A 57,671-nucleotide genomic window follows, 5' to 3' on the forward strand; every position below is an offset into this window, starting at 1 on the left:
GCGTTGTCGTATCAACGTTTATAACGTTTTTGACAACTATTTAAATATATCATCATGAGAATCAATTGTCAACAACTTTTTTTAAATTGTTTTATTTGAAATCTCACTAACTGGCGAAAAACACCAGCTCATACATCTTAACATTAAGCATCAAAATCTGTCAACAACTTTTTTTGAGTTGAGATTTTTTTAAATCGCTCAACGCCTTGATGCACCCTTATCGAAGAGCACTTAAATATAGTATCAAGATTACTAAATCAGGTCAAGGCTTTTTTTAAAAAAAATAAAAAACGAGCTTATTCGCTCGTTTTTTTAGGTACTATCCGATTAATCCGGTTTGGTTTTATTACCGTTGCAAACATTCCCGCAAACATTCCAAAATAGTAAGTGAGCAAACGCCAAATTATCATGGCTAAAACCAGCTTGCTACTATTACCTACGAACTGGGCAAAGATAACACTAAAGCCATACTCCGCCCCTCCTGCGCCTCCAGGAATGGGGAATAGCGAAATCACCATGAAGATCAGTACATGCAAGCACGTCACCATAATTAGATGCACGTGAGTCTTTCCTAATGCTAATAGGATGAAATATGGAATTAGATAATAAAACAGTAGTTGCAAAAAGGTTAATAACGCTACCTTGGCTAATAACCGCCATTGCGACTTCATCCGTACGCTTTCTAAGTAGAAAGTGTCCACCTTTGCATCAATCGACGTCTTCCACCTTAAATAACGCTCCGGTTTAGTGAATCGTTTAATCGGAATAAAGATAAGGTCAAACATTTTCTTGGTAAAGTTATGCCAGTACATAATCATCAATAACCCGATAATTACTGCTAAGTGAATCAAAAAACCAAATAGCACAAACCAAGAAAGAAATTTAATCTTATCTTCCAAATACTGGAAGCCAATCAACAGACTAAAAATAAAGTTCAATACAACCATTGACTGAAAAACCACGAACTTCATTAATAGTACTGAACTAGCTCGGCCGCCTTCAATACCACTCTGCATTAAAGCCACTAACTGAGCTGGCTGTCCCCCGGAAGAAAAAGGAGTCAGTCCATTAAAGAGCTGCTCAATCAATGGAATTCGAATTGCATCTTTCCAAGACAGTCGATCGCCGTTACTTTCCACCAATACTTTAGTTGCAACGGCTTCGAAGCCTAGATACAAGATAATACATAATAGGGCCACTAAAAGCCAGCCCACGTTTAGATTCAAAATATCATGCGAGACTTGGTGCAAATTAACCCCACGCAACGAATAGCCAAAAATTACCAATCCGGCCAAAATCATCACGACAAGGACAATCTTGTTTTTCCTTGTAATAATGATTCCCCCCTATTTAAGCAAAGATGAATAATAATTTAGCCAAATCTCTGCTAAATGATCTTCTGAATATTCTGCCGAAGCTTGGTCTGCACGCTGCTGATAATCCCTCAGTTGTGCCGGATTTTTGACTAACGCACTCAATTTTTGATCCATTTCAGCGTAATTGTCCGCCGCAATGTAATAGCCCTTAATAATTGAATGATACAAGTCTAAATCACGTAACATCACCGGGGTTCCGCAACTGAAGGCCTCGAGAACCGACATCGGAAACAGTTCATTATAAGAAGGCAATAAAAATAAGTCCGCGGCATTATAGTATTCCACTAACTTATTCCGGTCCACAATTCCAGTAAATTTTAAGTTTGCTGGAGGATTATCAACCACCTTTTTTAAATCAGCATACCCATCCGTTAACCTACCAAACGAAAATCCGCCTGCCCAGATAAAATACATCTCTGGGTGTTGTTGAGCAAGCTTGATAAAATCCTTTACGCCTTTTCGTTCTTGCACCTGACCAATTCCTAAAATGGTAAACCGGTCTTGCACACCCAGTTGTTCCCTAACTTGGCGGCGTTGTTCGGCATCGTACTGGTAAAACTCGTCCTTCCGAACAAAATTAGGTATGTAAGTAATAATTTCCCGTTTAATTCCGTACTTAACTAATTGATCAATAAAAGTTGGGTTCACTACTACAATCTGATCCATTCGTTTATAGAACGCGATAATGTACTTATAGAATAACCAACGAAAGGGTTGTGGAATCTTAAGACTCCCCTCGATAGTTTCTGGGAGAAAATGAACGTACCCCACCTTTACGCCCCGCTTTTTAGTAAAAGTGGACACAAAAAATTGGGGATCAATTGTATGATAATGACTGATATCCGCTTGCGTATAACGATTAATTGATAAATCAATTTCTTTAGGAAAATGCGTCTTCAGCAAACGAATCAATTCTTCATACGCACTACCAACTCCTTGTCCCTTAACCTTACTGGCGGACGAAAACATGTTCACCTTAATTGGCATAACCTAACTAACCCCTAACGTTAAACAAAATTATTCCAGTTCAGACTCTTTCTTTGAGCCATGTTCCAAATCGGCATGAGCGCTGATTGCACTATTATAGTAATCTACAATCCGCTTTCCAAAATAATCCGCGGAAATTTCATAGAGCTTCTTTTCCCGAGGACGTGGATCATTAAATTCATCCGGATGTTCAATATACCGCTTAATTGCTTGCACGAGCTGCCCTTCGGTATCAAAAACCTTCCCTAACGAAGGATCATCTAGCAACTCGTCCGTATACGGCCCTGATTTGGCCACCACTTTTAAATGCGAAGCCATCGCTTCAATATACGTTAACCCCTGCGATTCCGAATCAGAAGCCGAAACAAATAGGTCGGCCGCTTGATAATAACGGTAAACTTGATCATTATTAATTTCGCCTGTAAATTTAACGTGCTTTTCCAAACCTAAATCATGAACCTGGTTTTCCAGGCTAGTCCGCGCAGGACCATCCCCCACTATCAACAACTGGGCATCCGGAACCTCTTTTAAGATTGCGGGGAAGCAATCAATCACTTCTTGGATATTCTTTTCGTACGCCAAGCGACTTAAGGATAGCAAAACTGGTGTCTTTGCATCATATCCTAATGCTTCACGGCATTGTTGGGGATTGCTATCTTTTTGGTACTGTTCCAAGTTAACCCCCGTTGGAATGATGCGCGTGGGAACTTGAATCCCGTAACGTTGAATTGTTCGCTGCACCCGTTCACTTGGAGCAACAATCCCGTCAATGTGATAACAAAACGCCCGCGTCATCTGCTTAACGTGGTACGGCTTGAGTAATTTCCCGTTGGCTACATAGTGTAAATAATCCTCATACATCGTGTGGTACGTATGGATTACCGGAATTTTTAAAGCTTTAGCAACAAACTTTCCCATCCAACCTAAGGAAAACTCCGTCTGGGTGTGGACAATATCAAGGTTAAGTTCCTTAGCAATCTGAGTAGCACGAATAAACCCACTGATTGCAATTCGACGGTCGGTAAATGATACAAACGGAATGCTAGTAAAACGAAATACGTTCCGTTCATAGACGTTTGTATCAACTTTCGGATCCGTCGTCGTGAAAATATAAACTTGATGCCCCTGTTTTTCTAACTGATCACGCAGCGTTTTAATTGACGTTGCTACCCCACTAACTTGTGGAAAATAGGTGTCAGTAAACAGTCCAATATTCACAGCGAATCTCCCTCTTTGTCCTAATTAAACTACTTTCTCTAATTATATTGGTTTAAAATGCGATATGCAAACAGCTGCCTCTACCTTATAAAAAACGTAAAACTAGTTGGTTGAATTGGGCAGGCTCTTCTGCCATCGGAATGTGGCCAACGTTTGACATTACCTCCACTTGAATACGGGAATTGAGCTGTTTAAGTGCATCCCCCATCTGGGGATTAAAAAACGGACTCTTTTCCCCTAAGATAAACAATACTGGTTTTGTGGCTGCTCGCAAAACCGGACGCCAATCCTTTCTCGCGTGTCCCTTCACTAAAGAACGGTTTTTAGGCTGTGAAAAAGGATATTTAGAATCAATGGCCTTAGAATTCTTGTAAACGTACCCCTCAATTCGACGGTAAGCTGGCCGTAAAATAGGCTCGCTCATCAGTTGTTCAAAGTTAGCTTCGTTTAAATTTTTAAAGCCGTAATGCCATTGATCATCGTTCATCATTCTAGGCGATTGATCAACGAAAATAGCCTTGCTAACAAAATCCCAGCCCCGAATCGATAAAATATTCCATAAAACAGCGGCCCCCATTGAATTGCCAATTCCAATCGGTTCTTTAATCTCTAACGCATCCACTAATTGAAGTACTTCGTCAGCCAAATCGCCAATCTTCAAATCATAGTCAACCCGGTCCGAACGACCATGGTTAAGGTAGTCCAACCGGATCACCCGGTAACCATGTTGTAAGAAGAAGTTAACTTGGCCTGACCAAATTTCCGTATTTCCGCCAAAACCCGTTAAAAACAGGATGGGGATCCCTTCTCCCTGGTCTTCGTAATAGATGGTTTCTCCAGTTTTTAGTATAAATTCCATACGTCGCTCCTTATATAAAACAAAAAGGAACCGCGACCCAATGGTCAACGGTTCCCAGTTAACTTATTCAGCTTACTTGTTATTAACAGTTTCTTCAACTAACTTAATTACATCTTTGTTAGTTTCCGCTTCTGTGATAGCCTTTTCAGCTAACTTCTTCATATCGTCCGTGCTTAGCTTCTTCATCAATGAGCGAGTCTTCAAAATTGAAGTAGCACTCATTGAGAATTCATCCAAACCAAGACCCATTAGAATTGGTACAGCGATTTGATCGCCAGCCATTTCACCACACATCCCGGTCCACTTGCCTTCCGCATGGGAAGCATCGATCGTTTGCTTAATCAAACGAAGCAGTGATGGGTTGTATGGTTGATAAAGATATGAAACCTTTTCGTTACCACGGTCTGCAGCAAATGAGTATTGAATCAAATCATTTGTACCGATACTGAAGAAATCAACATACTTAGCGAGCTTATCAGCGATCATTGCAGCTGCTGGGATTTCCATCATCATCCCGACTTGGATTTCACCAACCTTAGTACCTGCATCGATCATCTTTTGACGCTCGTCGTCGTAAATTGCCCGAGCCTTCTTGAATTCAGCTACCGTAGCAATCATTGGGAACATAATTGCTAGCTTACCGTATGCTGAAGCACGAAGAAGCGCCCGTAATTGGGTCCGGAACAAATCCGTGCGGTCTAAACTAATCCGGATTGCCCGGTAGCCTAAGAACGGATTCATTTCTTCAGGTAATGGTAAGTAAGGAAGGTCCTTATCTCCACCAATATCCATAGTCCGAACTACAACTTGCTTACCGTTCATTCCTTCAACAACTTTTTTGTAAGCTTCAAATTGTTGATCTTCAGAAGGTAATTCAGAAGCATTCATGTACAAGAATTCAGAACGGAATAAACCAACTGCTTCACCGCCGTTATCCAGAACACCTTGTAAGTCATCTGGAGTACCAATGTTAGCAGCTAAGTCAAAGTGTACACCGTCTTTAGAAACGGTCCGTTCATTCTTTAACTTTTCCCATTCAGCTTTTTGAGCTTTGAAATCTGCACTCTTTTGTTCATATTCTTTGATTTCATCATCAGAAGGATTGATTAGCGCATCCCCAGTTAAACCATCGACAATCATCATATCGCCTTGCTTAACGCTAGTAGTAGCCTTTTCAGAACCCACTACCGCAGGAATTTCCAAGGTCCGCGACATAATGGCTGAATGTGAAGTCCGTCCACCAATATCAGTGATAAAACCTTTAACGTAACGACGATCCAATTGGGCCGTGTCACTAGGTGTTAAATCATGAGCAACAATGATGACTTCGGAGTCGATCAAAGCTGGATTTGGCAATTCAACACCAAGTAAGTGACTCATCAACCGTTTAGTAACGTCACGAATATCTGCAGCCCGTTCTTGCATGTAAGCATTGTCGGTCATTGCTTCAAACATCGCGATGAAGTTGTCAGTCACTTCTTTTGTAGCTTCTTCAGCGTTGATGGTATCATTTTTGATCTTATCTTCAATGTTACCAATCAACTCTGGATCTGAAAGAATCGTTAGATGAGCTTCAAAAACTTCTGCTTCTTCAGCTCCAAGATTTTCAGCAGCTTTAGCTTTAATAAGGGTTAGTTCCTTTTTAGACTGTTCTAAAGCATCATGGAGACGATTAATTTCAGCATCGACATCCGTAATAGTCTTCTTTTCGAAAGAAAGATCGGGATCCACCATTAAGTAAGCTTTAGCGATGGCAATTCCATCACTAGCTGCTATACCCTTTAATGTCCCAGTCATTATTCGGAAAGTCCTTCTTTCTTCATTGTGTCTTCAAGTGCAGCGATTGCGTCAGCTTCGTCGTCACCGTCAGCAGAGATTGTAACGTCTGCGCCTTGGCCAACACCAAGTGACATTACACCCATGATTGACTTCAAGTTAACAGACTTGTCCTTGTATGTTAATTGAATGTCTGAGTTGAACTTGCTTGCTGCTTGTACCAACAATGTTGCTGGACGAGCATGAATACCTGTTTCTGCAATTACATGAAAGTCGCGTTTTTCCATAATATATTTCTCTCCTTAGTAACACTAAATTTTGCTATAAATGAAGTTGCTTGTCGCGTCATCCATTTACAAGCCTTTGACAAGATAATATCAATTTACGAGCCTTAAAGCAAGCCCTTACATAAAACAAAAATCAACTGCCTTATTGTTTTTTGTTATTCTCGTAACGGTAAGTAATTGTTCCGCCACGTTGGGCTTCACCGATTAACTGCTTGCGTTCCGGAAAATCCATAAAAACCGGTTGGAATTCTTGGAACTCTTCGGCTGTGATCGTTAGCTCATCGAGTACCCCATCTTTTAAATCATTTAAAAGCTTCAAATAATCACGCATTTTAACACCTCATTTAGCTTATTTATTCTATACCTTTATACTAATTTTTACAATACTGGCGCCTCCACAATACCTTTTTCCAATTTTGAATCAAACTCCTTGCACAATTTAAAAGAGCGTGTATAATTTAGTTATGGTCAATATTGGTCAAACATTTTTTGACGTAATGGCTGATTAGTTTCTTTCATAACTTCATTATAGAAGGGAGACAGCACATGCTTTGTCAAAATTGTCATAAGAACGAAGCAACCATTCATTTATATACTAACGTGAATGGTCGAAGGACAGAGGTTAACCTTTGTCAAAATTGCTATCAACTTTTGAAGAACCAACAACTTAATAACAATAATGGAAATGGAGGTGCGCGTATGGCACAAGATCCATTTGGATTTGGTAACTTAGACGACATTTTCCGTGCAATGCAAGGTGGCAACGTAAGTCGTCCGGAAGATATGTACGGACAACAAGTTCCCCCTACTCAAGTAGGCCGCGGCGGTGGAAATAACCCCAACGGCGGTAACGGAAGCCCTCTTCTAGGCCAATACGGTTTAAACTTAACAGATTTAGCAAAACAAGGAAAGATCGACCCCGTGATCGGTCGTGATAAAGAAATTGAACGCGTTATTGAAATTTTGAATCGACGGACCAAGAACAACCCGGTTTTAATCGGTGAAGCTGGAGTTGGTAAAACTGCGGTAGTTGAAGGTCTGGCACAACGGATTGTGGAAGGCTCAGTACCACAAAAATTATTGAATAAACAAATTATTCGTTTGGACGTCGTTTCATTAGTTCAAGGTACCGGAATTCGTGGTCAATTCGAACAACGGATGCAGGAATTAATGAAGGAAGTTCAAAATAATCCGGACTTAATCGTCTTCATTGACGAAATTCACGAAATTGTGGGTGCCGGAAATGCGGAAGGCGGCATGGACGCCGGAAACGTTTTAAAGCCTGCCCTTGCACGGGGTGACTTCCAACTAGTCGGGGCCACCACTTTGAAAGAGTTCCGGGACATTGAAAAGGATGCGGCGCTTGCTCGCCGGTTGCAACCCGTTCAAGTCGACGAACCTAGTGAAGAAGAAGCAATCAAGATTTTGAAAGGTATCCAAAAGAAGTACGAAGATTACCACCACGTTCACTACACTGACGACGCGATCGTGGCGGCGGTTAAGTTGTCCAAGCGGTATATTCAAGACCGGTACTTGCCAGATAAGGCAATCGACCTTCTTGATGAAGCCGGTTCAAAGAAGAACTTAACCATCAACGTAGCGGATCCGGAAACCATTCAAAAGAAGATTGACGAAGCCGAAGCTGAAAAGAAGAAGGCTCTGGAATCGGAAGACTACGAAAAAGCAGCCTACTACCGTGACCAAGTTTCTAAGTTAGAAAAGAACAAGGATGGCGCAACTAATAAGGAAGATGAACCAACCATTACCGCAGAGGATATGGAAAAGATCATCGAATCAAAGACGGACATTCCGGTCGGCGACTTGCAAAAACAAGAGCAAGAACAGTTGCAAAACCTTGCTAGCAACTTAAAAGCGCACGTTATTGGTCAAGACGAAGCGGTTGATAAGATTTCCCGGGCAATCCGGCGGAACCGGATCGGACTTAACGGAACTGGACGGCCAATTGGTTCGTTCCTCTTCGTTGGCCCTACCGGAGTTGGTAAGACTGAATTGGCTAAACAATTAGCTGATCAACTCTTTGGTTCCAAAGATGCCATGATTCGTTTTGACATGAGTGAATATATGGAGCCACATTCAATATCTAAATTGATCGGTTCGCCTCCAGGGTACGTGGGCTACGAAGAAGCTGGCCAATTAACCGAACAAGTTCGGCGGCATCCTTACAGCTTGATTTTGCTTGATGAAGTAGAAAAAGCTCATCCAGACGTGATGCACATGTTCTTACAAATTCTTGACGACGGTCGTTTGACTGATTCACAAGGTCGGACGGTCAGCTTCAAGGATACGATCATCATCATGACTTCTAATGCTGGATCAGGCGACGTTGAAGCCGACGTTGGTTTCGGTGCGGCAATGCAAGGTAAGACCCATTCCGTACTCGACAAACTTGGCAACTACTTCAAGCCTGAATTCCTTAACCGGTTTGACGACATCGTTGAATTCCACGCGTTGACTAAGGATAACCTAATGCAAATCGTGGACTTGATGATTGCCGACGTTAACAAGATGCTAGCAACCCAAGGCTTGCACGTGAACGTTACCAAACCAGTGGAAGAACGCCTTGTCGAACTTGGATACGATCCTAAGATGGGGGCTCGGCCATTGCGGCGGGTCATCCAAGAGCAAATTGAAGATCGGATCGCGGACTTCTACCTCGATCACCCAAGTGAAAAACAATTAATTGCTCGCATCAAGGACGACAAGATTGAAGTTGCCCCTGACGACAAAAAATAATTTCTGATTAGTTTCTTTTAAAAATGGGACCAGGATTTCATTGCTGAAATTCTGGCCCCTTTTTTTGTTCTGTTTGGTGGGCTTTTGAGTCGCTGCATAGCCGAAACGTGCTCTGAAACCTAGCTTTTTCCGGTTAACCAAATTAAGGCGCCGATTGCTTAAACCGCAATCAACGCCTTAACTTCGTTAATCCTCAAAAGCTGCCCAGGTTTCAGAGCACTCTTATAATATATCCCCATTAAAAATCGAATTCTTCACAATTACGTAGTCGACCTTTCTAATCGATTCCAAATCGCGTCCTCCCGCATATGAAACCGCCGACTGCAAATCTTCTTGCATTGCCTTCAACGTATCCGCTAAATGTCCGCGTTGATGAATCCAAATCTTCTTCCCTTCGACGTTTTTCGCCTCTCCCTTTTGGTATTGAGAAGCACTACCGAAGTATTCCTTATAGGTGACACCGTCTTCCACCTTGGTTTCCCCTGGTGATTCGATATGTCCTGCAAATAACGAACCAATCATCACCATGGTTGCCCCGAAGCGAATTGATTTTGCAATGTCCCCGTGGTTCCGGATTCCGCCATCGGCAATCAGTGGCTTACGAGCAACTTTTGCACACCAACGTAAAGCTGATAGTTGCCAGCCGCCGGTTCCAAAACCAGTCTTCAACTTAGTAATGCAGACCTTTCCTGGTCCAATTCCAATTTTAGTTGCGTCCGCGCCGGCACTTTCTAGTTCACGAACCCCTTCAGGAGTCCCGACGTTTCCAGCAATTACAAAACTTTCTGGTAATTTTTCTTTAATGTAATGAATCATGTCAATTACGGTTTGCGCATGCCCATGGGCCACGTCAATCGTAATGTAGTCAGGGACTAAATTCTTAGCAGCTAATTCGTCAATAAAGTCGTATTCGCCGTCTTTAACACCCACACTAATAGAAGAAATCAATCCTTTAGCCTTCATTTTTTTGACAAAAGCTAACCGAGTTTCTGGTTCAAAACGGTGCATGATGTAAAAATAGCCATCTGCCGCTAACTTTTCCGCAATTTCTTCGTTGATAATGGTCTGCATATTAGCCGGCACTACCGGTAGCTTAAACGTATGTTTTCCCAATTCAACTGTTGGATCACATTCACTACGGCTGCGAACAACACACTTAGCTGGAATTAGTTGAATGTCTTCATAATCAAATACTTTCATTCTGGTCCCCTCGAATTGATTAAATTAATGGCCAATCGCCACCAAGCAATAATATACACTAACTTTATCAACAAAACAAGTTAAAAAAGTTCGCTTTCTCACCTAATAAATCGTTAATATATTTCTTATCATCTAATGATAATGTCATTATGCGAATTATTCACCATTTCTCCCGCGATTCTAGTACAATTGATCCGCAAACAAAAAAAGCACCCAACTTTTAAATCGTTGGATGCTTCTTGAAAGGCATTTGGTTGGCACTTTCTTTCGAAATCCCTTTGTCCGCAACGCTTCAAGCCATATAACAATGTCCCCGGCGAGAATCGAACTCGCAACCTATCGCTTAGGAGGCGATTGCTCTATCCAGTTGAGCCACGGAGACCTAATAATTTAGTATTACATGAATTTTAAATTCTGTAAAGTTGTCCTGCCAGATTAGTAGCACCTCTCCTAAAAGGCATCTCTTCATTCCACCCCTAAACAACTAAAAAAACCGTCCCAGTAATTATTAGATTTTGTCTAACAAATATGGACGGTTCATAATTTCTGAAACCTTGTTCAGAATAATGCTCGAATTTGAAAATTTTTCAAGCCGGTGTAACCTAGTATTTCAAAAAATTATCTAGGAAGCTTTGCCTTTTCAATGTTTTTCTTATCCAAGTCTTCGTACTTAATCCCCGTTACACTTTCCATGCCTTCACGGGTAACGATTAATTGTTTACCAAATTTTCGGATTGTGCCTGTTGGGAAGCGTTCTGGATACTTGTTATAGATTGTTCGCACGTAATCCTTTTGCTTGCCCCACATTAGGCTTGCTTCACGACTTCCGATTAATTCATCTGTGTTAAGGTCAATTTTTAAATTTTTCGACATACTTATTCCTCTTTTCTCTACATTCAAACTCTCAGCGTGTCTTGTTATCTAAAGGGTAAATCTATTTATCCTTATATTAGCAAAAAAACTGTTATATGGCTTGTAATAGGCTCAAACTTAATCTTTCTTAAAATACTAGCTACTCCCCCCTATGTATCACAAGATAATAAACAAAAACGGGCATACTGTATTTTACCACAAAGAAAAAGATCAAGAACAATAAATGTAATAAAAAACCCCAAACCGGCTCTTCTTACCCGATTTGGAGTTCCTAGAGAAGGCTTAAGCTTTTTTAGTTGCTTCACTCATCCGTACTACAACCCGACCATGTAAATCGTGCAATTCCTCTGAACGTGAATTAGCAACGCTGGCTGGGTCAATTTCGATTAAAATTGAGTTTTCATAGACTTTTCCAACGGTTCCTGCAAAACCAGTTGGTAGAAGATCAGTTTTCTTCACCGTAACTTCGTCGCCTACATCAAATGGTTTCTTTTCGTCAACTTTTTCCTTATCCGCCATTGTTATCTCCTTTAATTCCCTGCATTAATGTTTTCACTCTCTACCTGACTATTACTTACGTTAGCAGCTCCATTAGCTGATAACGCCGCAGTCCCGGTTTCGGCGTGCTTCAAGCCGAGGCCTTTTCTTATGAAATCAGTCACCCGTTGTAGCTCGGTGTGGGAAACAATTTCCATCGATTGTCCATTGACCATTTGACCACTGCCTTGAGCATGGGTTTCTTCAATGTTCTTCGATGCGGCCCGGTAATTCTTTGCCAAGTCCACGAGGTTACCAAACGTAAAGTCGGTTTGGGTTTCGTTAGCAATTGAATCGATAAAGTCTTTATTAAGCAATGCTGAAACCGAACTGCTCTTGCCAAGGATAGCAGTTAACACTGCCCTTTGTCTAGTCTGACGCCCGTAATCGTTTTGCGGATCGTCATAACGCATCCGGGAGTAGGCCAGCGCCTTCTTCCCGTCCATGTGAGTCTTAACACCCTTTTTAAAGGTATAACCATCATACGTAAAGCTGAGCGTTGGAGTAATATCAACTCCACCTACTTCGTCAACGACCTTTTGCATGCCACCCATGTTAACTAAGACGTAGTAATCAATCGGAATGTTGAAAACCGATTGTACCGCGCGAATCGCAGTTCCTGCCTTACCAAATGCGTAAGCAGCGTTAATTTTAGACGGCGACTTTTCTTCGTACCCTGGAATGGTAACCCCTAAATCCCGCGGGATGCTAGTAATCGTCGTTTTATTTGTCTTTGGATTAATCGTAACCACCATCATACTATCGGTCCGTCCCTTATACGAACGACCGAGTGCTCCGGTATCCGTTCCCATTAATAGGATCGAAATTGGCTTTTTATTAGCAACTAAATCGGCGGTATTCCGTTGTTTTTTAATACCTGCACTACTGTAGGTACTATCAACCGCATTTTTGACATTCTGGTACTTGCGCACCCCATAGAATATTCCACCAAGCAAAATAACTGCTATAACAATTAAAATAGTATTGCGCACCGTGTGCGACGCTCTTCTACGTTCTCTACGCATAAAATTATACCCACCTTTCAACAGTGACTATATTACACTATTTCAGGCCCTTTTTAACTAAAAAATTAATAATTAAGCAAAACTAAATAATATTTAATTTGATTTCTTTGCGCGGGGCTTCCCCTTCCGTTTCAAATGCTTCTTCTTCCCTTTTTTCTTAGGCTTTGAGGAAGCAACGGGGCTCACCTTCGTTGCTGCTTTACGAGTTTTAACATCCCGTAAAGGAGCTTTTTGTGGCGCTTCTTCGGCAACTGGCGCAGACGTTTGTTTTTCGTCCGCCACTTGTTCGGCAACTTGCCGAGCTTTAGTAGCGGTCATTATCTGGCGGTTAGCAATTGCCAATTTTTCTGCCGGTTGGTCCAGCTCCCGCAAGATCTTCTTTAGGTTTCGGATGTCGTGGTCATCTCCCAGGCTAATCACAAAGCCCGCCTGGCCCATGCGTCCGGTCCGTCCAACCCGATGAGTGTAGGTAGTGGCGTCCCGCGGAATGTCGTAGTTAATTACGGCCGGGAGGTTTTCAATGTCCAATCCCCGAGCCGCAACGTCGGTAACCATTAATAAGGAAAGTTCCTTCTTCTTAAACCGGCGCATTGCTGCAGCCCGGTCAATTTGTACCTGGTGTCCCGCAATTTTGCCGACCTTAACGCCTTCGTGCTTCAAAAGGGCGGTAATTTTTTCCATCGTCGCTACGTGGTTAAAGAATACCAACCCTTGGAACTTCTTTACCCGACTTAATTGGCGTAAAATTTGTGGTTTGTTCTTCGGTGAAGCAGTTAGCCAACCGTGTTGCACCGCCCCCCGGGTCTGGTCTTCAGCCCGGACGTCAATTACTTGCGGCGTTACGCCAAACCAGGTTTGCAAATCATCTATTGCAAGGTCGTTAGTGGCTGAAAAGAAGCTCAATTGGACGTCACTCGGTAATTGGTCTTCAATCTGACGCACGTCTTCGAGGGCTTCCCCCGTCAAAATTTCGTCAGCTTCGTCAATTACTAAACTCTGAATTTCCTTCACCTTGAGGCGTCGCTCATTAATTAAGGTAAGTACTCGCCCAGGGGTTCCTACGATAATCTCGGGCTTCTTCTTTTTTAACCGTTCAATCTGACGTTGCACGTTCGCTCCGCCGGTGATTGAGGTAGTCTTCAAGTTAATTAAACTTGCCCATTCGCGAAAAACGTCCGTGGTTTGGATCGCCAACTCTTGGGAAGGCGCCAATACTAGCAATTGCGGACCGTTGCCTGGAATCACTTTTTCCAGTAATGGCAAAGCAAATGCTAAGGTTTTTCCGGAACCAGTTGGGGAAAGTCCTAAGACAGTTTCTCCCGCCCGGAGCGGTTCGGCAACCCGTTCTTGAATTAAGGTTGGTTGCTTAAAGCCCTTTTCTTGAAAATGTTGTTGAAATAAATCGTTCATGAAAGTTTAATCCTCTTCTTTTTCATTGGTAAAGTATATCTTACCATTTTGCCGGAGGTTATAGAGCAATTTATTGACGTTTCGACTCAAAGTTAGCCATTCTTGGTAATCCCTTTGATTCTGCGGATCATCCGGATCGTTAATTACCCGCGCAAAGTCAGTTGCTTCGGCAATCATTGGGTTTTCGTCTGGAGCGGTGCTAATCAATTCCTTGTCTCCGGACGCATTCAAATATTCAACCCGGTTTAATTCAGCCGCGTTGTCCATAATAATGGTATCTTTCAAACCATAAATTTCTGAACCAATTTCTGAATTGACGTTCTTTCCAATGTTTAGAACCACGTCATATTCTGGGTAACGTAAAATTGCGACGCCCTTACCATCGGCACCAGTGCGCAATTTTTGATTGAAGTAAGCCACTTCGTCTGGCATTCCAAACCAAACCATCGCGTCGTATGCAAGGTAAACTCCGAGGTCTTGCAGCGCGCCTCCGGCAAATTTCAACGAAAAGATGTTTGGTTCGTTGCCGGATAGATAACTATCAAACCGACTAGAATACTTCGCGTAAGTTAGCGTTGCGCCCTGGATTTCGTCCATTTCGGCAATCTTTTGGGTGATTGCTTTGAAATTAGGTTCGTGAATATGCCGAGCTGCTTCGAATAGTTTAGCTTGCGGGTGCGCCTTTAAAATTTTGTCTAATGCCATCCATTCGGTAGGATTGGCAACGATGGGCTTTTCCACTACCGCTACCTTATCGGCTTCCAAAACTTGTTTAGCTTGAGCGAAGTGCAAGCTGTTAGGTGAGGCAATGTAAACAGCATCAATTTCGTCATCGTTAACCATATCGGCAATTTGGTCGTAGAACTTAGTTGCCCCGTTCTTATCCCCAAACTCGTGTGCCTTTTCGAGAGTCCGCGAATAAACCGCTGTCAATTTCCATTCTTTGCTAGCATGGGCAGCATCCACATACTGCTGGGTAATCCAATTAGTTCCAATAATTCCAAATTTAATCATGCTGTTTTCCTCCTTTAAATTTCTAACTCTATTCTACCTTAATTAAGGTAAGTTATTCAGCGTAGAATTGCAAAAATGTTTTCTCGACTGGTAAATTCGCAAAGAATTTTTGGTTGCCGCAGATATTTAACCACGGAAAAATCACCACCCTTGATAAGCGCTTTCATTAATCGTTGCGGGGTGCAATATTACAAAACGATTTCGATTACTTCAATTTTTTAACAAGTGCTAAAAACTAAGCCGTTTTACTACTTCGCCTACCCAAATAATGTTATATTTAAGTGGACAATAAAGAGAAGGAGTATGGGCGTATGAACTGGCAAAAAACAGCACTTGGTGACCTTTTTTCATTAATTCGTTTCGATTCTAAAAAAACCGATAAAACTGAAGAAACCGTCAGTCCGTTTTTCTTTGCCGGGACCTGGTTATATCACGAGCCCAATACTAATCGAGAACACGAATTAAAAATTTTACCTAACTACGACGTTTACCTGGACGGAAAATTATTGAAAACGGTGGTCGAAGATTTGGATAGTTACCGAATCACCTTCATTGACCGTTTTGGCTACCACCTCGTGGTTAAGGCTAACGAATACCGCCCAATCAGCGTTTACGATGAAGCTAACAACGAAACTTACGCAATCGTTGATGCAGAAAAAGAGCCTGAAAATCGTCCCGAAAAAGAGGATTGATTTTCAGGCTCTTTTTCATTTACTGAAAGTTGCCCATCATCTAGTACTTCTGCCATTCCTGACGTCCGCCGTTAAAATATGAAACTGGCAATTCAATTTCCCGGCGGTCGGTCTTCAGCGTCCGCTGATTATCGTATTCCACAAATTCTACATGCCGGTCGGCCTTTTGAACTTTCTCGGCTTCCAACCAAAACTGGCTTTGTTTAACGTATTTTGGATACAGTCGTTGCCGAATTTCCGGAGTAGTCTTAATTACGACCGGTTGTCCATAATAATTAGCTAACCGCCGGACCAACTCGGCTAAGATGGGGCCCTGCTTCTTCCAATCCACCTTCTCCGCCGTATCTTCCCCGTAGTAGCTCACCCGGATTACCACCGGGAGCTGCCCGGTATTACTTTTCACTTTGCGACTAATATATTGAAGCTGCTTTACCGCACTTCTTTCAAAACTAAAGTTGTGCACCACCCCGACCTTAAGGTTAGTTGCACGTAACCGGTCGTAGTTCGTGTTAAACGAATCATCAAAGTACGTGGCGCCCGTCGTCGCATTTAAATAGACAAACTTTACTTTTTGCTTAGCCAAATCTTGAAAATTGACGATCCCATCTGCTTGATCAATCACGCATCCGCGGATTGAATATGGTGAAAGGGTCTGCTGTTCTTGCTGTTGGACGTGCCAAAAGATTCCCCAGCCTCCCGCAATTAGTAACGCCAACGCGATTACGATGGAAAGAATCAATCGGCGTTGACGTTTGATGGCTGCCTTAGCAAACCGGGGACGCTGAGCCGCGCGCAGATTTTGTTTCATCGTGCCGCCTCCTCATTGTTGAATATTGTACACTTATCCCCTATAATATTCGAATTATCATTAAAAATATTTTCAGAAAACACGAACGTTTCTGGCAACGTTCGTTCAGGGGGTTTTTATGAATAATTCAAAACCAAAGCAGCTGCAAAAAAACATCGGTTTATTTGCAGCTTTTTCAACCGTAATGGGCACGGTAATCGGCGCGGGCGTCTTCTTTAAAGTAGCCAGCGTCACCGCCAGTACCCAATCCGCGGGGCTGAGTTTACTAGCTTGGCTTGCGGGAGGAATCTTGACCATTTGTGGCGGGTTAACCAGTGCCGAACTTGCCGCAGCCATCCCGGTGACCGGAGGCGCGATTAAGTATCTTGAAGCCAGTTACGGCAAACTGACCGGCTTTTTAATGGGCTGGGCACAAACCTTGATTTATTTTCCGGCTAACATCGCCGCCCTTTCAATCATCTTTAGTACCCAATTAATCAATTTGCTGCACTTATCCAATGGGCTTTTGGTGCCCATCGCCATGCTTTGTGGCGCGTCGGTCACCGGAGTCAACCTGCTGGGCGCTAAGTACGGGGCGCGGTTACAATCGGTCGCCCTCATTGCTAAGTTAATCCCGCTGATCGTGATCGTAATTTGGGGACTGGGTTCCAGTAGTCCGGTACACCTCAGCCTGCTACCAGCAAACAGTCACTTTTCCCAAACCTTAACCGGATTTAGCGGCGGCTTGCTAGCTACCCTATTTGCTTACGATGGCTGGTTAGGAATCGGCGCAATTGCCGGCGAAATGAAAAATCCCAAACGTGACTTACCTTTAGCAATTGGCTTAGGGCTCACCGGAATTATGGTGGTCTACTTAGTGATTAATTTCATCTTCTTGCGGACCCTGCCAATCCACGAACTTGCTGGCAACCTTAACGCCGCCTCCGTGGCAGCCACCCACCTGCTAGGTAACTTGGGCGGTAAACTAGTTACCATTGGAATTTTGATTTCCGTATACGGCGCACTAAATGGATACACAATGACTGGAATTCGGGTGCCTTACGCAATGGCTTTAGAAAATTCGTTGCCATTCAGTCGGGCTTTAAAACGGCTTTCCCGCACCAGCGTGCCGTACGTAGCCGGATTACTACAATTAGTAATCGCCCTTTTGATGATTAGCGTCGGTTCCTTTGACTTATTAACCGACATGTTAATTTTCGTAATGTGGATTTTTAACGTTTTAATCTTTTACGCGGTGATTAAATTGCGCCGCACCCAACCTGAATTAGAAAGGCCATACCGGGTGCCGCTTTATCCGTTATTGCCAATTGTGGCGATCCTCGGCGGGACTTTCGTATTGGTCATGACCATCATCAACCAACCGGTTCTAGCAATTACCGGAATTATTATAACTTTGTTAGGAATCCCCGTATTTCTTGCGACCAATCGTGCTAATCGTTAAGATAAATGCATAACTAAATTAGGAGGCTAACTAATGTTTATTATTAAGTACATCCCCTTTCTTGGCCTCGCGTTAATCATTTTGATCGGCTGTTTGATTGCTTACGAGCGGCGCCCTTCGTTAGACCGGGCCGTAGTTTTCGGTAGTTTAGCCGTGTACCTAGTTTGCGTAGCGTGGCTCTTATTTACCCCGGGACAATACTTCTTTGACCCGTACGCTTATTACGCCCGCTACTTCTATTGGCACCACGCTAAAATAATCTACTACCCTTCGGCATTGCGCTCGATGGGTTCGTACATGAACATCGTAATGACGATTCCAGCCGGCGTTTATCTCGGAATTTTATTCCACCGGCATCTAAACTGGCTGACTGTCATTCTTTGCGCAGGCCTAGTCGGAATTTTCAACGAAGGCAACCAACTAATTTTGGACATAATCATTAACATCCAACGGACCGTGGACATTACCGACGTTCTCACTAACGCGGCCGGAGTGGTAATCGGCTACCTTGCCTTTTACTGCTTGGTTCGTCCGTGGTTGAAGAATACTAGCTTTGCTTAATTGCTCGATACCAAAAAGAGCGTGGAACAAAAGGTTGGTAGTTTGCAAGAATTAAAAAAACGAGCGTTATGCCTAAATTTGGCATAACGCTCGTTTTTTGATTAAGCGAAATAAAATGACTTTTGGCGCACGTTTCGACTTTATTAAAGTCAAAACGCCAAAATAATATTTAGTTTTTTCTCAGCTTCTTTTATTATGCCGTCGCCGACTTCGGCGCAATCTTCGCCCGGTTCAAGAGTACCGAACTCGTGACTACGGATAGTGAACTAAACGCCATTGCTAATCCTGCTAATTCAGGACTGAGAATAATTCCGGCGAGGTAGAAAACACCGGCCGCCACCGGAATGCCCAGAACGTTGTAAATGAACGCCCAAAAGAGGTTTAACTTAATTCGGTTAAAGGTCTTGCGGCTCAATTCCAATGCTTTTGCAACGTCGCGCAAATCGTTTTTCACTAGCACAATGCCACCGGATTCGATCGCAATGTCGGTTCCAGAACCCATTGCGATTCCTACGTCTGCGGTGCTCAATGCGGGAGCGTCATTGATACCATCCCCAACAAAGGCAACCTTACCGGCCTTTTGGAAATTCTTTACCCGTTCCGCCTTATCCCGCGGAAGGACTTCGGCAATTACCGTATCAATTCCGACCTGTCGCGCAATCGCCTTGGCGACCACGTGGTTATCCCCGGTTAGCATGACCGGTTGTAGCCCTTGGGTCTTTAATTCGGCAATGGCTGCCTTAGAGGTGGGCTTGGGTGCGTCTTGAATGGCAATTAAGCCGATTACCCGGTTATCTAGCGCCACCACGACCACCGTTTTCGCCGCTTTTTGTAAATCCATCATCGCATCTTGCCACTGCTCATCGATGGCAAGGTCGTCCAATAACTTTTCGTTCCCTACTAGGGCAGTTTTGCCGTTTAACTGCGCTTTTACCCCTTTACCTTCCACGGCCGTAAAGTTAGTAACCGTCGCTGGAGCGATGTCCGCTTTTTGCGCAGCCTTAGTGATTGCGGTTGCTAAGGGATGTTCGGAAGATTGTTCGAGACTAGCTGCCACCCGTAAAACCTGGTCACGGTCGCCAACCACGTCGGTTACTTCTGGAGTTCCGTTAGTAACCGTGCCGGTCTTATCAAAGATAATGGTTTTAACTTCGTTCACCTTTTCCAGAACTTCACCGTTTTTGATTAAAATTCCCATCTTAGCCCCCCGGCCAGTACCGACCATTAACGCCGTGGGAGTTGCCAAACCAAGGGCACATGGACACGCAATCACCACGACCGAAACCGCGAAGATCAACGCGTGTGCTAGCGTAGCCCCGAGGAAGACGTACCATACTAAGAAAGTCGCGATTGCTAAGATCAAGACCACCGGCACGAAAATATCGGAAACCCGGTCGGTCAAATTCTGGATTGGAGCATGGCTGTTTTGGGCCTTCTTCACCAATTCAACAATTTGCGCCAACATGGTGTCATTGCCAACTTTGCTAGCTTTAAAGACGAAGGTCCCGGTGTTATTAATTGTCGAACCAATCACGTGGTCACCAACCTTTTTAGTTACCGGCATGCTTTCCCCCGTCACCATTGATTCGTCAATCGTCGAGGAACCCGATTCGATCACTCCGTCAACGGCAATCTTTTCGCCCGGCCGTACCCGAATCTGGTCGCCCACGGCCACTTCGCTGAGCGGCACCTTGACGTACTTTCCGTCACGGAGTACTTCGGCTTCCTTAGCTTGCAAATTAACCAGCTTTTCGACCGCTTCCGAAGCATTGTTCCGCATTTTTTCTTCAAAAACCTGGCCCAATAAGACGAAGGTGGTGACGAATGCCGCACTTTCAAAGAAGACCGCTTGGCCGGTAATCATCGCGTAAATACTGTAGAAGTACGCCGTCGCGGTCCCAATTGCCACCAGCGTATCCATGTTGGAATGATGTTTTTTAAACGACGCCCACGCACTTTGCGCAAATGGGCGCGCGGACAACGCCATTACCACAGTAGTTAAGGCTAACATTGTCCAGTGGCCGCCGGGAAGCATGAACCCCCACGGTTTCAAGATCATTTCGACCAACATTGGTAACGAAAAAATTAACGAAATCCAAAAACGAGTTGTAATTTTCATTACTCAATCACCACTTTTCCGCTAAACATGTCCATGCCACAGCTAAACGGGAATTCTCCCGCGTGGTCCGTATTGATAGTGACCGACTTGGTTTCGTCAAGCGGTAACTGTTCTTCAAATCTTAGTTGCGAAGAATGCACCACGTCCAAACAGCCTTGGGGGCTGGTCCGCCGAAAGTTAATTTGTGCGGGAATCCCCTTTTGAAAATGCACTTCGGCCGGTTGATAACCACCGGCGACCGTAACGTTAACGACTTGCGTTTGCTCTTTCATTTAAATGACCTCCCTTAGCTATTTAACTTCGACTTTGCCATGGAACATATCCATTCCGCATGCCCACTGATATTCGCCAGCCTTGCTGGTATCGATTTTGATTGGCACGGTTTGGTTTTGTGGTAAGGCTTGGTTAATCCCAAAGTCCGCGAAAACCACCCGGTCCAAACAGCTTGACGGATCCTTCCGGGTAAAGTTTAAAACTGCCGGAACGCCCTTTTTCAAGACAATCTTTTCGGGAGAGTAGCCTCCGTTAACCTCCACGTCGACCGTCTGGGTATCGCCAGTAACTTCCGCCACTTCCGACTGGGCTTCGTGTTTACCGAAGAACCACCAAACGATAAAACCAATTAGCGTTAATCCTACTATTAAAACAATCAATCTCGTCATCATTAATCCCCCTCTTTCATGGTGCAAGTTTCGTCACAATCCGTTTCCGGAAGGCAATTGCATTCCACCTTTGCTGGCGCGGTGGAGGCTTTTTGTTGCAATAACTCCTGTAAATTGCTAATATCCTGCTTACTTAAGGTAGTCTGGGCAACTAAATTGGTGATTACCTGCCCCTTCTTCATGTTGCACATGTGAGCAAAGAGCTCGGTAGTCGTCGCCTCCATCGCCTGTTTTTCGGCAATGGTGGGATGGTAAATAAACTTCCGACCCAGCCGTTCGGTACGCAACGCGCCCTTGGCCACTAACCGGCGTAATAGCGTTTTGATGGTGGAAGCCGTCCACTTTTTTGATTGCTGCATCAAGTGGACAATTTCCGTGCTTTTTGCCTCACCGAGCGTCCAAACAATCCGCATAATTTCCCATTCGGCGCCGCTAAGTTCCGTTGCGGTATTTTCCATCGTGGCATTCCTCCCTTTTACGTTTACATTTGTAACCTTCATGATTAGTATAAAAGGCAGGTTTACATTTGTCAACGTAAAAGCTCCTTTCTTCTCATGACCCGCTATAGTATTCTATTAAAGGGGAAAATTTAACAACTGGAGGAGCTTTTATGCCAAAGTACCTAAAATGGGGATTAATCATCCTCTTTTTTCCAATTTCATTGAGTTATTATGCCTACCGGTGGAGTAAAGACCACCTTTGGGCAAAAAGTAATTATCCACGAGTCTTTTCGGGACTAACCGTCTGGGCAATTTGGCTGATGCTTTTAGTGATCGCCCAAAGTACATCCTTTGCCAATGCCGTATCATTACTAGGATTTGCTGGTTTGATTTCGTTTGTAATTGCCTTAATTATTGATTTATTTCATAAGAAATCAGCCCGGCCCGCAATTGTTCCCGTAATTTTGAGTGCCATCTTATTTGTGGGGGCAGTGCAGTTTACCCCGGACACGGAGTCTAGTTCATCCGCTGCTCAAGTAGAAAGCACCCACGTGGTCCACAAGGTGGCGCGCAGTGACCAAAAAGATTACCAAGCTGCTAAGGCAAAGCACGCCGCACTCGTTGCCCAACTAAAAAAGATTAAGCACGAGAACGCGACCTTAGCTAGCGAGAAAGCGGAGGCCACCACCGCCATCGCTACTTCCAAAGCCAAGCGCGAAGAAGCTTCCTCACGCTCGGCCGCGGCAAGTGAAGCAGCTGCCTCCCGCGCCGAAAGCGAAAGTAAGGCATTCGCGGCTTCATCTAAAAAGGCGGCCCAAGCACAACAAAAAGCGGCCGCAGCGCAAAGTCGGGCCGCTGCCCAACAAAGTCGCCAGGCCCGGCAACAATCCGCAGCACAAGCAAATGATGACGAAGGCGATACATACACCGGGACCGCTCAGGACATTATTGGTAACGTTAATTCCCATATTTATCACGTCCCTGGACAAGCCGGTTACCACATGAATTCAGCTAACGCGGTTCACTTCCATTCCGAAGCGGAAGCCCAAGCTGCAGGTTATCGAAAGGCGTTGAGATAATGAAATTAAAAGCAAAATCACTATTAGTAGTCGTGCCATTTTTGATGGGTAGCGTGGTTTACCACCCTACTCCAATGGTTCAAGCAAAGACCGTGGTGAAGTACACTCATCCGCACTGCAAAGCCACCCGTAAACTTCAGAAGGAAAACCGGGAGCTGAAGCAAAAGATTGCAAAAGCACAGGCTAAAAATGACCGGCTCACCAAACAACTAAACCACAAGAAGAAACAACTTCATCAATCGGCGGCTACCAAACAAACCGATACCGCTAACCTAGCCAAGCTAAATTATGCTGGGCAACAGGAAGTCGTCGTTAACCACAATCAGCCGAAGTTTTCCAAGGCTGATCTATCTATCGACAAAGGGGCTTGGCAACGTTACGGCAACCTTGATCACCTCAACCGAGCGACGGCTGCCAACGCCATGCTAAACCAATCCTTGATGCCGACCGCCAAACGCGAACCGCTAACCGTAAACCCCACCGGTTGGCACAATAAGCGGATTGCTTCGGGATGGTTATATAACCGCAGTCACTTGATTGGCTACCAATTAACCGGCCAAAACAATAACTTAAAAAACCTAATGACCGGAACCCGTTCATTGAATTCGCCAGAAATGCTCGCCCATGAAATGGACATCGCCTACTACTTAAAACAGGACCCTAAACACTACGTTCGTTACCGTGTCACCCCCATTTTCAACGGCAACGACCTGTTAGCCCGCGGCGTCCAAATGGAAGCCCAGTCCATCGGTGACAACGACATCCATTTCAACGTCTTCATCTTCAACGTCCAAGATGGCGTGAAGTTGAATTACGCGGACGGGACTAGTTCGGTGGAGAAATAAGAGAAGTTACATCTTCAATAACCATATGTATAAACACTTAAAGAATAGCGCATTCATGGAGGAATTTTTATGAAAAAAATACTTACTTTATTAACAGCTGTATTAACGGTTTCGTTACTACTAATTGCCTGTGGAAACAAACAGGATAAATACGCTGACCAAGCTTTTATGAACGACCTATCAAAGGGGCTTGAAGCTAGATGGTCATTATCTGATTCTGATCCGGATAATGAAAGCAAGGATTTCTATAAACAACTAGACAAAAAAGAACTAGATTCTATTTCTAGTTACAGTAATAAAAAATTTAAAAATGATAAACTACACGAACACGCTATTGCTTACATTAACGCATTAAAAAAGCAGAAAGCTACGCTAAAATATTATGGCTCCGATTCTTTTTATGATAAGTGGAATAAGGCTACCAGCAACCGAAACGCTGAATTACTTGCCATTAATAAAATTCAAAAAGTAAAAGTATCCGCTAAATACAAGGATTACCTTGAAGAATTAAAAGGCTCTGGAAAAGCCCAGGTAGAAAAAAATAACCAGAATAAAGAATTAAGTAACTTGATTAAAAGTATAAACTTCGAAGCACAACCAAAAGAATACCCAGAAGATACCTTTACTACCTATAAGGCAGTTGTAAAAAATACAACTGGAAAGACAATTAAAAATTTAGGGTTAATTGTAAAAATTATTGATAAGGATGACACTACCGCAGATACCCAATATGTAAATACAGAAAATTGGGAAAACGGTGATAAAGTAAAGCTTAGTTTTGATACAGATGCAGAAGTTAACCAAATTAAGGTAAGCAAAGATTATGTAGAATTTGGTAAATAATCTTCCAACCCTGGTGACCAGCAGCGGCTCAATTCTGCTGGTGGAAATAAAATATTAATTATAAAAAATAATTTTAATTCAACATTTTATTATAAAAGTGTGGATAAACAGCTTTAACTGTCTATCCACACTTTTTTACACAAAAAAACATACTATCAATTCTTAAAGTTTCAATCATGCCTTCCAAAACATAACCAAAAGTAAATGATAGTATGTCCCATAAAAATACTACACATGATAATTTCACTACATTTTGTTTATAACATCCCCTTAATCCTCCCCAAAAAGTCCTCGTAACTCGTGCTTCCAACCAATTCAGCAATATTCTTTTCTTCCGTCATCACGTCCGATAACCTGTCAAAAATGTTTCTAAACAACTTAGAATCTTCTTTTCGCACAGCTAAAGCGAATACTAGATAAACGCGACTTGTTCCCCAAGTTAGCCCGTTAGGATTGATATAAATGAACCCCTTGGTACTATGCGCTTTCATGGTTAACGAATGGGGAATTGCTATTTTACCAAACGCCGTGGACGACATTTGTTCCCTATCCAACAAATCTTTTTGGTAATCTTGGTCGGTTACCTTAGCTTGGTAAAAGGCATTGGCAATATGCTCAATAACGGCTTCCTTCGTTTTTAATTGTCGACTAATCGTGAAGAAACGTTGGTCGAAAAATGTTCCAATTTGGCTATCAAATGCCTTCCGCCGCTTTTCATTACCAATTTCATCAATCTTATTTTTCAACATGCGATTATCATTTTTCGTAAAGAATGGCGAGATTCGTACACTAGGTACTCTAGTCGAGATTCTATCTGTAAAGGCAATTAATAAATCAAGATCTTTTTCTACTGCAGAATCTGTGGTGACAACCTTTGTAATTACTAGTTCACTACCAAAATTCTTTTCAATTTGATCAACAATTGATAAAAATTTTCCCTGATAATCTGGAATTAAAATCGCTGTCCTTAGCCGTTCTTTATCTTCAATCTGTTTTGCAATGGCATTTCCAATATGCATAGCAATGTAGGCAATCTCGTTGTCAGGAACCGGCACTCCTACATAGTTTGCAATCTTATGAGATATTAGCACCGCACATTCGTAGACAGTAGGGCTTTGAGCCTTCATTTGATTAGCCATCGGATTTTGAATGCTTTTCCCGTCTCGCAACCGTTGAATTAACCGGCTAACGTGAATCGCAAATTGATTTATAAAATCAGGTCCCGTCAAATCAATTTTATAAATGCTCTTCACGTAAGCAAGAATGACGCGAATTAAGCGTAAAGAACTTTCTGAAATACTGTCTTTCATATCAATCGTCCATCGGGAAACCGAACCATCAATGACCAGCCCCAGACTTTCTAAGTCATCTTTAGAAAAACGAACGTTTGTCTGACTGTTTTCAACTTCCTTTAGTAAATCTTTGGCAAAGCGACTACTTTTCCAGTAAAAATCATCTAAATATGGTTGCGTTTGATATCCATCTCTAATCCGTTGGATGGCAATTACCACGTGTAAAACAATGTTATTCAAATCAAAAGTATTCAAATAAATATGATGATCCTTTGCGCATGCTTGCGTAATCGTGTACAGTCCATCTAAATCAATTGTAGGGAAGTTGCTTCGAATAATTGATTTACTAATAAAATTTCCGTCGCTTTCTTTATATAGCATGTCTGAAAGCATGTGTCGCTTATCTTCTTCGCTACCAGAGATAGAGAAATAATCCCCTCGCTGTTTCAAAGTTAAGTCAAAATTTTTCGCGTATTTTACGGCCGCTTTAAAATCAAGTTTTAAATTAGATTCACTAACAAAAATTTCTTCAGCTAGATCGTACACATTTACCGGCGCATCGTTGCTTAACAATCTATTGAGTACGTAAAAAATCCGTTCCCGCTTAGTAGTTGGGATTTTGGACCCTTTTAATTCCGGTTGTTTTTCTTTAATTTCTCTAGTGCCCTCATATTTATAGCCCAACTTTGAAGAAACCACTGGGTGATCTGCCGATAAATTTTTATAGTACTTTTTAACGCTTCTACCCGACACATCCAAAAAAATCGATAGTTCTTGAACACTATGCCACCCCGGTTTGGTCATGAGGTACCGGAGCATTTCCTCTTCTCTTTTTGTGGACATCATTATATCCCCTAATCATGAGCATTAACTATGTTTAATTTGAAAGTCTGCCAATCAAACGTGGCTTTCTACGCAAAATTTCGCGAAAAGCGTTTAAAATAGCCTAATCGCGAAATTATAATTTTTAACTAAAGTTCTTCGCCATTCGTAGCGATAACTTTCTTGTACCAAGTAAAACTATCTTTTTTGTACCGTGCGCCAGTTCCGTTCCCTTCATCATCTAAGTCTACGTAAATGAAGCCATAACGCTTAGACATTTGTTGAGAAGAACAAGAAACGATGTCAATAGGTCCCCATGCACAATACGCAATTACGTTAGCTCCGTCATGAATTGCACGACCAACTTGTTCAATATGTTGTCTTAAATAATCCACCCGGTAATCATCATGTACTTTTTTGTCTTCAGTTAACTCGTCATACATTCCAATTCCATTTTCCGCAATGATAATTGGCTTACCGTACCGATCCGCATACTGCGAAAGCGTGTTGTAAAATCCTTGAGGATCAATTGCCCAACCCCATGGGGAAGCCTTCAAATATGGATTAGGTGTAGTATCGTTAACTTCATACTTGTTCTTAGTGGAATCAACCATTTGAGAGTAATAGTATGAAATCCCTAAGAAATCCATTGGATTCTCTTTGATCAACTTCATTTCTGCATCAGTAATCGCCAACTTGATGTCGTGATCCGCAAAATAATTTTGGGCAAATTTAGGGTAAGCTCCCCTAAACTGCACATCGGTAAACATGTATTGCATTCGATTATGCTGTAATGCTAATACAACGTCATCCGGTTTCGCCGTCGCAGGAAAGACGGTACCGTCAGCAACCATGGTTCCAATATTTAAATTAGGATGATTAAGAGTTTTGGCATAGTTCTTAATCCAAGCCGCCGCCACCATCTGGTTATGGGTTGACTGGTATAACGCTTCTGCCAAATTATCATACTGGTCCGCTGCCACCCCCACGGATAACCATGGTTCGGTTTGTACCATATTAATTTGGTTAACTACAATCCAGTACTTAACCCGGTCGCCAAACCAATCTAGTAAAGTCTTTCCGAATTTCTCAAACATCGGAATCACATCTTTATTTGGCCAACCGCCATATTTAAAAGTAATGTTAAGCGGAGTTTCGTAATGGTTCATCGTGATGATTGGCTCAATATTTTTACTTAAAAGATAATCAATCATCTTTGAATAATGCTCTAATGCCGCAACGTTGGGTTCTTCGTCATCCCCGTTAGGAAAAATTCGTGACCAATCTAGGGAAGTTCGAAAGGTTTTAAAACCCATTTCACTCAGTAAATCAATATCACTCTCGTACGTATGGTAAAAATCGATACCGTAGCGCTTAGGATAATAGTGTTCCTGGTCGGTCACTCCTGCTTTGGCTTGTGCTAAAGTCATTCCTTGTACTTCTATTTTTTGGATTTCTTCATTAGAAAGTCCCTTTAAAAAGGGTTGGACATCTGAGGAGTTTAGTCCTTTACCATCATCACGATAAGCACCATCTGCTTGGCTAGCCGCTTGAGCTCCTCCCCACAAAAAATTCTTTGGAAAATACGAATACTGATTTTTCATAATAAAATTCCTTTCTTATCTTTTTCCTTCTTTGCGTTCAAATATGTCAATTAACTTCTTAGATAGATTGTATTCACTCATAATGGTCATTACCGTGTCTTGAGCATGGGTAAACAGCACTGAATACTCTACGGCATCGCCTTCCGCTTCTTTTTGTAGTTTCTTAGTTTGAATACGGTGAGCAGCTACCAATTTTTGATTGGCTTCTTCCATAAGTTCTTTAGCAGCGCTATAATCATTCTCTGCTACTTTATCAAGCGCTTTTGAAATAAAATCCCGCGCGTCTCCCGCATTAATAATAATTTCCATCGTTTCTTTTACAGATTCATTTGAACTTTCTTTATCAGCCATATTAATCAATTAACCTTTCTCAAATTATTAATTTTTAGTTTTCCTCTTTAATAAGATTACTGTCGTAAATTTTAAAGAATGGATAATAAATCAACCCTCCTACACAGAATAGAATTGCAAGAAGAATTAAAGCACTAACCGCTGGACTTACTATCCATGTAACAAATGGGAACGGGATATACCACATTTGCATCAATGAATGCGGTATCGGTGATAAACCAAATTTAAACCAAAATACAGTAATTAATGGCAATACAATCCCGTTAATCCATAACGGCAGCATCAAATATGGATTCCAAACAATTGTCCCAAAAACTAGTGGCTCATTAATATTAAATATTGAAGGAACAACACATGCTTTCCCTAAAGCCTTTAATCTCTTAGATTTACTCCAGAAGAGCATCATTAGCACTAACGGCATGGTGCAACCTACTCCACCAATCCAAGGGAAACTATAAATCAGCTCACTAGTAAAAATGTGCGTAATCGCTTGTCCGTGTGCAAATTGTTGTGCGTTATTAGCAATACCAGCAAACATGATTGGTTGATCAATCGCTGCTAAAACCCAACCAGAAATCCCCATTGAATAAATAAAACAGTCAAAAAATAGGAATAAAGTGAATCCCCACCAGGTATCTAATGAATTAGCTAACGGTGAAAATACTGCTACTACCAGCTGGTAAAGATCAAAGTGAACTAAATAAGTTAAAATCCATCCAGTTCCAACTACCAGGATGATAGGTAACATGGAATCAAACCAAGCAATCACAAAATCTGGCAATGCAGTATCTTCATTAAAAAAGCTAAATTTACCAAAGAACCCCATAATAATTGCAACAAAGCCGCCCACAACCAGAGCTACAAACATTCCCCCAGCTCCTAGTTCAGAGAATTGATATGAAATAATTGAACCTGTTTTATCCCAAGTTGGATTAGCAAACATCAGAAATAGCGCAACTGATGATAACCCAGCAATGATTTTTTGTTTATTTAATTTCTTTTGCTCCATCACGTTAAACGGGAAAAGAAAAGCAACAAAAATTGATGTAAGTCCAAAAGTAAAGTTACTAATCGGCGACAAATCTGGCCACCACTTAAAAAAATTAGCAGGAATATCAAGTAATGTAATTAGTGATCCAACAAAAATAAATGGTAAAACCTGTAGAATAGAATTCTTGATAGTCAATATCCATTGATTATTTGCAATTTTCTGTGCTCGTGGAGCAAAACCTTTATTTAAAGCATCCATGAACTTATTCATTGGAATGTCTCCTCTCCATTTAATTAAACTTCTGATTTGATATGCTCAACGGCCGCTGCCCCATCTAAAATCGAATAGTAATCTGGCTTCATCAAAATCGTAACGACCTTGTCAGGTACACTTTTTTGAAGTGCTTCGAATTCTGATTTCAAATGCGGCCCCACCATTAAAACATCAATATCATTGGCGTAGTCATTAAGTTCTGCTTCGCTACGGGCTTGAATTTTATAATCTAATCCTGCTTTTTTGGCAGCTTTCCGCATATTTGCCGCCATAAAGCCTGATGAAGCTCCCGATCCACAAACTAATAAGACGTTTAAACTCATAATAAATACCTCCATGAATGATTTCTTTTTACACTTTTAGAATAAAGCCCTTTCATTATTGTTTAAATTAAGCTTTTTCACCATGAGGGGAAGTTTTATGTCCGTTTAAATCATGGGATTTTCTTTTTAAAAAATTGCCAAATGTTCACGCACCTCTCTATCAAATTTTTCAAAACCAAATTTTAAATAAAAAGGGGCCTTAATCGTACCCATACTGTGGGGGGAAAACCTAAAATCTATTTTTATGAAAACAAAAAATCCAGATTCTCAGGCTTCGCCATCCTAAGTCATCTGGATTTTTGTTTGTCTACTTATTCTTTAACCTGTCCTACTTAAAATACTGCTGCGACGACGTTTGGTCATCACCTAAAACATTGTGGTGCAACATGTAAAATACCCCCGAAGACCAGGAGAAGTTTGACGAGTTCAAACCGTCTCCATTTAATGGATTATAGTTTTCACGAATTGGTCCGCTTCCCGTTAATCCTTCGGCGTGATCGAATAGCTTTTCGGTTTGTTTAAGTGCCTCAGTATTGTAGTTATAATTCTGTAATCCTTCGATACCAAACATCGCTTGATCCAGCCAAACTGGTCCTCTCCAATACTGGGTTGCCGTGAATTTTTTGTTATCCCGCGAAGTAGTTGGGAAAGGCATGTACGTGTTAAACATCTTTTTGTTCATTAGAACTTGTTTTACTTGATCAGCCTGAGCACTCGTTGCAACCCTTGCCCAAAGTGGAATCAACCCTTCCGGACCCTTCCCTCGATTTGAAAGCAACAGAGTAGATCCATCCTTGTTACTTTGTAAGTCGTAAAAGAACCCGGTTTTCTTATCAAACATTTTAGATTGAATCTTATTTTGTAATTGTGAGGCTTCAGCGGTATATTTTTCAGCATCGGCGGTATATCCTAGTTCGTTGGCAATTGCCGCTAAAAATCCCTTATCAGCGTACAAGTAAGAATTCAAGTCAACGGACTCTTGGTTAACTGAATATCCAACAACCTTACCCTTGCTGTCCTTATCTGGATAAACTTTAACACCTTTATCAGCCTTGCCCACTCCAGTAGCATCAAACCTTACCGCATTGTCCATTCCAGATTCCCAAGCGGAAGCAAGAATTACTTCTTCTTTATTAACAACTTTCTGATTGTGTTTGTTCTTCTTGTAATGCAATGGATCGACCGTTGCGCCATATTCAGCTAAACCGTCCTTATTATAATCCCTATTGGAGTACCACCAATCATGGTAGGCAACCAACTTAGGATACATTTCCTTCAAAAAAGCTTTATCCTGATTTGATTTATAAACCTGCCAAACTGCCCATGAAGCTAATGGTGGCTTAGAATTACGTTCATTCCAGTTGATTCCATCCCCACCGCGTTCCTTATTCTTGTTGTAGAAGATGGCATCGGGAATCATCCCGGCATCTTGCGGACGCACCTTATCTTTTTTAGTAATTTGGTAATCAAATAACGCCTTAATTGAACTTTCCGCTAACTCTGGGTCAAATTCTGCCACGGCAGCAGCATGTTTCCAGGAATCCCATGCCCATAAGCCTTCGAACCACTGGTCAGACATCGAAGGAACGATTCCATCATGCTTTAGTGCCCCAGCTGGACTTATCCAATTGGTTACTAAAGTTTCCATTCCTTTAACTGCCGCCCGATCATACTTGGCTTTGTTGGCAACTGCCTTCTTACTTTTATCATTCTCCGTTGTCCTAGTGATATAGTTATTCCAACGATTTTCATTTTGTTGGAAGAGAGTATCTACATTTGCAAAATCATCATTAGCCTTTGCTACTTCAGCATCCGCCTCTTTTTTTGTAAAGGTATAAGATTGGGTAGATTCTAAGGTTTGACTTTCGCCTGGTTTAACGGTAAGAGTTTTATTTAAACTACTCTTGTATTTGTCACCCTTGATACTAGTTTTAACTGGCGCGCTGTAAACCACGTTAAACTGATTACCAGCGGTGGTCATATAATAGTTATCGTTTCTAACCTTCGAAAATTTGACCTTTACCCCGTTAGTTCCTTTCGCTAACTGCTGTTTAAAATTAACCGCTTTCTTTTCCCGGGTCTTTAACTTATTGATAATGTCTCCCGTCCAGTACGCTTTTAAACTTAGATTAGTCTTGCCAGTATTTTGAATGTTTGTTCTAACCATTGCCGTGCGGCTATCAGTAAAGATTAGATCCAAAGTGACCGTCAAATTTTTAAACTTATAAACCTGGTTCAAACGACCTGGATAATAGTTAAAACTTCTCTTAGCGTTCGCGAAGTTAAATTCTTTATTCGTTTTTGCGTTGATAATATGTAACTTAGAAATTTGGTGCGATAAATTGACCGGATATTCTTCAGCAATGATCATGGGTCCCGGGAAACCACCGTATGTCGAGGTTACCCCTTCTTTTGGCAAATAATAAGCATGCCAAGCACCTTGATCTGAAAAAGATGAATACTTATTGGTAGATACTTTTTTATTCTTTGAATAGAAATTTGCAGTCGGATTGCCGCTTATATCTAAGACATTTTTGTAATCTTCTACCGTGTCAGCTTTAACCGAATATCTGTTTTCGCTTAGTAAAATTCCGACACTTAATCCACACACTACGCCTAAAAGGCATTTTTTTACGAGTCTAGCATTAATCATATGTTACCCCCATTAAAAGTTTCACGCTTTATGTAATCGCATACAATTGAGAATAATAAATTGGGCATCACCTCCTAAATAAGACCTCCCTTAAATAAGTGAAATTATGAAAGCTCCTCCAATACAGACCACTACCGTCCAAATTAGTAATGCCGACGTCTTCACCTTTTTACCAACAATCCAATATATCAAAAGAAAAATTAATAATGGAATTAACTTGGGCATGATCATATCTAAATAAGTGTTTAAAGGCTGCGCAAATTTTCCCGCCCCAATCTTTATTTTAGATACATCAAATACTATGTACTGGGAAATCATACCACCTATCGCGGTTAATCCCACGATGCTTGCCGCATAAGTAATTTTATCCATTAGCCCAGTTTTTTCAGCATTAGTAATGAAATAAGCACCATAGCGGTAGCCGTACTTCAGCCCGTAATATCGAATTATAAATCCAGGTACGTTATAAATTAATAAAAATAGTAATGGACCTAAAAGATTACCCTGTTGTGCAAAACCAATTGCAATACCGGTGGCGATAATCCGCAAAGTTCCCGCAATTAAGGAATCACCAATCCCAGCTAAGGGTCCCATCAAGGAAGTTTTTACTGCAGCTATAGAAGACTCATCAAACTCATCACTTTCCGCATTTCTTTCGTCCATTGCGGCATTAATTCCCATAAGGAGAGTAGAGATTTGCGGAGTAATTGCCATAAAATCCAAGCCACGTTTTAAAGCACTTTTAGCTTTTTTAGAATCGCCAGAATATATCTTTTTTACTGCTGGAAGCATTGCGTACGAATAGCCTAAATTCTGTTGTCGTTCATAATTCCATGAAGCATCTAATTGACAAGAACGCCAAAAGATTTTACGTAGTTCCTTGTTAGTTAATTTATGCTCAGAACTCATTAGCATCTTCCTCACTTTCTACTTCATGACTTCCGTTACTATTAGTGTTAACTAGTAAAATTATGGCAACCACACACCCAAAAGCCGTAACCCCTAAAATGCTAATTTTTAGGTATGCAGCTAATAAAAAGCCAAACAGCAGAAATACCGCGGTCTTTTTTGTCATTATCATTCTTACTAATAATGCGAACCCAATTGCTGGAATAATCCCCATTGCATAATTAAATCCATTATTTACAAAAGCAGGTATTCCATTCACAAATGTTTTAATTACGGCTGAACCTAAATAAAAACCTAGACCAGTTAGAAATGCTAAAATTCCTGCCTGGCTAAAAACAGCAATATAATGCATTAAACCAACTCCATAATAATTTTCATCAGTAGCATATTTATCCGCTTTTTCAGCTAATAAAGGAATTAATAGCATCATTAATAAATTCCAAACCATTTGCATTAACATGGAAATAGGTACTGCTAGCGCAACTGCCGTAGCCACACTTGAATGAGTGACAATCACATACGAAGTACCGATAACCGAACCGGAAACCATATCTGGTGGGTTACTAGCGCCAATTGCCATTGCTCCTAACCAAACTAATTCAAGAGCTGCTCCCACTTTAATTCCAGTAGTTAGATCACCTAAAACTAGTCCTACTAGTGGACCCATGATGATTGGACGTGAGATCATTATGCTGGCAAAAAAACTATTTAAATAGCCTAAAAAAGCAACTACAAAAATTAACATCGCTTGTACTAACATTCTTACTCTCCTATCAGTTTAAAAACATCCTGGACCTTATCGTTGGGAACCATCTGTACTTCAAATCTAGTGCCGACTTTTTCTGCAGCTCGTTTCATAATATTAATTTCTTGATTATTAACGAAAAACGCCTTAGCGACTTGTCGCTTCCCTTCACCATCCTTTGCTCCACCCAAATTAACTACTTTTATAGCTGTCACCTTTTCTGCTAGTTCACACGCATCTTTCACATTTTCTAACAGAATCAGTAAATTATATTTGTCCGTTATTCCGCTGTTGAGAGCTTCAATTGATTCATCTGAACCTTTTATTACCAGTTTTACATTATCAGGGCGAGCCATTCGTAAAGCAGCCGTCCGTAAGCTATCGTTAGCAACCTCATCATTAGCGATTAAAACGCAGTCCACTTTCAAATACTTTATCCATGCAAAAGCTACTTGACCATGCAACAATCGATGATCTACTCTCACTAATTTAATCATGCTGATACTCCTCTCTAATTTTATACACTTGTTTCAACACCTCTCGAACGTTATCCATAGAAACTTCGTTTTCCGCTTTATGGTCTTGTTTAAAGTAACTACCAATAATGGCTCCATCAGCGTATCTAAATTGATCACTCATATTTTGAGGTGTCATCCCTGCGCCCACAATTAATGGAAAATCGCCAATCCCTTCTCGAAAACGCTTAACTTTTTGAATAGGCGTTTCCTTGCCAGTAGCGTCACCAGTAACACAAATTGCATCACAGCGTTCTTTGGCAATTTGTAAATCTTCATATTCTGTATTATTTGATAAAACTGGCTGATATTTAAACCTTACTCCACCAAGGATGGCACCTTCATATTCCACACGTTTCTGCATTATAAAGGCTGCAATACTATCTTCATCACGTGGCATTACATGTCCTACCACTGAATCAAGTTGTACAAAATTAGCATGATATTCTTCAGCTAAACTAAATCCCATTTGGTCAACATTTAAGCAATTAACACCGTAAGGGACCGATATTTCTTGCTGGTTAACATAACTTAATGCCCTATCCATATCTTTATAAGTACCAAAATAGTCTTCAATAATCACACCGTCTATACCGTTATTAATAAATAGATCTAACTCCTTCTTAAAGCGCTCAAACACATCATTATGACTTTCTCCCTTCAAATGAAGCATCGCTATAATTGGCTTAGTATTTTTAAATAGCCCTAAAAAATCACGTTTCTTTAACATAAATTTAGTCTCCTTAAACTCCACCGGCTAGTTTTTAATATCTAGTATTTAAAGATAGTGCTATACTAATTCCAATAAACCAACGGGTGTACTAACTATTTTTTCACCAACTTGTATTATGTTGTATCATTGGTTAAAGAATATCATCAAAGCGCTTACAAGTAAATATTTTTTTCGAAGGAGTTTTATCTTTATCATGCGTAAATCATCTGACGTTATCTCACTACAAGAAAAGCTATATCAATTAATTTACCAACAAATTCATAGTGGTAAATTAAAACAAGGAGACAAACTACCTTCAGAAAATGAGTTTGCAAAAAAATATCAAGTTAGTAGAGTTACTGTTCGAAAAGCTTTACAAAAATTAGTAGATGAAAAACTCATCGTAAAAAAACACGGCTTAGGGGCTTTTGTAAGTCAACCCTCTCCTACTGAAAGTTTAGTTACTGGAGGAAGCTTTTCAGATAGTGTTAAACAAGTAGGTCGCCATCCTTCTACTAAGATAATTTCTTTTAAAGAGACTGTTTATGATTTTAACGACAACACCTTTTTAAATGGAGCGAATGTTTATCAAATTGATCGGCTCAGAATTGTCGACAATACACCTGTAATATATGAAATTGATTACTTTCCTACTGACTACACTTTTGTCAAAACTGGAGACTTCCTAAGCCATTCATTTTTCAAAGGAATTGAAAAGTACTTAAATCTTATACCAAATAACTTTGAAGAATATTTTCAAATCTTTTACGCAAACCAAGCAATGGCATCACACTTAGAAGTTCGTTCAGGCTCGCCAGTAATGGAAGTCACCCAAGTAGTAAATGATAAGAACGGCACGCCAATATACGTTAATAAACAGTACATTGATTCATCTAAGTATATATATGCTGTAAAACATTCAAAATAATAATTGAATCATGGATTAAATACTTTTTTAGGAGTAACAAAAAAGCCGTCAATCGGGGTGATTGACGACTTTTTCTTGTTAGATAAATATATTTCATAGATCACTAAACATGGTACCATTTATTTAATTCAATAACAAGAAGCATTAACTTTATTAATAACACTATCTATCCTTATAGCTATGCTTATTATTTATCAATTAAACTTAGTCAATTGCACTTATAAATTCTTTAATATATACCCACATCCTAATATGAATCACGGAAACAAACCAGGTAGCTTATATTCGATTGAATATAGACTACCTAATAAAAAATATTTAAGATAACTAACTTGTAACCCAAAAAATCCTACTTAAATTAATGGAGTAATCTCTCACAAAAGCACAATGTTGATTAGTTCCCACTCCTGTCCTATAAGAAATAGTTCTACATTATCTTAGACGTGTCGAATTGATTTCATAAAAGTATCAAAAATACTATTGTCGTATGGTTAATACTTATCGGTATTCATTCCCTTTATAAAATCTATTCTATTAATTTGATAAAGCAACTGCAAACTTAGTTTAAAGCATTAAATACCTAATGCAAATATTTGAGCCATTTCCACCCTCTACATTTCTCTAAATTCAAAATGATTTTAGTTATTATTACACAGAAAATTAATGTAATAACAAACTTAACTAATGACATTGCAAATGTACTTTTAGAAAGTCCTAAATATAATAGAACTAGTGCTGGTATTTTTGCAAATGATGCATGTAAACAGTAAGTTATCGTAGAAAAAGCTCTTAATGTTTTTGCATTTTTAACATCTATATTTACAACATGTAGCACCCATGCAAAAATAGCTAAGCAAGTTGGCATAAGCATAAAATAAAAATCATTTGTAAAACTAGAATGTAGAAAATTTATTAACCCCTGCTCAAAGTATAAGGCTAATAATGAAAATAGTAAAATATACTTTTGCTTGCCTTTACCAAACCAGAAGAAATCATCCTTCTCTGCAAACCGTTTTCCAGCCACAATCCAAAATAGACCTGCTGGAAAACTGTTATGCGGAGTCCAAAGTATAGGGAACAATCTTAACTTTTTCCATACTAAATTTTGTACAAGGCCTAGCTCTCCATAATTACTAATTAATACACAAAAGAAGAAGCATATAACACTACACCAAAAAATTGCTTTTTCCGAGAAAAAATGACTTGCATAAAAAACAATTGTTAAACCAATTACCAATGCAGAAATATACCAAGAAGCTATAAATGTTGATCCAAACACAAAGTTCCATAATATGGTTATCACTCCATACAGAACGCCATGTGAAAAATAGTTTCTTATATAGAAGGTGATGGGAGATAGCAGTATAAACCAACTTAAATACAACATTAAATTTCTATTCACTGTTTTATTTAAATACTTTTTTTGTTCTCCATATCTTCCAATTAACTTTATTTTTTTAAAAAATAAATAACTGCTTATTAAAAAGAAAATTGGAACTGCTATCCTTAATATAGGGAATATATATGTTCCTAGAATTCCCAATCTGTTTAAAGCTACTATATGTATAACCATTATCATGATTGCCATAGTAGCCTTCAACACATCAAATGCATCGTTCTGTTTAATTTTTTCCAAAATATCCCCTACTTCACTAAATATGCTATTTACATATTAGAAATAAATTCTTTAATAGACCTTAAGAATGGCGCTTTGAGCAAAAAGCACATGCACAGGTACACTATAATACCAACAATTACTTGAAAAGCCAAAGTGAACAATGTCATACGTTCTAAATTATTGACGTTTCTAACTACCACAAACATACATAATCCACTTAAAAAATATTTCCAAACACCATAAAATAATTTATTAATACTTAATTGTTTTCTAACAAAGAAAAGCTGCAATCCCGTAGAAGTTATTTCCGATGCAACTGTGGCTATTGTAGCTCCCATAACGCCGATACTATAAATAAGAGGAACGTTTAATACTAAGTTCACAAGAGCACTAATGCTAACAGCTATTGTATATTTGTTAGTTTGATTAGTCGGTATTAGGTATTGGTTCCCTAACATAACTCCCCAACCTATAAGAAAAATAACTGCAGATTCAACAATCATTAAGTTGCCAGTGATTGCAAACTCTCTTCCCATAAACCAAACAGCAAATTTTGGTGCTACTGCAGCTAAACCAAACATTAATGGTATAGACAAAAAATTAATAAAGTCTCCTGTTGTATACATATATTCTTTTAACTTTTTATAATCCTTACTGGCATATATGCTTGCCATTCTTGGAAGCATTACAGTACCAATCGACGTGACTATAGCAAGAACAATCTTTACGATACGATCTGAGTACTCAAAATACCCAGCACTACGTACTCCTGAAATACTACCCAGCATAGTCTTGTTTAACACAAGGTATATTTGTATTGCAACTTGAGGAATAAATAAAGAAATTGACGGACGAATATGTCTTAATAGTTTTAATCTATCAAATCGAGGCCTTCTTACATATCTCTTCAAATACCCCCATAAAGAAAGGTTCCCAAATAGAAGGGATAAGCTTAGAATCAATATATATATTCCTAAATCATTCTGGTTCTTTACCATTGTAAAAATACAAATCAAAGAAATAATTTTAATTATAAAATTACGGATTACTGTAATTTTAAAGTTTTCTAACCCCATGAAAAACCACGAAATATCTAGTGCAGCCGCAATTATTTGAAAAGACTGGGCAAAAAAGTATGTATGATACTCATGAACTATACTTAAATACACTAAAAATACTGCATAGGAAATGCCAATAGTGATAAAACGTAAAATGGATATCTCCCAAAAGTCTTGACTAACATCTTCGTTATTCCCACGACTATAAGCAATCTGACGATTACCATACGTGTTAATGCCAATAGTTCCAAATAAAATAAAATATTGGATTATAGAATTAGTATAGGCATTAATACCCACACCTTCACTACCAAGCACTCTAGAAATATATGGAGTAGTTACTAAGGGAACTAGTAAGATAAATACTTGGTAGGAAACATTAAAAAGAAAATTTTTAACTATTTTCATTTAGTAATTACCCTTCTCTAGAATCCTAACTAATTTAGTTAAACTCATGTTCAACAGTCTGTAAAGCAGCCATAATCGTTTGGTCCATGTTGTAATAACGGTATTGACCTAAACGACCGCCAAACAATACACTTGGCGCTTTTTCCTTGGCTAACTCAACATACTTGGTATAAAGCTCTTTGTTACGCTTATTGTTAATTGGATAATATGGTTCATCTCCACGCTTCCAAGTCTTTGGATATTCATGAGTAACCACTGTTTTACCCTTATTACCCTTACCAAATTCAAAATGTTTGTGTTCAATAACTCGAGTATATGGAGTTTCAGCATCAGTATAGTTAACCACCGCGTTACCTTGATAGTCATCAACATCCATTACTTCAGTTTCAAAACGTAAACTCCGATATTCTAGTTCGCCTAATTCGTAATCAAAGAATTGATCAATCATTCCAGTAAAAATAATTTTTGCCCCAGAATTTAAGTATTCTTCCTTGTGATCAAAGAAGTCTACACCAGTTTCTACCTCAATCAACTCATGATCCAACATTTTTTCGATAATTTGGGTATATCCGCCAATCGGAATCCCTTGGTATGGATCATTAAAGTAATTGTTGTCGTATGTAAACCGAACTGGTAAACGACGAATAATAAAGGAAGGTAAATCAGTTGCTGATTGTCCCCATTGTTTTTCGGTATAACCCTTAACTAACTTCTGATAAACATCAGGACCAACCAACGAAATCGCCTGTTCTTCTAAATTTTTAGGCTTACCATCAAGTTTGGCACTCTTCTTTTGTTCCTCAATCTTTGCCTTAGCTTCGTCAGGAGTGATAACTCCCCAAAGCTTGTTAAATGTATACATGTTGAACGGCATACTGTAGATTTCACCATTATAGTTAGCAATCACCGTATTAATGTAATTGTTAAAATCAGCAAATTGATTTACGTAATCCCAAATTTTCTTCATACTAGTATGGAAAATATGCGCACCATATTGATGAACTTGAATTCCTTCAACTTCTTTAGTGTAAATATTTCCCGCAACGTGATTACGCTTTTCGATCACTTTAACTTTATGTCCTCGTTTTGCCGCTTCATGGGCAAAGACTGAACCAAAGAGGCCGGAGCCTACTACTAAATATTCTTGTAAATATTCTTGCATTTTTCCACCACTATCTAAATCAAAGTATTTTTTTACCTGCAAATAACGTCATTTCAAAAACAATTTTAAAAGATGCATTCTCAAAAAAACAAGTTTTACTTTCTGTTTCAAAGAAAGCACTTTAAAATTTACCGTTTCTAATATCTTTTCTCTTATTAACTTTTCAATCCTAAGATTATTTAAATTTGAATTTACAACTAATTTATATAAATAAAATAAAGTATTTGCACAATATTTATCTATCATGAAATCAATTCCCACAATATCTAAATCTTTTCCATGCTTTTTTACTTGTTCTAATGACCATATACGATCCATAACCAGTTTTTTATTAACCGTGTTTACTGTAGAATTTCCTCTTTGAAAATAATTGTAAAGTGATTTACCTACATAAAATACATTTTGTACATAAGTAAAGTATTCTATAACAAAGTCAACATCTTCGTATATGTGATTTTCATCAAAAGTAATTTTATTATTAACACACAAACTTTTTTTGAAAAGCTTATTCCAAGTATATGAGCCTATGCTATCCCTTTTTTCTGTATCAAAATAAGCACTTAGCATATTACTCAGTTCAAATTGAAAACAGCCATTAATTACTTCTTCAGCTTCGACCCCATTCTCATTAATTTTTTTATAGCCAAATTCAATCAAATCATATTTATTCGATTCAATAACCTTACATAGTGATTTAAAATATAATTTATCAATAGAATCATCGCTGTCGACATATGTAAAATATTCACCTGTAGAGTAAGCTAATCCCTTATTTCTCGTAGCAGATATGCCACTATTTTCTTTGTTCGTTATTAATTTGATATTTTCGTATTTCTGTACATATTCTTGCACTACTACTCTAGAAGAATCTGTTGAACAGTCGTCTACTATAATAACTTCGAATTTGAAGTTATTAACTGCATCGGCGTAAATAATACTGTCAAGACAACGCCTTATAGTATCTTCAGAATTATACATAGTAATTATGATGCTTAAATTATACTTTGTTATGTTCTACACCCCCACAATCAATGAGCGATTCCATTCCATACAAACCTATACGGTAATACACTATAAGAATTTTGCACAAAAAGTAATTCATACATAAGCATACTTAGTATTATTACAATAGCCACATATATAAAAACTTTTAGTCTCTTGTCTTCATAAAAACTTATTATATTTGGTATTAGCGTTATATAAACTGGAATAAATAAATATAGCAATCTAGTTGGAGTTGGTAAAAAATTAATCATCGAAACAATTAAACAAGCCACGTAGTGTATATTTATTTCTACTTGGTTTTTATAAAATAAATCTTTTCCTAAAATAAAACGACTTATGCACAGAAAGACCATCACTAAAAAAACTATTGTTGGAAGTACACTACTATACAATCCGGCTACGTCAAATTTTCCTCCAAAATATTCTGAATATAATCCTAGTCTGCTCGAAATCACTATCAGTAGCTCTCTGATCTGGGACGCTAATCCTCTAACCACTACCATAATGACTAACATAACATAAGGATTTATTTCTATCCTATCAACAAAATAAAAAACAAGAAAAACTATTGCTGCTGTATGAAATAAAGACGCTACTATAATTGATATTAGGTAATACCAAAATCTTTTTTCTTTTATAAATTTGAGTGCCCATAAAGCAATCACTACACCAATTGCTTGTCTCATCCCACTAAGAGAAAAGTAGAAAAATCCTCCTGTCATAAAAATCAAAATACTTAGCCATTTATTCTTTGACTGATCTTTTATGTATAAAAACAAGAAAAATACAATCAAAAAGTTAGTTATAGCAAAAATTAATTGATACGTTGTGTAACCGCTCATCCAATAGCCAATTTTTATAACCCATCTATACAACGCTTCTACTTTAACAGGATTTCCAGATAAAACCATTGGAATCTGTAAATTACTATACGTTGTATAATCAACCCCAACATAATACCTTATAGCCCCTGGAACAAATATAATTAAAAAAGCACCGCAATATAAAAATTTTGAAATTGCGCTTTTTGAAAATTTCAAGGCAGGATTTCCTTCGAAGTTTAACGATTTCACGTAATCACTTAACATTGTTAGTAAGACAGATGCTAATGTCATATATACATATATCATAATTTATTTCCTTAATATTTATTAAAAATAAAACTATGTTTATCTAATAAAATAATCTTTCATTTTGATTCTGAGACTAAATTTCAAAGCTAGATTTTTGGGGGAATTTTTTAGCCAAACTCTCTCTGAGCACTTCCTTTCCCCTTTCTGCTATTTCATCATCAATATCGTTAATACATACCATCTTATGCTTCGATTGTTCAATGGATGACCTGAATTTCTTGTAATCACTTAGCTCAAAAAAACATCCAAAATCACTATTTCTTGGTATAAATTTTCCTGTACAATATTCGTAATAACGTATCAGCCAATGATTTATATCAGAGCTCTTTCTAAAATTGTTTTCATTGGTTTTTTGAACCTGCTTTGCCGCTTTTTCAACAACTTCCGTGTAAGTTTTTTTTAAATATGGAGTAGGCAAATGGCCATCATAGAAACCTACTAACTCATTAAACGGCAAAGTGGTTGCGGCAGATATCAATCGCCTTACGCCATATTTTAAAGAAAAATATTTTTTAAAATTCTTCTTTAAAATGTCTTTTTTCTTAAACCATTCATTTATCAATACCATATCATTAAGTACAATATGAGAAAATTCCGAGTCCGGTATCAAAGGTTGGAAGGTTCCCATGTCTACTGGTAGTCCATTTCTAAAAAAATCTTCTTCCGAGACAAAATCATTTAAAAAACAGTCATCATTAAATAAAACGAATTGATTGGATAACTCCTTTATATTTCCTATATTTAATTCAATAACATTAGAATTGAACGTTGGAAGAAACTTTTTATCAATATATTCTGAATGATTAATTAATTTTATTTTTTATTTTTGGTATTCAACCATTCTGGTACTTGATCATCAGTTATTAGAAAAATATTTCTAACCCAAGGGGCATATTTTTCTACGGATCTGAACCAATACTTGAAAGTTCCATAATCCTTATAACGTGTACTATTATTCATAGTGGACGTATTGCCTGGTTTATACTTTGTATATTTCGAACGCCATTTAGGATCGTCAAAATCAACCCATGTAACTACAAAGTCAATATCTGCCAATATGGTTACCTCCTAACCTTGCGTATTCTTTAATAAATTTAAGAGTCTTGTTGATACTTCCACATTAAACTTTCTTGCAAAAAAATAGTTATTTTTATCTATCAAATCAAAATCTGATTCTGTCAAATATCTTGGTGTAAAATTATGTTCTGCTTTCCAATAAAACTCAACAAACCTCAAATTTCCCATATTGGAGATAGTTTTCATAAACGTACTATTCGCAATTAATGTCTGTATAAAAGCTTCATCTGGACAATAAGTATTTCTAAACTGTTTAATAATCCAATTTTCGTGACCAATGATATAGCCAACTAATTCCTGATTAATACTAAACCACTGTGCTCCAGACTGTATTTTTATTTTTCTAGTACGATTAATTCCTACATATCTTTGTAAATAACAACTCGCAAAGTCAATATACTTAAAAATATTATGCTTTTGCCCAATGAACTTATCTTGCAAAAAATGAAACTGCTCATATCTTAACTTAAATCTGTCTTGATTTTGTTTTGGTATTCTTTGGCTAATTTCCAAAAAGTTAGTGTCCTTATTTTTTTCAAAAAAATCGTCAATCTGCTTATTTGTTTTCACTGGAAAATCTTCTCCAGAAAGCAAATGATAATGTCCAAATTTACCATACTCATAAGCTGCTTTTAATAGATTTAATTCTACTTGAACAATTGAAAAACCGCCCCAAGTTACATTAATTCTCGGTACAAAAACAACTTCAGATTTCTTTGCACTTTTTTTTAAAATATCTCCATTGAATGCTCCACTTTTCTTATCCACATGTAAAAAAAATGTATGATTTTTGCTATCTAAAGCATTAATTAGGTTATGAAGTTGGGGATTAATCTCCTTAGTCATTATTAAGAACGCTTGTCTCACTATGCACACTCTTTCCTTAGATACTAATTGCTAATAATTTATGTTGAAATTAAAAATGAGTAACTTTGTTTGAACCTCTCATGAACTTCCTCTTTAAAAAATAAAAGATTTTAGCCATGATTTTTCGATCACCGAGTTGAATCCAATTAACTTCAGTGTATTTAAAACCATTGGTTAAAATCCACACATCCATTAACCGTTCCGCCAAGTACCCAAACACTCTTGCTTCTTGTACAGAATATTCTGAAATATCAATTTGTTTTTCAACTTGCGTTAAAATATCAAACAACCACGATGCATATTCATCAAACAATTCTTTCTTCATTACAAACATATTAAACATATGTGCTGAAGTGCGTTTCATCATTTGGTCAAACGCATCTAAATATTCTGGATACTTGTCTACAATCACTTTTCTAGTAACATCGATTGGTTCCCGATGATGTGCATGAATGTAATGTGAGTAATTAGTTTCAATATAATATTTTCTCTTTTTTGGTAAGATAATAGGAGTCTTAGCTAATAACTCTTCAACTTCCCGTTTGTTAAGGATATTTTCTAAATCTCTTTTCCTTTTCTTACTTAGAAAACGACGATAGTGTACTAGTCCAACCGCATCGGCGTCTAAATTTTTCCACGCCCAGTAAATAGCTGTTAATTCATTATAATTAGGATTTTTCTCGGAAATGTTTTCTCCATCATCATCCCGTTGGTAACCAATCCCAGGTTTGTAATTTCTTTTAGCACCTACTAACACAGGTAGATATAGTTCCCGTTCTTTTGGCATTGGAAACTCTTTGTGAGCCGCCACCATAATCTTGACATCCATTAATTAATAGGCACCCTTTCCTTTAAAGATGTTAACTAAATTCATAAACATAATTTTAAAATCAAATCCCAAACTAGCATTGTCGATGTATTCCATTTCAATCTCTGCTCGTTCAGGGTATCCAATTTCGCTGCGTCCACTAGCTTGCCACAGGCCCATTGCGCCTGGCTTTACTGATAATAGCTTTTCTGCATCATATTCAACTAATTCAGCTTCAATTACCGGGCGTGGACCCACCAAACTCATGTCTCCCTTTAAAACATTAATGAATTGAGGAATTTCATCAATAGAAGTCTTCCGTAAAAAAGCTCCAATTTTGGTGATTCGGGGATCATCAGCTGGTTCTAGCTTGTAATTATTTGCAACGTATTTTTTATAAAGTTCTTTATCGGCGCGTAGCTTTTTATCTGCATCAACAACCATTGAACGAAATTTATACATTCCGAATTTTTCACCATGTAGACCCATCCGATACTGTTTATAAAAGAGTGGTCCACGATCACTTTTATCCGTTTGATTTAAAATGTAGACCACAACAAAAACTGGACTTAGCAGTATAAGAGCGAGTCCAGATAAAACAATATCGATTAGTCGTTTCGTAATCAGATAAGAATTATTAGTTTTTGTTTGGGACATTTTCTTCTCCTTAAAATAACCAGAATCTTTTTTTCTTTCTTTTTTTAACTTCCGATACGTGCAGGATATCGTCCGTAGCAATCGAGTCCCCATTTACGATTGCCTTTGCATTGTAGTTAAAACTTGTTGCCTTTCTTTCAGTAGTTTTCTTCGTTAACTTATTAAATGCGTCCCGCATTAAGAACCGGCGTCCCTTAAAATTATGGGCGTCGGACGCAAAGATAAAACCTAAGTTAGCGTCAATGAAGCGTTGCGTCAGCTCTTCGACGTGATTGCCAAACACGCCCAGGTAGCTGCTGCTGGTCAGTTGCGACAAGCAACCCATTTCGATAAAATCGTATAACCGATCCGGATTTTTTTGAAATCCGTGATTTCGTTCAGGATGGGCCAGCACCGGAGTGATGCCCCGGGCAATTAGCTCAAAGACCATGTCTTCTGCGTACTCTGGAATTCCGCTGTGCGGAAATTCAAGCAACAGATACTTACCCGCTTCATCCATAAATAAGATGTCGTCTTGGTCAATTGCGTCTAACAATTCACCAGTCAAATGCACTTCTTGGCCGGGAAAGACCGTCAAGGGAATTCCCGCTTTGTCTAATTCAGCTTGAAAAGCATTTGTTTTAGCAATAACGTCTTTTTTATGATTGGTGTACATTCCGTCCATGTGATGCGGCGTTAATAAAATGTGTGAAATTCCTTGCTTAACCGCTTCGCGCGCCATGTCGAGCGCCATCGGTAGGTCTTTCGCACCGTCGTCAACCCCTGGCAAAATGTGACAATGTAGATCAATTAAGCCCATGATTACTTATCATCCGTTCCATAATAACCACCATAGTAGCCACCGTAATAACCACCATAGTAACCCGTTGATTTTTCAGCAGATGCCCGGTTCAAAATGGCCCCCAAAATGTTTGCCTGAACCGTTTCGAGCATTTGTTTAGCGTGCCGAACGCCCGCTTTGTCCGCGATTCCTTGGGGCACTACTAAAACAGTCCCGTCCGCACGTGCAGCCAAAACTTGTGCGTCGGTAACCGTATTAACGGGCGGTGCATCGATAATAACTAAGTCAAACTTAGTAGTGAGCACCCCTAAAAGGTTAACCATCTTAGGTGAACCTAAAAGTTCAGATGGGTTAGGTGGAATTGGCCCACTAGGCATTACGGAAAGATTTTCTACTACCGTACTGTGAATTGCATCATCCAAACTACCCGTTCCAGCCAATAGGTTACTTAAACCGATCGCGTTGCTGGTCCGGAAAGTCCGGTGCACGGTTGGGCGGCGCATATCCGCGTCGACGATTAGAACACTTTTACCTTGGTCAGCCCAAGTTACCGCCACGTTGTTGCTGACGGTCGATTTCCCTTCAGATGGTGCTGAGGAGGTAAAGACGATCGATTTTAATTGCTTATCCACTGACGAGAATTGGATGTTCGTCCGCACCGTCCGGAATTGTTCAGCAATTGTGGAAGTAGGATCATTATAGGTAATCAATCCGACCCCGTTTTTTAGACTTTCATTATCTAACTTTGGTTTCTTCTTAAAAAACATGCTTATCACCTAGACCCTTCTGCGCATTCTAGTTTCGCCATCATCACGACGCTTATTTCCGCCAATCTTAGGCGCAATTTTCCGCCGAATTTCGTTCTCGTCAATTTCGCTAATAATTCCAAGCCCCTTCAAACCGAGTTCCTCAGTAAGGAATTCTTCTGAAGTAACCGTCCGGTCGCTAAATTCACGTAAGAACGCCAATCCAACTCCGAGCAAGAAACCAATTACGATTCCAGCTGCGATGTTAAGCTTCGTCCGTGGACTAACCGGATCATCGTCTGGAGCGGCTTTAGAAACAATCGAAACGTTGTTGATGCTCATGATCTTTACCACTTTACGCTTAAAGACCTTAGCAGTTTCGTTTGCCATCTTAGCTGCCGTATTCGGGTTAGTGCTTTTGGCATTAATCGAGAAAACTTGGGAGTTTTGTTGACTACTGATTGAAATGGAGCTTTTTAGGTTATCAACGCCGCTCTTGTAACCCGGAAGACCGGTTAATTTTTCGTCCGCTTCACGTAGAACCGTTGGGCTAGTAATAATATCTTTATATGTATTAATCATTTGCACGTCGGCTTGGGTTTGTTGTAATTGTGCGCCCGCCATGTCATCCGACAGCTTCCGATTAACCAAGATTTGAGTAGTTGCGCTGTACTTAGGCGTCATTACAAAGAACGTCATTAGCGCAGCCAATAAAGTAATAATAAACGTGCTAGCAAAAATTAATCCAATATGTTTTCGAAGTATGGCTAAGATTTGGCCAATACTAATCTGTTGTGTTTCTGCAGTTTCCATGAAATCCTCCGAAAGTTATCTTAAGTAGTCAAACATATTTGTTGAAATTGTTGCGAGATTATCTTCCCCATTAACGTAATTACTAAATAGGAAGGTTCCCGTTTGGTCCTTCAAGTTCCATTCCACGCGGTTACGTCCGCCCGCAATTGATTGAGCCAGGCTTAATGAATCGCCATCGACTGCAAAGCCCGCTGCGTGGCCGCCCTTAGCATTCTTGAAAACTTTGTCCAAGGTCGCAGGAGCAACGTAATCACTATTGAAGAGATAATTGAAGAGCTGCGCCATGTCGCTAGGCGAACTAACTAGCTGATCTTTACCAAGGCGGTTGATTGCTTTAGTGTCCAAGTCGTCTAACGAAACTTTCGTACCATTGAGCGAGTCGCTACTTTCGTAGTAGTCAACCGTCTTGTTCTTCAAACCAAACGTAGTTTGCTCAAGTTCGAGCTGATCCAGCAAGTCTTGAATGACCGACCGGTAACTTTGGCCGGTCGCCTTTTGAATAATTGCTGTTTGTAAAATAGTATTAACTCTTGAATCCGAATATGTACCTTCACTTGCTGAATCGTACGCAGCGTCCGCGTTGATCTTCTTAATCAAGTCCTTTGCCGCGCCGTTCGCCGAAAAGTCAGAAGCTGACAGCCCCGAAGTCTGATTCATGACTTCCTTAACGGTGATCAAGTCCGCACCGGCAACGTCCTTATCGTACTTCGACAGTTTGTCGTTTAACTTCACCTTGCCAGTGTCAATCAAGTGCATGATGACCGCGTTATTAACCACGTCTTGTATTTTCCCCATCACAAAACGACTATCTCGCGTCATCGTAATTTTATTTGCGTGGTTGCCGTAGCCACGCGAACTAACGAGAATTTTCTTACCTGTATTTAATGCTGCTGAACCATTATACTCGCCGTTGTTTAAAATCGAATCGAGGTTAGAGCTCTTCGATACTTTAAGCAAATCGGACGAAGATGATGTGGTACCTGAACTACTTGCGGAGTCGGATTTTGACCCCGTGTACTTTTCGATAAAGTGCGTAGCTAGAGAATCCTTATTGACTAAGGTCAACCCAAAGCCGGCGCCCGCGAAGACGACTAAAGACCCTACTGTAACCCCTAACCACGTTAGCGTTTTTTTCATACAGTATCTCTCCATTTTCAATAAGTCACAATTTAATCTATCATTTAACAGGGTAAGTTTCAACTTAATCGCACCCAGTCGGGTACAATGTCACTTAATTTACTTAGTTTTGTAACTCCGCTGTAATCTTTTGTAACAAAAATAAAGTGCGCATTTGCCGTCTTAACCTAGCTCACTTAGCACCTCACAACCTACTCCTTAAGCTAACTTAGACAACGATAGCCATTATACACAAAAAACGACTGGAAGAACATATCCAGTCGTTTATCGATTGCGCAAAAAACCTTTTAAATCAGGGGTTAAGTCTCTTAGAATTTTCTTGTGACCTACTCGTTTTCATCCGTTTGCTTCCCATAAATCGAGCGCAAGCCGTTCAAGTCTTCTTCACTTAAGCCTTGTTGTCCCCGGTCAATGGGATACATGATTGAGGTCAAGCTTTGGCTATGGTCTAACCCTAACGCATGTCCCAACTCGTGAAGCGCGACCGATTGAGAAATCGAGCGGTCGTAATAAGTGTTTAATTTTGCCGAGGCATGGTTAGCAATCCGGCTGACGACCCCCTGTTGTTCAATCACGTCGGGGCCGCCCACCCCTAGTTCAATAGTCCGGTCTTGGTTTTCTGGCATGGCCTTTTGGTAAACGCCTAGCGTCACGTGGTTAAGCCAATTATGCATCGGCCCGGGTTCCAGGTCTACGATTCCCGTTTGGTTATACTGCTTAATTGCTTGTTGAAAGACCTTCTGAACGTTTTCTGGTGTATTCGGCGCAAAACTGTAGTAATAGGTCTTCGACAAATTCTTCCCCTTCACCACCGACTCAACCGGGGTTGCTTTTCCACTCGTTTGATCCGCCTTAGTCGCTTTATTCTGGTTAAAGTTCCAGTTGGAATCAATCACCGAATCTAAGCTGGTCGCCACTTTATTAATTCCCGTACGGAAGGTTTGCTGAACGCCGGCGGGAATTGTTACCACGTCATTTTTAATCAACCACGCCGCAATCCCGAAAATCAAAAGCCATCCCCAAAATGTTCTAAAACGCAAAAAGCATCCTCCTAGCGCGATTAGTTTAAGTTAAATAACGCATCGCTTTCCAATCCGATTGAAGATTTTTACCTTCTTGTATTTTAAAACGATTTAGGTCCTAACTAACCAAAAATTGCCTCACCTTTATAAAAAACTAAGCTTCTTGGTAATTTTGCAATACTTTGAGGAACTGTTCGCCATACTTGGCTAATTTATTTTCCCCAATCCCCTTAACGTCTAACATTTCATCCAACGTTTCCGGAAGCACCGCGCACATGTCACGGAGGGTTTTATCAGAAAAGATTACAAATGGCGGAACGTGTTGTTCTTCGGCTAAATCACGTCGCAACTGACGCAACTCTTCAAACAAGGCGTCATTAGTTGGCAATGATTTTTCAGCTCTGATCGCCACTTTGCGGGTTACCCGCTGCTTACCACGCAAAATATCTAGTCCGGCCGCAGTATTTTTCAAGACGGGATATTGGCCGCCTTCCATCGCGATTATTCCCGAAGCAACTAGGTAATCGATTAACTCGGTAACCTGCTTTTTAGTCTTTTGCTTCATTAGACCGTACGTCGATAACTTTTCAAAATGAAACTGCTTGACGCGCTGGTTTTGCGAACCGGTCAATACGAGCGCCACCATTTCTTTCCCAAACCGCTCGCCCATCCGGTGCATGCACGACAAAACTTGTTGGGTTTCAACGGTGATGTCTTGCGCTTCACGAGTGTCTAAACAGTTCCCGCAGTATCCACAGTCCAGACCATCTTCATGGAAGTAATTTAAAATGTAGCGTTGCAAACACATCTGGGTGTTGCCGTACTGACTCATTGCCTGGAGCTTCTGGTATTCGACTTCCTTACTTTCCTCGTCCCGTTCTGAACTTTCAATGTAATAATGTTGAATTTGCACGTCTCGCAACTTATATAGCAGGATTGCTTCACTAGGCAGCCCGTCCCGACCGGCGCGTCCCGCTTCTTGGTAGTACGCTTCAATGCTGCCAGGAATCTGATCATGGATAACAAAACGAACGTTACTCTTGTCAATTCCCATTCCAAACGCGTTGGTGGCAATCATCACCGGCACCCGGTCGAAAAGGAAGTCCTCTTGGTTCTGGCGCCGTTCCACCTTACTAAGTTGTCCGTGATACATCGTCACGTTGAACTTTTTCTTAGTTAAAATTCGATGAAGGCGCTCCACTTCCTTAACCGTGCTGGCGTAGATGATTCCGGACTGGTCCTGGTTTAACTTGAGGTAGTCCATTAAGAAGCGGTCGCTATCCTGGTTCTTAACCACTTTAAACGCCAAGTTTTCGCGCGCAAAGCCAGTTTGAACCTGTTCGGTAATTCCTAAACGTTCCTTGATATCCGAGGCCACCCGCGGAGTCGCCGTCGCCGTCAGCGCAATGATCGTCGGTCGCGTTGGCAAATGTTGCACTAGGTCAGTTAGGTTTAGGTAACTAGGTCGAAAATCATGGCCCCATTGCGAAATACAGTGGGCCTCGTCAATTGCCAATAGATCGATCGGTAAGGAAGCCAGCTGGTCAAAGTAATCGGAATCTAACCGTTCTGGCGAAATGTACAACAATTTCACCTGTCGATTACGTGCGGCCGCAAAGCGTTCGTTAATTTCCATGTAATCTAACGTACTATTAATGAAGGTTGCGGGAATGCCGTTGTCCACCAAGGTATCGACCTGATCCTTCATTAGCGAAATGAGCGGTGAAACCACGAGGGTCAGTCCCGATTGCATGAGGGCCGGAATTTGGTAGCAAAGCGACTTGCCGCCCCCGGTGGGCATGATTGCCAAGACGTTTTGCCGGTGAAGCACGGCGTCAATGACGCGCGCTTGCCCCGGACGAAAGGTATCGTAGCCAAAGTTAGATTTTAAAACGGTTTGTGGATCCATCGAATGCCTCTTTCTTTTTGTTGATAGTAGTTAAGTATAGTATGAAAGATTAGAGAACGGAAGCCCCTGGGTAGCTTGTGAGGATTAGCAGAAGCTAGTGATTAAGCACGGTCTTGGTGCTTGATTACTGGCTTTGGCTAACCGGAATAAGCTAGGGGCTGGAGTTCATTTTGGCCATATTGCAGAGAAGGAGCGTAATCCAGCCATTAAACGTGGGTTTGGCGATTAAGGCCTGGTTTGGGTTAACCGCAGAGCCTTGAGGGCTGAAACTCGTTTTCGATTGAGAGAACGGAAGCCACTGGGTAATCTTTGAGGATTAGTTTAATTTTGGAATTAATCGCGGGTTGGGCGGTTGATTCCAAAATTGGACTAACCGGAGAAGATTGGTGGCTGGAGTTCATTTTGGCTATGTCGCAGAGAACACACCCCACCAAAAAAGCGGAAATCCGCCACGCATGATTTCCGCCTTCATTTTGAAGTATGCTAGTCTTAAAGTCTTTTTATTTCCACTGATACTTCCAATCCTTTTGCGAATACGCCTGTTCCCAAAAATCATACTCTAATTCACAACTACGCAAAAAGCGGTGGGTAATTTCTTCTTTGCGTTGGGCACTTAATTTAGGCGCGGCCTCGTCCAGCATCGCAAATAGCTGGGTAACCGAATCGTCGCCAGTACCTTCTTCGTCACCCTGGTAGAATTCAATCCACGACAAGAAGGGGTTGTCGGGTGCGGCGTTTTCCACAATCGCTCGACTAATTTCATTGTAGGTCCACGGGCACGGCAACACGACCGCCGCGATGTCTAACAAATCCCCTTCGCGAACCGCCGTGAATAAATGCTCCGTGTACAACGCGGTTAATGGCCGGGGTTCAGCGTGCTGGTGTTCGGTTAATTCAATACCGGCGATGTCACACAAAATCTGGTGGGCCGCCGACTCATCCGCAAGCGAATATTGAATTTGTTCGCTGAAAAAACGCATCCGTTCCGTGGTTTGACTTTTCACCAACGCACCGGCAAAAACCTTCGCAAAGGCGTTCAAAAAACAGGTATCCTGCTCCACGTAAACCGCTAAGGCTGTGCTTGGAACTTTGCCCGCCTGAATCCCCTGCACAAACGGATGCTGTTGAATGTCGTGTAAAATTGGTTGGGCAGCTTGCTTTATTTCTTCGGAGAACATGCTACACCTCCTACTTGAGCGATCGTGGCTTTAATTTCAGCAATTTGCTGAGCAGGATCGGTCATTTGAATAAACATGCTGATGGCCGCAATTCCGGCCGCGCCAGTTGCCACCGTTTCAGCAACCCGTTTCAGTGTAATACCACCGATCGCAACTACCGGAAATTTACTCATCTGGACTAATTCACGTAATTTATCCACTCCTAGGGCATTCCCAGCATCGGCTTTGGAGTTAGTTTCGTAGACGGTTCCGGTTCCCAAGTAGTCTACGCCGTTCAACTGGTTGGCAGCGGTGATCTGTGCCGCGGTATTGCACGAAAGCCCCACGATCATTCGGTCGCCGACTCGTTCTAAGACTGAGGTAATCCGTTCGTCTTTTTGTCCGACGTGAATCCCCTCCGCCCCCACGGCCAACGCTAAATCTACGTCGTCATCAATAAACAACGGTATCTGATATTTCTGGGTAATCTGGTGACAAGCCCGGGCTAGTTCGACTACTTCGTCACGACTAGCGGTTTTCACCGCTCCTTTGTTGCGAAATTGAAAAGCGGTGGCGCCAGCTTGCACGATTCGTTCCACCGTCGGTAAGAAGTCCGTCTTGCTAGCCACGTCCTGGGTGCCGGCAATAAAGTAGGCTTGTAGCATTGTTGGATTAAATTTCATTTTCAACCTCCCGATATGCCCAGTGGTTCAACGGGCCGTGCCCGTGCCCCACCTGAATTCCGTCACTAATCGCGGCGTTAATAAAGGCTTTGCCAATTTGCAGGGCTTGTTTTAAAGATTTGCCCTTCGCAATTTCCGACACGATCACTGATGAAATCGTGTCGCCAGTACCGTGAGTGTTGTTGGTTTCATAACGAGGACTAGCTAACTCTAACTCGCTACCGTCCGCGAACAGAACGTAATCGCGACTTTCTGCTGAATCACTAAAATGACCACCCTTAATCAAGACGTTTTGTGCGCCCAGTTCCTGCAATCGCGCAGCAGCCACTTTGGCATCTGCGTTATTTTTAATTGGCATCCCCGCTAATTTTTCAGCTTCGGGGAGGTTTGGGGTAATTAGGTAAGCCAGTGGCAACAACCGGGTCCGCACCGCTTCGATGGCTTCGTCGCTCAGTAGTTTCGCACCGCCCTTTGCAATCATCACTGGATCCACCACTAAAGGTCCAAAATCATACTTTTGATAGTTTTCCACAACCGCGTCAACAACTGCCGAATTAGCCAGCATCCCCGTTTTCGCAGCTTTAATATCTAAATCTTCGGCCAGCGCCGCAAACTGGTGGTCGATAATGTGGCGCGGCATCACCGCCACGTCGGTCACTCCAAGCGTATTTTGAGCGGTCACCGCGACCACTACGCAGGTTCCAAAAACCTGGCGTTCCTGCATCGTTTTCAAATCCGCTTGAATTCCAGCTCCTCCGCCGCTATCCGTTCCGGCAATCGTTAAAACTTGCGCTGGCTTTTTTGTATCCATGCTAATCATTCCTCAACTTTCATTCTTTCTTCAACTTGGGCAACCGTGATGTTTGCTAATTCATCCATCAGCCCGCTCAAAAAACTTCCTGGCAAATACTGGTCGTGCAATTTTTCGGTAATCCGTTCACCGGCGCACGACAAGGTCAAGCTTGCGTTAATCGCCGCCTGCAACGGGTTCGGTCCGACTGCACAAAACGCGGCTGCTAAACTCGAAAGTAAATCTCCCGAACCCACCACCGCCGGCAAAAGTCGGGTTTGGTTGTGAATCTCGACCACCCGGGTTCCATCACTAATGTAGTCGGTTGCCCCACTCGCGATCACCACGTTATGGTACTTTTGTGCGCAAGCTTTCACCACTTGATGTGCGTCCCCTTCGCCGTTTCCCGCGTCAATTCCGCGGGTTTGCCAATCAATTCCCGCTAATACCGCAATTTCGCCTAAATTACCACGAATTACGTCGAACTGATACTTTTTCAACAACCGGAAGTTTAATTGCTGCCGGTACTGAGTTGCCCCGACCGCTACCGGATCCAAAACGAGCGGTTTTTGTTGGTCGTTAGCCGCTTGGCACAACGTTTCGATGTCTGCCCAGCCTTCTCGACGTACCGCTCCAAGGTTAATGGTCACCGCGGACGCCAAGCGGACCAGTTCTTCGGCTTCGCTTTCCTCTTCGCTCATAATTGGGGAAGCCCCCACCGCGTTTAACCCGTTCGCTACTAAAAACGGGGTCACAAAATTGGCGTAGTTAACCACCACTGGGTTAACCTCCCGAATTCGCTTAATTCCTTGTAAATCCATTTGATCAGCTCCTCATTCATATCTCCACCAAGTAGTGTACCGAAGGCGGTCGCTACTAGCGAACTATCGCTGCAGATTGACGACCGCGTTTACTAACATCCTCCATCGGCAACCAACAAAAAAACCACCCTTGAGAAGGATGGTTTTCGCCCAATAAACACTTTCCTTCGCAAGTATCAACTTACAGGTTCAAAGGGATCACGCTGCACAAGCGCATCTCAGTTCTTCTACGAACACCCCTAGTGTAGATATTATTTTATTTGAATATGAATTCGGTTTCATAATACGCCTTTTAACTCCCTTGCACAAGTCCGTGAGCATATAAATTCACTTTTAAGGGCGCCCCCTGCTAAAATAAAGATGTACCAAAAATATTCAAAGGGGGATAATATTTATGGATAAAGACAGAATGGAAAACACTAAGGACAAAGTTGCAGGTAAAGTACACGAAGGTGCTGGTAAGTTAACTGGCGACAAGAAGGAAGAAAGCAAAGGCAAAGCGCAAAACATGGCGGGCAAAGTTAAAGACAAACTTGCTGACGTAAAGGATTCCGCTGCCGGCGCAATGGAAGAATTAAAGGACAAGTTAGACAAGAAAGACGATAAAGATCACGAATAATTAAAAAACCGCGCTTGCGGTTTTTTGTTTGGCCTAATCACATAGCTGGAAACTAATTCCTACCAGCCCATCATTCTAGAGTCTCTTCTCCCAATTCAATTTTCTACATACATTTTAATGAAGCGTTTTTTCTAATTGTACTCAATCCCTCGAATAAAAAACGGTTAAAATATTTAGAATGATAGAATCAACCGCACTAAGGAATTGGTTTACTCCAACATAACAAAATCCCCATCAATCACCTAAACCATGATTAATGGGGTTTTATTAATGCTCACAAACTATCCGACTTTGGTCCCACTGTTTGTAACATCTTCCATGAATTATTGAATATTAACGTCTGAAACTTGATAAAAGGCATTTGCTGTATTAGCAATATTCCATACGCTTAGGATCACGTGGTATCCTTTTTGGTCCGGAATGTTGACCTTGTGCGTTACTTCGGTTCCTGGGGTTGCCCCGTGATCATCAAAACT

Annotated in this window: 57 protein-coding genes, 1 tRNA gene, 1 pseudogene and 1 riboswitch (1 of these 60 only partly in view); of the genes and pseudogenes, 9 read left to right on the forward strand and 50 right to left on the reverse strand. The window is 40.6% G+C overall.

The window, feature by feature from the left end; all coding sequences use genetic code 11:
* Nucleotides 1-296: 296 nt before the first annotated feature.
* The 7 genes from HMPREF0623_RS07450 to HMPREF0623_RS07480 form a co-directional block, all read right to left on the reverse strand.
* Entirely contained in the window at nt 297-1,334 is a 1,038-nt protein-coding gene (locus HMPREF0623_RS07450) for a lysylphosphatidylglycerol synthase transmembrane domain-containing protein (protein WP_260283077.1), read from the reverse strand.
* A 12-nt stretch (nt 1,335-1,346) separates the two neighbouring features.
* The gene (locus HMPREF0623_RS07455) at nt 1,347-2,363 is read right to left on the reverse strand and encodes a glycosyltransferase family 4 protein (protein ID WP_004166561.1); all 1,017 of its coding nucleotides are present in this window, start codon (nt 2,361-2,363) and stop codon (nt 1,347-1,349) included.
* A 30-nt stretch (nt 2,364-2,393) separates the two neighbouring features.
* On the reverse strand, nt 2,394-3,581 hold the full coding sequence (locus HMPREF0623_RS07460; RefSeq protein ID WP_004166563.1) for a glycosyltransferase family 4 protein: 1,188 nt from the start codon (nt 3,579-3,581) through the stop codon (nt 2,394-2,396).
* A gap of 85 nt (nt 3,582-3,666) precedes the next feature.
* The gene (locus tag HMPREF0623_RS07465; protein WP_004166564.1) at nt 3,667-4,440 is read right to left on the reverse strand and encodes an alpha/beta fold hydrolase; all 774 of its coding nucleotides are present in this window, start codon (nt 4,438-4,440) and stop codon (nt 3,667-3,669) included.
* Between the two features lie 72 nt (nt 4,441-4,512).
* A complete protein-coding gene (gene ptsP, locus HMPREF0623_RS07470; protein WP_002829776.1) occupies nt 4,513-6,237 on the reverse strand; it encodes a phosphoenolpyruvate--protein phosphotransferase in 1,725 nt (574 codons plus the stop codon).
* Complete coding sequence (locus HMPREF0623_RS07475) at nt 6,237-6,503, reverse strand: phosphocarrier protein HPr (RefSeq protein ID WP_002829779.1); 267 nt, start codon at nt 6,501-6,503, stop codon at nt 6,237-6,239. Before HMPREF0623_RS07475 ends, ptsP begins: the two co-directional genes overlap by 1 nt.
* Nucleotides 6,504-6,645: 142 nt before the next feature.
* Nucleotides 6,646-6,834: a hypothetical protein gene (locus HMPREF0623_RS07480; RefSeq protein WP_002829780.1), complete on the reverse strand. Its 189-nt coding sequence runs from the start codon at nt 6,832-6,834 to the stop codon at nt 6,646-6,648.
* Between the two features lie 215 nt (nt 6,835-7,049).
* Between HMPREF0623_RS07480 and HMPREF0623_RS07485 the strand changes: the two genes are divergently transcribed.
* Complete coding sequence (locus HMPREF0623_RS07485; protein ID WP_004166566.1) at nt 7,050-9,257, forward strand: ATP-dependent Clp protease ATP-binding subunit; 2,208 nt, start codon at nt 7,050-7,052, stop codon at nt 9,255-9,257.
* A gap of 222 nt (nt 9,258-9,479) precedes the next feature.
* Here HMPREF0623_RS07485 and HMPREF0623_RS07490 read toward each other — a convergent pair whose 3' ends face one another.
* From HMPREF0623_RS07490 to HMPREF0623_RS07520, 7 genes are all read right to left on the reverse strand, one after another.
* Complete coding sequence (locus HMPREF0623_RS07490) at nt 9,480-10,457, reverse strand: GMP reductase (RefSeq protein ID WP_002829784.1); 978 nt, start codon at nt 10,455-10,457, stop codon at nt 9,480-9,482.
* 308 nt (nt 10,458-10,765) lie between these two features.
* Nucleotides 10,766-10,839 (reverse strand) — tRNA-Arg (locus HMPREF0623_RS07495).
* 236 nt (nt 10,840-11,075) lie between these two features.
* Nucleotides 11,076-11,330 carry a helix-turn-helix domain-containing protein gene (locus HMPREF0623_RS07500; RefSeq protein WP_002829785.1) on the reverse strand — a complete coding sequence of 85 codons (255 nt, stop codon included), beginning with the start codon at nt 11,328-11,330 and terminating at the stop codon, nt 11,076-11,078.
* 282 nt (nt 11,331-11,612) lie between these two features.
* Nucleotides 11,613-11,849: a hypothetical protein gene (locus tag HMPREF0623_RS07505; protein ID WP_002829787.1), complete on the reverse strand. Its 237-nt coding sequence runs from the start codon at nt 11,847-11,849 to the stop codon at nt 11,613-11,615.
* Between the two features lie 11 nt (nt 11,850-11,860).
* Nucleotides 11,861-12,892: an LCP family glycopolymer transferase gene (locus HMPREF0623_RS07510; protein WP_004166567.1), complete on the reverse strand. Its 1,032-nt coding sequence runs from the start codon at nt 12,890-12,892 to the stop codon at nt 11,861-11,863.
* A gap of 93 nt (nt 12,893-12,985) precedes the next feature.
* The gene (locus tag HMPREF0623_RS07515) at nt 12,986-14,302 is read right to left on the reverse strand and encodes a DEAD/DEAH box helicase (protein WP_002829790.1); all 1,317 of its coding nucleotides are present in this window, start codon (nt 14,300-14,302) and stop codon (nt 12,986-12,988) included.
* 6 nt (nt 14,303-14,308) lie between these two features.
* Nucleotides 14,309-15,316, reverse strand: a complete 1,008-nt coding sequence (locus HMPREF0623_RS07520) for a Gfo/Idh/MocA family protein (protein ID WP_004166568.1) — start codon at nt 15,314-15,316, stop codon at nt 14,309-14,311.
* A gap of 311 nt (nt 15,317-15,627) precedes the next feature.
* Here HMPREF0623_RS07520 and HMPREF0623_RS07525 point away from each other — a divergent pair, with 311 nt between their 5' ends.
* Nucleotides 15,628-16,008 carry a DUF4828 domain-containing protein gene (locus tag HMPREF0623_RS07525; protein WP_002829792.1) on the forward strand — a complete coding sequence of 127 codons (381 nt, stop codon included), beginning with the start codon at nt 15,628-15,630 and terminating at the stop codon, nt 16,006-16,008.
* A 40-nt stretch (nt 16,009-16,048) separates the two neighbouring features.
* Here HMPREF0623_RS07525 and HMPREF0623_RS07530 read toward each other — a convergent pair whose 3' ends face one another.
* Complete coding sequence (locus HMPREF0623_RS07530; protein WP_004166570.1) at nt 16,049-16,816, reverse strand: GH25 family lysozyme; 768 nt, start codon at nt 16,814-16,816, stop codon at nt 16,049-16,051.
* Nucleotides 16,817-16,934: 118 nt separating this feature from the next.
* On the opposite strand from HMPREF0623_RS07530, the gene HMPREF0623_RS07535 reads away from it, so the two are divergent.
* Nucleotides 16,935-18,257 carry an APC family permease gene (locus HMPREF0623_RS07535; RefSeq protein WP_002829794.1) on the forward strand — a complete coding sequence of 441 codons (1,323 nt, stop codon included), beginning with the start codon at nt 16,935-16,937 and terminating at the stop codon, nt 18,255-18,257.
* Between the two features lie 33 nt (nt 18,258-18,290).
* Nucleotides 18,291-18,818 carry a VanZ family protein gene (locus tag HMPREF0623_RS07540; RefSeq protein ID WP_004166571.1) on the forward strand — a complete coding sequence of 176 codons (528 nt, stop codon included), beginning with the start codon at nt 18,291-18,293 and terminating at the stop codon, nt 18,816-18,818.
* Nucleotides 18,819-19,011: 193 nt separating this feature from the next.
* Here the strand turns inward: HMPREF0623_RS07540 and HMPREF0623_RS07545 are convergent, their stop codons facing one another.
* Genes HMPREF0623_RS07545 through HMPREF0623_RS07560 form a run of 4 tightly spaced genes read right to left on the reverse strand, consistent with a single transcriptional unit; the run spans nt 19,012 to nt 22,057 of the window.
* A complete protein-coding gene (locus tag HMPREF0623_RS07545) occupies nt 19,012-20,937 on the reverse strand; it encodes a copper-translocating P-type ATPase (RefSeq protein ID WP_004166572.1) in 1,926 nt (641 codons plus the stop codon).
* Nucleotides 20,937-21,209 carry a cupredoxin domain-containing protein gene (locus HMPREF0623_RS07550; RefSeq protein ID WP_004166573.1) on the reverse strand — a complete coding sequence of 91 codons (273 nt, stop codon included), beginning with the start codon at nt 21,207-21,209 and terminating at the stop codon, nt 20,937-20,939. Before HMPREF0623_RS07550 ends, HMPREF0623_RS07545 begins: the two co-directional genes overlap by 1 nt.
* A gap of 18 nt (nt 21,210-21,227) precedes the next feature.
* The gene (locus HMPREF0623_RS07555; protein WP_004166574.1) at nt 21,228-21,602 is read right to left on the reverse strand and encodes a cupredoxin domain-containing protein; all 375 of its coding nucleotides are present in this window, start codon (nt 21,600-21,602) and stop codon (nt 21,228-21,230) included.
* Complete coding sequence (locus HMPREF0623_RS07560) at nt 21,602-22,057, reverse strand: CopY/TcrY family copper transport repressor (RefSeq protein ID WP_004166842.1); 456 nt, start codon at nt 22,055-22,057, stop codon at nt 21,602-21,604. Before HMPREF0623_RS07560 ends, HMPREF0623_RS07555 begins: the two co-directional genes overlap by 1 nt.
* Nucleotides 22,058-22,209: 152 nt before the next feature.
* Between HMPREF0623_RS07560 and HMPREF0623_RS07565 the strand changes: the two genes are divergently transcribed.
* From HMPREF0623_RS07565 to HMPREF0623_RS07575, 3 genes are all read left to right on the forward strand, one after another.
* Nucleotides 22,210-23,118, forward strand: a complete 909-nt coding sequence (locus tag HMPREF0623_RS07565; RefSeq protein ID WP_004166577.1) for a TgpA N-terminal domain-containing protein — start codon at nt 22,210-22,212, stop codon at nt 23,116-23,118.
* Nucleotides 23,118-23,963: a DNA/RNA non-specific endonuclease gene (locus HMPREF0623_RS07570; RefSeq protein ID WP_004166578.1), complete on the forward strand. Its 846-nt coding sequence runs from the start codon at nt 23,118-23,120 to the stop codon at nt 23,961-23,963. The genes HMPREF0623_RS07565 and HMPREF0623_RS07570 overlap by 1 nt, the downstream gene beginning before the upstream one ends.
* Nucleotides 23,964-24,032: 69 nt before the next feature.
* Complete coding sequence (locus HMPREF0623_RS07575; RefSeq protein WP_004166579.1) at nt 24,033-24,806, forward strand: FxLYD domain-containing protein; 774 nt, start codon at nt 24,033-24,035, stop codon at nt 24,804-24,806.
* A 257-nt stretch (nt 24,807-25,063) separates the two neighbouring features.
* On the opposite strand, the gene HMPREF0623_RS07580 is transcribed toward HMPREF0623_RS07575, so the two are convergent.
* The 10 genes from HMPREF0623_RS07580 to HMPREF0623_RS07625 all read right to left on the reverse strand — a co-directional run bounded on the left by HMPREF0623_RS07580 (nt 25,064) and on the right by HMPREF0623_RS07625 (nt 36,014).
* Complete coding sequence (locus tag HMPREF0623_RS07580) at nt 25,064-26,941, reverse strand: BglG family transcription antiterminator (protein WP_036671400.1); 1,878 nt, start codon at nt 26,939-26,941, stop codon at nt 25,064-25,066.
* 128 nt (nt 26,942-27,069) lie between these two features.
* The gene (locus HMPREF0623_RS07585; RefSeq protein WP_004166581.1) at nt 27,070-28,524 is read right to left on the reverse strand and encodes a glycoside hydrolase family 1 protein; all 1,455 of its coding nucleotides are present in this window, start codon (nt 28,522-28,524) and stop codon (nt 27,070-27,072) included.
* A gap of 15 nt (nt 28,525-28,539) precedes the next feature.
* Entirely contained in the window at nt 28,540-28,875 is a 336-nt protein-coding gene (locus HMPREF0623_RS07590; protein WP_004166582.1) for a PTS lactose/cellobiose transporter subunit IIA, read from the reverse strand.
* A 34-nt stretch (nt 28,876-28,909) separates the two neighbouring features.
* The gene (locus HMPREF0623_RS07595; RefSeq protein WP_004166584.1) at nt 28,910-30,136 is read right to left on the reverse strand and encodes a PTS sugar transporter subunit IIC; all 1,227 of its coding nucleotides are present in this window, start codon (nt 30,134-30,136) and stop codon (nt 28,910-28,912) included.
* 23 nt (nt 30,137-30,159) lie between these two features.
* Nucleotides 30,160-30,462, reverse strand: a complete 303-nt coding sequence (locus HMPREF0623_RS07600; protein ID WP_005917472.1) for a PTS sugar transporter subunit IIB — start codon at nt 30,460-30,462, stop codon at nt 30,160-30,162.
* A 328-nt stretch (nt 30,463-30,790) separates the two neighbouring features.
* Nucleotides 30,791-33,115, reverse strand: a complete 2,325-nt coding sequence (locus HMPREF0623_RS07605) for an MGH1-like glycoside hydrolase domain-containing protein (protein WP_004166587.1) — start codon at nt 33,113-33,115, stop codon at nt 30,791-30,793.
* A 90-nt stretch (nt 33,116-33,205) separates the two neighbouring features.
* On the reverse strand, nt 33,206-34,024 hold the full coding sequence (locus tag HMPREF0623_RS07610) for a PTS system mannose/fructose/sorbose family transporter subunit IID (protein WP_241234463.1): 819 nt from the start codon (nt 34,022-34,024) through the stop codon (nt 33,206-33,208).
* A complete protein-coding gene (locus tag HMPREF0623_RS07615; RefSeq protein WP_200956955.1) occupies nt 34,014-34,769 on the reverse strand; it encodes a PTS mannose/fructose/sorbose/N-acetylgalactosamine transporter subunit IIC in 756 nt (251 codons plus the stop codon). The genes HMPREF0623_RS07610 and HMPREF0623_RS07615 overlap by 11 nt, the downstream gene beginning before the upstream one ends.
* 17 nt (nt 34,770-34,786) lie before the next feature.
* On the reverse strand, nt 34,787-35,266 hold the full coding sequence (locus tag HMPREF0623_RS07620) for a PTS sugar transporter subunit IIB (RefSeq protein ID WP_004166591.1): 480 nt from the start codon (nt 35,264-35,266) through the stop codon (nt 34,787-34,789).
* The gene (locus tag HMPREF0623_RS07625) at nt 35,259-36,014 is read right to left on the reverse strand and encodes a BtpA/SgcQ family protein (RefSeq protein ID WP_036671401.1); all 756 of its coding nucleotides are present in this window, start codon (nt 36,012-36,014) and stop codon (nt 35,259-35,261) included. The genes HMPREF0623_RS07620 and HMPREF0623_RS07625 overlap by 8 nt, the downstream gene beginning before the upstream one ends.
* A gap of 196 nt (nt 36,015-36,210) precedes the next feature.
* On the opposite strand from HMPREF0623_RS07625, the gene HMPREF0623_RS07630 reads away from it, so the two are divergent.
* Nucleotides 36,211-36,924, forward strand: a complete 714-nt coding sequence (locus HMPREF0623_RS07630) for a GntR family transcriptional regulator (RefSeq protein WP_036671402.1) — start codon at nt 36,211-36,213, stop codon at nt 36,922-36,924.
* Nucleotides 36,925-37,504: 580 nt separating this feature from the next.
* Here HMPREF0623_RS07630 and HMPREF0623_RS07635 read toward each other — a convergent pair.
* The 20 genes and pseudogenes from HMPREF0623_RS07635 to thiM all read right to left on the reverse strand — a co-directional run bounded on the left by HMPREF0623_RS07635 (nt 37,505) and on the right by thiM (nt 56,576).
* On the reverse strand, nt 37,505-38,560 hold the full coding sequence (locus HMPREF0623_RS07635; RefSeq protein WP_004166595.1) for an acyltransferase family protein: 1,056 nt from the start codon (nt 38,558-38,560) through the stop codon (nt 37,505-37,507).
* Between the two features lie 29 nt (nt 38,561-38,589).
* Nucleotides 38,590-40,008 carry an oligosaccharide flippase family protein gene (locus HMPREF0623_RS07640; protein WP_004166596.1) on the reverse strand — a complete coding sequence of 473 codons (1,419 nt, stop codon included), beginning with the start codon at nt 40,006-40,008 and terminating at the stop codon, nt 38,590-38,592.
* Nucleotides 40,009-40,042: 34 nt separating this feature from the next.
* Entirely contained in the window at nt 40,043-41,170 is a 1,128-nt protein-coding gene (gene glf / locus HMPREF0623_RS07645) for a UDP-galactopyranose mutase (RefSeq protein ID WP_036671404.1), read from the reverse strand.
* Nucleotides 41,171-41,218: 48 nt separating this feature from the next.
* Nucleotides 41,219-42,181 carry a glycosyltransferase family 2 protein gene (locus HMPREF0623_RS07650; protein ID WP_310503022.1) on the reverse strand — a complete coding sequence of 321 codons (963 nt, stop codon included), beginning with the start codon at nt 42,179-42,181 and terminating at the stop codon, nt 41,219-41,221.
* A gap of 17 nt (nt 42,182-42,198) precedes the next feature.
* Nucleotides 42,199-43,290: an EpsG family protein gene (locus HMPREF0623_RS09265; RefSeq protein WP_164544905.1), complete on the reverse strand. Its 1,092-nt coding sequence runs from the start codon at nt 43,288-43,290 to the stop codon at nt 42,199-42,201.
* Nucleotides 43,291-43,381: 91 nt separating this feature from the next.
* Nucleotides 43,382-43,870: a hypothetical protein gene (locus tag HMPREF0623_RS09270; protein WP_211204375.1), complete on the reverse strand. Its 489-nt coding sequence runs from the start codon at nt 43,868-43,870 to the stop codon at nt 43,382-43,384.
* A gap of 138 nt (nt 43,871-44,008) precedes the next feature.
* Nucleotides 44,009-44,364, reverse strand: a pseudogene (locus HMPREF0623_RS09735) (stealth family protein); the annotation flags it as partial.
* Nucleotides 44,365-44,376: 12 nt separating this feature from the next.
* On the reverse strand, nt 44,377-45,231 hold the full coding sequence (locus tag HMPREF0623_RS07665; RefSeq protein ID WP_210726752.1) for a beta-1,6-N-acetylglucosaminyltransferase: 855 nt from the start codon (nt 45,229-45,231) through the stop codon (nt 44,377-44,379).
* A gap of 70 nt (nt 45,232-45,301) precedes the next feature.
* Entirely contained in the window at nt 45,302-46,081 is a 780-nt protein-coding gene (locus HMPREF0623_RS07670) for a DUF4422 domain-containing protein (RefSeq protein ID WP_004166604.1), read from the reverse strand.
* A 3-nt stretch (nt 46,082-46,084) separates the two neighbouring features.
* Nucleotides 46,085-46,717 carry a sugar transferase gene (locus HMPREF0623_RS07675; RefSeq protein ID WP_004166605.1) on the reverse strand — a complete coding sequence of 211 codons (633 nt, stop codon included), beginning with the start codon at nt 46,715-46,717 and terminating at the stop codon, nt 46,085-46,087.
* 10 nt (nt 46,718-46,727) lie between these two features.
* Entirely contained in the window at nt 46,728-47,516 is a 789-nt protein-coding gene (locus tag HMPREF0623_RS07680) for a tyrosine-protein phosphatase (protein WP_002829826.1), read from the reverse strand.
* 2 nt (nt 47,517-47,518) lie between these two features.
* Nucleotides 47,519-48,265 (reverse strand): CpsD/CapB family tyrosine-protein kinase, encoded by a 747-nt coding sequence (locus HMPREF0623_RS07685; RefSeq protein WP_002831237.1) that lies wholly within the window; start codon nt 48,263-48,265, stop codon nt 47,519-47,521.
* A 9-nt stretch (nt 48,266-48,274) separates the two neighbouring features.
* Nucleotides 48,275-49,057, reverse strand: coding sequence for a YveK family protein (locus HMPREF0623_RS07690; RefSeq protein ID WP_002831236.1), 783 nt, complete (start codon nt 49,055-49,057; stop codon nt 48,275-48,277).
* A 15-nt stretch (nt 49,058-49,072) separates the two neighbouring features.
* Nucleotides 49,073-50,194, reverse strand: a complete 1,122-nt coding sequence (locus HMPREF0623_RS07695) for a serine hydrolase domain-containing protein (RefSeq protein ID WP_004166606.1) — start codon at nt 50,192-50,194, stop codon at nt 49,073-49,075.
* A 326-nt stretch (nt 50,195-50,520) separates the two neighbouring features.
* A complete protein-coding gene (locus tag HMPREF0623_RS07700; protein WP_004166607.1) occupies nt 50,521-51,234 on the reverse strand; it encodes a matrixin family metalloprotease in 714 nt (237 codons plus the stop codon).
* Nucleotides 51,235-51,370: 136 nt separating this feature from the next.
* The gene (gene recQ / locus HMPREF0623_RS07705; RefSeq protein WP_004166608.1) at nt 51,371-53,125 is read right to left on the reverse strand and encodes a DNA helicase RecQ; all 1,755 of its coding nucleotides are present in this window, start codon (nt 53,123-53,125) and stop codon (nt 51,371-51,373) included.
* Between the two features lie 500 nt (nt 53,126-53,625).
* Nucleotides 53,626-54,303: a thiaminase II gene (tenA, locus tag HMPREF0623_RS07710; RefSeq protein WP_004166611.1), complete on the reverse strand. Its 678-nt coding sequence runs from the start codon at nt 54,301-54,303 to the stop codon at nt 53,626-53,628.
* Nucleotides 54,285-54,965, reverse strand: a complete 681-nt coding sequence (gene thiE / locus HMPREF0623_RS07715; protein ID WP_004166614.1) for a thiamine phosphate synthase — start codon at nt 54,963-54,965, stop codon at nt 54,285-54,287. Before thiE ends, tenA begins: the two co-directional genes overlap by 19 nt.
* On the reverse strand, nt 54,955-55,785 hold the full coding sequence (gene thiD, locus HMPREF0623_RS07720; RefSeq protein ID WP_004166615.1) for a bifunctional hydroxymethylpyrimidine kinase/phosphomethylpyrimidine kinase: 831 nt from the start codon (nt 55,783-55,785) through the stop codon (nt 54,955-54,957). Before thiD ends, thiE begins: the two co-directional genes overlap by 11 nt.
* A complete protein-coding gene (thiM, locus tag HMPREF0623_RS07725; protein ID WP_002831226.1) occupies nt 55,782-56,576 on the reverse strand; it encodes a hydroxyethylthiazole kinase in 795 nt (264 codons plus the stop codon). Before thiM ends, thiD begins: the two co-directional genes overlap by 4 nt.
* A 145-nt stretch (nt 56,577-56,721) precedes the next feature.
* Nucleotides 56,722-56,827: riboswitch (TPP riboswitch) on the reverse strand.
* Nucleotides 56,828-56,970: 143 nt separating this feature from the next.
* Between thiM and HMPREF0623_RS07730 the strand changes: the two genes are divergently transcribed.
* A complete protein-coding gene (locus HMPREF0623_RS07730) occupies nt 56,971-57,195 on the forward strand; it encodes a CsbD family protein (protein WP_002829841.1) in 225 nt (74 codons plus the stop codon).
* A gap of 323 nt (nt 57,196-57,518) precedes the next feature.
* Here HMPREF0623_RS07730 and HMPREF0623_RS07735 read toward each other — a convergent pair whose 3' ends face one another.
* Nucleotides 57,519-57,671 carry the final stretch of a lytic polysaccharide monooxygenase auxiliary activity family 9 protein gene (locus HMPREF0623_RS07735; protein ID WP_002829843.1) on the reverse strand. It continues 447 nt past the right edge of the window, so the window shows 153 of its 600 coding nt (coding positions 448-600); its start codon lies off the right edge, out of view; it ends in the stop codon at nt 57,519-57,521.

This window comes from Pediococcus acidilactici DSM 20284, from assembly GCF_000146325.1.
GTDB classification, from domain to species: Bacteria; Bacillota; Bacilli; order Lactobacillales; family Lactobacillaceae; genus Pediococcus; species Pediococcus acidilactici.

Excerpts from the sequence above, each read along its gene's own strand:
- HMPREF0623_RS07455 (WP_004166561.1), bottom strand. The coding sequence starts at position 2,363 with ATGCCAATTAAGGTGAACATGTTTTCGTCCGCCAGTAAGGTTAAGGGA.
- HMPREF0623_RS07465 (WP_004166564.1), bottom strand. The coding sequence starts at position 4,440 with ATGGAATTTATACTAAAAACTGGAGAAACCATCTATTACGAAGACCAG.
- ptsP (WP_002829776.1), bottom strand. The coding sequence starts at position 6,237 with ATGACTGGGACATTAAAGGGTATAGCAGCTAGTGATGGAATTGCCATC.
- HMPREF0623_RS07475 (WP_002829779.1), bottom strand. The coding sequence starts at position 6,503 with ATGGAAAAACGCGACTTTCATGTAATTGCAGAAACAGGTATTCATGCT.
- HMPREF0623_RS07480 (WP_002829780.1), bottom strand. The coding sequence starts at position 6,834 with ATGCGTGATTATTTGAAGCTTTTAAATGATTTAAAAGATGGGGTACTC.
- HMPREF0623_RS07485 (WP_004166566.1), top strand. The coding sequence starts at position 7,050 with ATGCTTTGTCAAAATTGTCATAAGAACGAAGCAACCATTCATTTATAT.
- HMPREF0623_RS07490 (WP_002829784.1), bottom strand. The coding sequence starts at position 10,457 with ATGAAAGTATTTGATTATGAAGACATTCAACTAATTCCAGCTAAGTGT.
- HMPREF0623_RS07500 (WP_002829785.1), bottom strand. The coding sequence starts at position 11,330 with ATGTCGAAAAATTTAAAAATTGACCTTAACACAGATGAATTAATCGGA.
- HMPREF0623_RS07505 (WP_002829787.1), bottom strand. The coding sequence starts at position 11,849 with ATGGCGGATAAGGAAAAAGTTGACGAAAAGAAACCATTTGATGTAGGC.
- HMPREF0623_RS07510 (WP_004166567.1), bottom strand. The coding sequence starts at position 12,892 with ATGCGTAGAGAACGTAGAAGAGCGTCGCACACGGTGCGCAATACTATT.
- HMPREF0623_RS07515 (WP_002829790.1), bottom strand. The coding sequence starts at position 14,302 with ATGAACGATTTATTTCAACAACATTTTCAAGAAAAGGGCTTTAAGCAA.
- HMPREF0623_RS07520 (WP_004166568.1), bottom strand. The coding sequence starts at position 15,316 with ATGATTAAATTTGGAATTATTGGAACTAATTGGATTACCCAGCAGTAT.
- HMPREF0623_RS07525 (WP_002829792.1), top strand. The coding sequence starts at position 15,628 with ATGAACTGGCAAAAAACAGCACTTGGTGACCTTTTTTCATTAATTCGT.
- HMPREF0623_RS07530 (WP_004166570.1), bottom strand. The coding sequence starts at position 16,816 with ATGAAACAAAATCTGCGCGCGGCTCAGCGTCCCCGGTTTGCTAAGGCA.
- HMPREF0623_RS07535 (WP_002829794.1), top strand. The coding sequence starts at position 16,935 with ATGAATAATTCAAAACCAAAGCAGCTGCAAAAAAACATCGGTTTATTT.
- HMPREF0623_RS07540 (WP_004166571.1), top strand. The coding sequence starts at position 18,291 with ATGTTTATTATTAAGTACATCCCCTTTCTTGGCCTCGCGTTAATCATT.
- HMPREF0623_RS07545 (WP_004166572.1), bottom strand. The coding sequence starts at position 20,937 with ATGAAAATTACAACTCGTTTTTGGATTTCGTTAATTTTTTCGTTACCA.
- HMPREF0623_RS07550 (WP_004166573.1), bottom strand. The coding sequence starts at position 21,209 with ATGAAAGAGCAAACGCAAGTCGTTAACGTTACGGTCGCCGGTGGTTAT.
- HMPREF0623_RS07555 (WP_004166574.1), bottom strand. The coding sequence starts at position 21,602 with ATGATGACGAGATTGATTGTTTTAATAGTAGGATTAACGCTAATTGGT.
- HMPREF0623_RS07560 (WP_004166842.1), bottom strand. The coding sequence starts at position 22,057 with ATGGAAAATACCGCAACGGAACTTAGCGGCGCCGAATGGGAAATTATG.
- HMPREF0623_RS07565 (WP_004166577.1), top strand. The coding sequence starts at position 22,210 with ATGCCAAAGTACCTAAAATGGGGATTAATCATCCTCTTTTTTCCAATT.
- HMPREF0623_RS07570 (WP_004166578.1), top strand. The coding sequence starts at position 23,118 with ATGAAATTAAAAGCAAAATCACTATTAGTAGTCGTGCCATTTTTGATG.
- HMPREF0623_RS07575 (WP_004166579.1), top strand. The coding sequence starts at position 24,033 with ATGAAAAAAATACTTACTTTATTAACAGCTGTATTAACGGTTTCGTTA.
- HMPREF0623_RS07580 (WP_036671400.1), bottom strand. The coding sequence starts at position 26,941 with ATGTCCACAAAAAGAGAAGAGGAAATGCTCCGGTACCTCATGACCAAA.
- HMPREF0623_RS07585 (WP_004166581.1), bottom strand. The coding sequence starts at position 28,524 with ATGAAAAATCAGTATTCGTATTTTCCAAAGAATTTTTTGTGGGGAGGA.
- HMPREF0623_RS07590 (WP_004166582.1), bottom strand. The coding sequence starts at position 28,875 with ATGGCTGATAAAGAAAGTTCAAATGAATCTGTAAAAGAAACGATGGAA.
- HMPREF0623_RS07595 (WP_004166584.1), bottom strand. The coding sequence starts at position 30,136 with ATGAATAAGTTCATGGATGCTTTAAATAAAGGTTTTGCTCCACGAGCA.
- HMPREF0623_RS07600 (WP_005917472.1), bottom strand. The coding sequence starts at position 30,462 with ATGAGTTTAAACGTCTTATTAGTTTGTGGATCGGGAGCTTCATCAGGC.
- HMPREF0623_RS07605 (WP_004166587.1), bottom strand. The coding sequence starts at position 33,115 with ATGATTAATGCTAGACTCGTAAAAAAATGCCTTTTAGGCGTAGTGTGT.
- HMPREF0623_RS07610 (WP_241234463.1), bottom strand. The coding sequence starts at position 34,024 with ATGAGTTCTGAGCATAAATTAACTAACAAGGAACTACGTAAAATCTTT.
- HMPREF0623_RS07615 (WP_200956955.1), bottom strand. The coding sequence starts at position 34,769 with ATGTTAATTTTTGTAGTTGCTTTTTTAGGCTATTTAAATAGTTTTTTT.
- HMPREF0623_RS07620 (WP_004166591.1), bottom strand. The coding sequence starts at position 35,266 with ATGATTAAATTAGTGAGAGTAGATCATCGATTGTTGCATGGTCAAGTA.
- HMPREF0623_RS07625 (WP_036671401.1), bottom strand. The coding sequence starts at position 36,014 with ATGTTAAAGAAACGTGATTTTTTAGGGCTATTTAAAAATACTAAGCCA.
- HMPREF0623_RS07630 (WP_036671402.1), top strand. The coding sequence starts at position 36,211 with ATGCGTAAATCATCTGACGTTATCTCACTACAAGAAAAGCTATATCAA.
- HMPREF0623_RS07640 (WP_004166596.1), bottom strand. The coding sequence starts at position 40,008 with ATGAAAATAGTTAAAAATTTTCTTTTTAATGTTTCCTACCAAGTATTT.
- glf (WP_036671404.1), bottom strand. The coding sequence starts at position 41,170 with ATGCAAGAATATTTACAAGAATATTTAGTAGTAGGCTCCGGCCTCTTT.
- HMPREF0623_RS09265 (WP_164544905.1), bottom strand. The coding sequence starts at position 43,290 with ATGACATTAGCATCTGTCTTACTAACAATGTTAAGTGATTACGTGAAA.
- HMPREF0623_RS07665 (WP_210726752.1), bottom strand. The coding sequence starts at position 45,231 with ATGACTAAGGAGATTAATCCCCAACTTCATAACCTAATTAATGCTTTA.
- HMPREF0623_RS07670 (WP_004166604.1), bottom strand. The coding sequence starts at position 46,081 with ATGGATGTCAAGATTATGGTGGCGGCTCACAAAGAGTTTCCAATGCCA.
- HMPREF0623_RS07675 (WP_004166605.1), bottom strand. The coding sequence starts at position 46,717 with ATGTCCCAAACAAAAACTAATAATTCTTATCTGATTACGAAACGACTA.
- HMPREF0623_RS07680 (WP_002829826.1), bottom strand. The coding sequence starts at position 47,516 with ATGGGCTTAATTGATCTACATTGTCACATTTTGCCAGGGGTTGACGAC.
- HMPREF0623_RS07685 (WP_002831237.1), bottom strand. The coding sequence starts at position 48,265 with ATGTTTTTTAAGAAGAAACCAAAGTTAGATAATGAAAGTCTAAAAAAC.
- HMPREF0623_RS07690 (WP_002831236.1), bottom strand. The coding sequence starts at position 49,057 with ATGGAAACTGCAGAAACACAACAGATTAGTATTGGCCAAATCTTAGCC.
- HMPREF0623_RS07695 (WP_004166606.1), bottom strand. The coding sequence starts at position 50,194 with ATGAAAAAAACGCTAACGTGGTTAGGGGTTACAGTAGGGTCTTTAGTC.
- recQ (WP_004166608.1), bottom strand. The coding sequence starts at position 53,125 with ATGGATCCACAAACCGTTTTAAAATCTAACTTTGGCTACGATACCTTT.
- tenA (WP_004166611.1), bottom strand. The coding sequence starts at position 54,303 with ATGTTCTCCGAAGAAATAAAGCAAGCTGCCCAACCAATTTTACACGAC.
- thiE (WP_004166614.1), bottom strand. The coding sequence starts at position 54,965 with ATGAAATTTAATCCAACAATGCTACAAGCCTACTTTATTGCCGGCACC.
- thiD (WP_004166615.1), bottom strand. The coding sequence starts at position 55,785 with ATGATTAGCATGGATACAAAAAAGCCAGCGCAAGTTTTAACGATTGCC.
- thiM (WP_002831226.1), bottom strand. The coding sequence starts at position 56,576 with ATGGATTTACAAGGAATTAAGCGAATTCGGGAGGTTAACCCAGTGGTG.
- HMPREF0623_RS07730 (WP_002829841.1), top strand. The coding sequence starts at position 56,971 with ATGGATAAAGACAGAATGGAAAACACTAAGGACAAAGTTGCAGGTAAA.